Below are 55422 nucleotides of genomic sequence, written 5' to 3' on the forward strand. Positions count from 1 at the left end.
ATAGGTGTTGCGAATGATCGGCAGTTGGGAATACAGCAGCACGGCGATCACCGCCGGCACATAGCCGATGCCGTGCCCGATGATCGACAGGATCGGAATCATGATGCCGAACAGGGCGATGGACGGAATGGTGACGATGATCGAGGCCACGTAGAGCACGGCCTTGGCCAGGCGCTCATTCTTGGTGATGGCAATCCCGATCGGGACGCCTGTCAGGGTGGCCAGTCCCACGGCAACACCTACCAGGGCGATATGCTCGATGGTCCTGTCGAGCAATAGACCCAGGTTGTCCAGGGCATACTGAATCAGTTCCAATCCGCGTCTCCTTTACGTTGTCGTCGCCTTCGACAATTCTACGTCGCGGCCTGTCCCGGGCAAGACAGGCTTCGCCATTGCAGCGTGATTCACGATGAGGCGATGGATGGAGGCTAGAGAATCCAGTTAGCTTAGCAGAGGGGAATATTTATTTGTTATGAAGATGAATTACGATCCAAAATCACAGTTATTGGTAGTGGTGATGTAGTTGCGGGTGCCTGGCTCGGTACCCGCCAACGAGTAGCGCTTGCCTGCCCCTGTACAGATCGAGGGCTCCTTGTTGGGTTATCGTGATGCCAATGGGTGCGAGAGGCATCGTCTACCCTGGTCTGAGTGTAGACGAGAGTCGTGCCAGGGCCTGTTCGGCACTTGCCTGCCATCGTCCGGGCAGGGCCGCGGCGCGCTTCAGCGCCCGGCGAGCCGGTTCGAGGTCGCCCTGGGCTTCCAGGGCCAGTCCCAGGTTGAGCCAGGCCACGGCCAGATCAGGGGCTTGCCGGGTTGCCTCGCGGAAGGCGCCGATGGCAGCCCCGGGATCGCCGCCGGCATATTCGGCGTTGCCTAGCGCAAACCAGCCCATGGCATGCTCGGGCCAGCGGGCCACGACGCTGCGCCAGGCCGGGGCGGCGTCAATCGGGCCATTGACCTGTTCGAAGGCAGCGATGCTCTTGGTGGCAACCTGCTTGTCTACCGTCACCGGCAACTCCCCCGGTGGCAGCGCTACCAACGCCCAGCGATCGCTGCGTGCCCAGGTCGCATCGAACCGGCGCAGCGAAGTTCTGCGCCCGGGCTCCTCGCCGCTGTGCAGGGTGAGTGTCTTCTCTTCCAGGTCGTAGCCGATGACCACGGCGTAATGCCAGAGCGGCCACAGCGGCAAGGAGAGATTCTGCAGCACCACGACGGGATGGTCGGCGGCGAGTTCCGTGAGTAGTGACTCGACGGAGCCGTCGAGGACATAGCTGATCCGGCCGTGGCGGCGCACCGTGGCGAGCATCTCCGGCTGCACGCTGCCTTCTCGGTCGGGAGTGAAGACCTGGGGTATCAATTCATCGACGGTGATCGGCACACCACTGGCACCAAGCACCATGGCCAGGGAGGCCGGCCCGCATTGATAGTCCCGCTGGCCATGGAACGGTACGTTCGAGAGCAATCGGCTCGACGGTATGCTGCCTTCTTCGGGGGAAGGCAGCGGTGGTGTCGAGGCACAGCCGACGACCCACAGCGTCAACGACAGAACGCCCGCGAGGCGGGCGTTCCGGAACGAGAGGCGCATGGCCGCTAGCGGGTGAACGGGAAGACGTCGGTCAGGCCCAGAATGTCGGTGACCAGCAGGATCACGAATACCGCGAACAGAGCACCGACGACCGAGCTGGCGCCGGCAGGCATCTCTTCGAGGTGATCCGCCATCTGGCTGACTTCCTCGTCGGAGAGTGCGGCAACCCGCGCCTCGACATCCACGGGATCGACACCTTGCGCCAGCAGCTGTTCCTGCACGTCTTCCCGGGCCAGGATATCGTTGATGCGCTGGCGATCGGCATGGGCCTGCTCGGCGGCCAATGCCGCATTGGTGGAAACGAGGGGGGAGGGCGCTTGCGGCTGAGCCATGGCCACAGGGACGCTGGCGACGATCAAGGCGAGGATCAGTAGCGGGCTCAGCAGTCGACGAAAGGTGTAGGTCATGCTTGTTCTCCCTTGCCGTGGTAGGTACGCATGGCTTCTCGTTGAGCCGTTGTCGATATTCATGACACGCCAGCTGAGTATAGTAATACAACGGGACTTGGTTCACGCACGATGTTCAACGCTGCGACAAGGCAGCGTTTTGGGGAGTGGCAGCACTAGCTTGGGGAGTGGCAGCACTAGCGAGTCTGGAAGGCAACTCGGGTGCCGTAGGCGAGCACATCCTGGGAGTCGCCGGGGGTGGCGGGCAGGCCGATCATCTCATCGGTGACCTCGGACCACGTCAGCACGCCGTGGGTCATGCCGAGCGGTGCCAGCAGGCGGCTGATCCACTGTGTCCCCGTGAAACGTCGCGCGTGGTGGTGTTCATCCACCAGTTGGCTGCTTCCGTGGGCGTGATGAAGGCGAACCAGGTAGTAGCCCATGTCGATGGACTGTATCTCGACGATGGGATTGTTGCCCCGGGCCATCCAGGCCGCCAATTCCTCGAAGGTGATTCGTTCGGGCAAGGGCCGGGTGCACGGCGTCATGGGTTGGGCTGGTATTCCGGTGGTGGCATTCATGACTGTTTCCCGTCGCTGAGAGTTTCATCTACATAAGTTATGCAGAAATATTGGATCGTACAAGTTTTCCTGGGGTCTTTTTTTCACCCTTTTCACCTAGAGTCTCGTGATCGTGATTTTCGGATTTATCTGCCAGCGCAAAGTATGGATGAAATATCTCATTTTTCATCGTCCCTTCAGGACGGTTTTTTTGATGCTATACGTTTGGCGCTCAAATTATTAATATAAAGTTACATCACGTGTTTTTGTGTTATCCGGCCTTTTCGGGGCCCTTGACACTACCAGCAAGCTGACTACTCGCCTGGGCATACCGGCTGCGCAAGAGGATGAGGTCGATGCAGGAGCGGCGTCTTGAGCGACGGTGGTACTCGACCCGGCAGTAGGCTTGCCTGACGACAGCAAGGCGGCAGACCATGCAGACGAATTCAGCGGCATCCCTTGACGAAATCCCTACCGGTCGTGCGGAGGCAGCCCCGGCCTCTTCCCTGTCCCGTTCCTCCGAGAAAGGCGTCGAGGGCGAGCAGCGCACGAGCATCCACTGGCAGCGTTTCTCGGTGCCCTTCGAGTATCCGGTGGCCTTCACCCGGAATCTGTTTTCACCGGACAACCCGCTGCTTGTGGAGATGCTGGCCTGGCGCCAGGAAGCCAAGCGTCATCGTTGCCTGATCTATATCGACGACGGTGTTGCCAAGGCTCAGCCGGGGTTGATCGAGCGTATCCAGGCCTATTTCGCGACCCATGCGGCACGCATGGAACTCGTGGAGGCTCCCCAGGTGGTCCCGGGAGGCGAGCAGATCAAGATATGCCCCTCGCACCTGATCGCTGCCCAGAAAGCCATCCATCGCCTGGGGGTCGATCGCCACTCCTACGTGATCGCCATCGGGGGTGGCGCCGTACTCGATGCCATCGGTTTCGCGGCGGCGACGGCGCACCGGGGGGTGCGTCACATCCGGGTCCCCAGCACCGTGCTGTCCCAGAACGATAGCGGCGTCGGGGTGAAGAACGGCATCAATTTCAATGGCGTCAAGAACTTCATGGGCACCTTCGCCCCGCCCTGGGCCGTGCTCAACGACCTGACGCTCCTCGAGACCTTGGAGAGACGTGAACGCATCGGTGGCATCGCCGAGGCCATCAAGGTGGCGCTGATCAGGGACGAGGCGTTCTTTACCTGGATGGAGTCGAATGTCGACGGGTTGAGACGCTTCGATCCCGAAGCGGAAGAGACCATGATTCGTCGCAGTGCGGCACTGCACATGCGTCAGATCGCCCATGGTGGTGATCCGTTCGAACTTGGCTCGGCCCGTCCCCTGGATTTCGGTCACTGGTCGGCGCACAAGCTGGAGACCCTGACCGAGCATGAGGTGCATCACGGCGAGGCGGTAGCCATCGGCATCGCCCTGGATGCCCGCTATTCGGTGCTGGCGGGGCTGCTGGCACCCGGGGAGGAACTGCGCATTGTCGGGTTGCTGGAGAGGCTGGGCCTGCGTGTCTTCCACCCGCAGCTGATCGCCCCCGACACCAGTGGCGAGGCTGCCATCCTGACCGGGCTGCGAGAATTCCAGGAGCATCTGGGAGGAGAACTGACCGTCACGCTGCTCTCGGGCATCGGCCAGGGGGTCGAGGTGAACGCCATCGACTCGGAGCTGGTCATGCAGTCCATCGCCTGGCTTCAGGCGCGAGAGGACCGCCATGCAGCTGCCCGGTAACCTCGGTCATCTCACCTACTGTCTCAACATTCACCCTGCCCAGACCTGGGCAGACGTGCGCTCGGCCCTCCAGGGGCCCGTGCAGGAGGTCAGGCAGGCGCTGGCGCCTCGCGCACCTTTCGCGGTGGGGTTGCGCTTCTCGGCCCAGGCGCTGCGCGCCCTCGAAGAGCCATCCGCGCGGTCGGAACTGCAGGCTCTGCTGCACGAAAATGACTATCGGGCGGTGACCGTCAACGGTTTCCCCTATGGCATCTTTCATGGCGCCCGGGTGAAGGAAGAGGTCTATCAGCCCGACTGGCGATTCACCGAGCGTCTCGACTATACCCGAGGGCTTGCGACCCTGATGGCCGAACTGAATGTGCCCGGGGCCAGCGTCAGCCTGAGCACGGTGCCCGGCGCCTTCAAGCCGCTGGGCCAGGGGGCCGAGGCGCTGATGGCCGATAACCTGCTCAAGGCCGCGGCGCACTGTGTCAGGCTGGCCCGACGCAGCGGTGTCACCGTGGCCATTGCCCTGGAGCCCGAACCCTGCTGTTTCCTGGAAACCATCGACGAGGCCATCGCCTTCTTCGAACACTGCCTGTTCACCGATAGAGCGGCACGACGCCTTGCGGAGATGACCGGCTTGACGGTCGCCCAGGCAGCCAGCGCCTTGCCGCGTCACCTGGGCCTTTGCTACGACGTCTGCCACGCGGCGGTGGAATTCGAGACGCCTCGAGCGAGTATCGAAGCCCTGCAGCGCGCCGAGGTGCCCATCCACAAGCTGCAATTGAGCGCGGCATTGCGGGTTCCAGCGATCGATGCCGCCGCCCGGAGGGCCCTCGAGGCTTTCTGCGAGCCCACCTACCTGCATCAGGTGGTGGCTTCCGGTCGGCATGGCCTCATGCGCCATGTCGACCTGCCCGAGGCGCTGGCACGAGGTCACGAGACGGATGGCGAGGAGTGGCGCATTCACTACCACGTGCCCCTCTTCGTCGAGACCCTCGGGCGGTTCCAGACCACTCAGGCGTTTCTGTCCGAGATACTGGCGTTGCACCGGCATGAGCCGATCGCGTCGCACCTGGAAGTCGAAACCTATACCTGGCACGTTCTGCCCGAATCCCTCAAGGAATCGAGGGTGGAGGATGCCATCATTCGCGAGATGCACTGGGTTCTGGAGCAATTGCTTTGAAGTGGCGCATGTGGCTCAAGCTGGGGCGCATATCCAACCTGCCGACGGTCTGGACCAATGCGCTCGCGGGATGGGTGCTGTCGGGCGAAGCCTTCGATGGGGCGGGACTGCTGCTGCTCCTGGTGGCGCTATCGCTGTTCTACGTGGGTGGCATGTATCTCAACGACGCCTTCGATGCAGAGATCGATGCCCGGGAGCGTGCCAATCGTCCGATTCCCCAGGGCGAGGTGTCGCGGACGACGGTCCTTGCGCTGGGGAGCGTCATGCTGGCGCTCGGTATGGTACTGGTGTTCGTGCTGGGCACGTTGGCGGGGCTGGCAGGCTCGGTCCTGGCAGCGGCGATCGTGGCCTACGACTGGCTGCACAAGCGCATCAGCTGGGGGCCGATCATCATGGGAGGCTGTCGACTGCTGACCTATGTCACGGCTGCCCTGGCCGCCGGCGGGTTGGGCTGGGCGGTACTGCTTGGCGGCCTCGGGCTCTTCTGTCATGTGGTGGGCTTGACCTACGCCGCCAAACAGGAAGCCTACGACCGGATCGGTGCCGCCTGGCCGCTGCTGGTAATGGCCATTCCGGTGCTGGTGCTGCTCTTCATGCTCGCCGACAACCTTGCCCTCGGGCTGCTGGCGCTCTACCTGGTCTGGGGGGGCTGGTCGCTGAGCCTGCTGTTTCGACGCCGCCCCGGTGATGTTCCCAGGGCAGTGGTCAGTCTGATCGCGGGTATCGCGCTCTATGACGCGACCCTGATTGCCGCCACGGGCATGTTCGGTCTGGCCCTGCTGGCCCTGATCGGGTTCGGGGCCACCCTGGCGCTACAGCGAGTAGCGCCAGGCACCTGACGCGAGCTACTCAATCGTCGAAGACGTGCGCCAGGGTCAGGGTCTTGAAGTTCGTCGCCTTCACCGCGCCCTCGGGCAGCAGGTTCGCTTCCGAGGAGATCACCAGCGGGCCGTCCTCCGGGTCGTCGGTGATGCGCCCGTGAGAGCCCTTGACCAGTTGGGTGTCCTTGAGCGAGATGACATCGAGCAACTGGCGCATGCCCAGCTTGCGTTTGGCGAGACGCCATCCGGCGGCGAACCTGGGCCATTTGATGGCCGGATCGATGAACAGCTCGACCGGGTCGTAGCCGGGCTTTCGATGGATATCCACGGTGCGTGCATAGTCCGGCGCCCGCGCGTCATCCAGCCAGTAGTAGTAACTGAACCAGCGATCCGGCCTGGCAACCGCCACCAACTCGCCGGCGTTGGGGTGGGCCAGCCCGTTGGCGCGGATCCCCTCGGCATCCCAGACGCTCTCGACACCCTCCAGCCCCTCCAGAAGCGACTTGATCTCGGGAATTTTCGCCGGGTCCTGGATATAGACGTGGGCGATCTGGTGATCCGCCACCGCGAATGCCCGGGAAGCGCCGGGGTCGAGCTGTTCGCGCCCATGCTCTTCCACCCGGACGGCAAGCAGCCCCGCCTCGCGCAGGGCGCGATTGATGTGGATCGCATCCGTGGTGGGGGTGATGCCGTATTCGGAGACGACGATCACCCGGCGGCCTTCGCGCTCGGCGTGCTCGATCAGCTCGCCGCACAGGGCATCGATCTCCTCGAGATCCTGCTGGATGCGCGGATGGGAAAGATCGGGGCCGAGGCGTTGCAGGTTGTAATCCAGGTGAGGCAGATAGGTCAGCGTCAGGGTGGGGTCGCGGGTCTCCATGACATGCTGCGTCGACCTGGCGATCCAGCGGCTCGAGGTGATGTCGGCCACCGGGCCCCAGAAGGTGAAGAGCGGAAACTGGCCCAGCTTGGCATCGAGTTCGTCGTGCAGCTCGGCAGGATAGGTGTAGTGGTCGGGGATCTTGCGGCCATCCGCGGGATACATGGGGCGGGGTGTCGCGCTCCAGTCCGCCGTGGAGTACATGTTGTACCACCAGAACATCTTGGCGCAGGTGAAGCCGGGGTCGCGTGCCTTGCCGGCTTCCCAGATCTTCTCGCCGGCGACCAGGCGATTCGACTGGCGCCACAACCAGACCTCCGAGAGGTCGCGGAAGTACCAGCCGTTGGCGACGATCCCGTGCTCCGTGGGGGTGAGCCCCGTGACCAGGGTGGATTGCACGCTGCAGGTGACGGCGGGGGTGACCGTGTCGAGGGGGCGCAGACCGCCGCGTTTCGCCAGGGCGGCGAGGTTCGGGGTGTGGGGGCCGATCATCTTGGGTGTCAGGCCCACGACAAGCATTACCAGGGTCTTGTTCATCGTTACTGCCACTGTCGAGGAGAAGACGCAGCGAGGCGTCAGGAAAATACTTTCGGATACATTAACATCAATTCGTTAAATAAAGTAACCTTGTGTTATTCTGCGTATGATGATTGTCTGTTCTCGTCGTCATGGGAGCAAGGGATGGGCACGCTTGAGTAATCGCAGAGGTCAACAATGTCTGAAACAGCAGTCGAATCATTGCGCCAGTGGGTCCTGCGCCAGGCTGGCGAACAGGGCAAGTGGCTCGAGACGCGTCTAGAGGCGCTGGCGGCAGGGGCCCCGGAGAGCGAATTGCATACCGTGCTGGGGCTGGCGCCGCGCCGCCTTGGCAAGGCCGACCTGATCTTGATCGCAGAGGATCTGCGCCAGGCGGAAGAGGCCCTTCCCGGCTGGCGCCCCGACGGGTGGAGCATCGATGGTGCCGCGCGGGTCCTGGCGCTGGCGACCTTCCGGGGAGAGCGTTCCTTCGCCGAGACCTTCAAGGATCTACGGCGCACCGCGGACGCCCGGGAACTGGTGGCACTCTACCGCGGCTTGCCGCTGTACCCCGAACCCCGGAGTCTGGCGTTCGAGGTGGGGGAGGGGCTGCGCTCCAACATGATCGCCGTCTTCGAGGCGATTGCCCACCACAACCCTTATCCCAGCATGCACTTCGATGAGCATCGCTGGAACCACATGATTCTCAAGGCGCTGTTCGTCGATAGCGCCCTGGCCGACATCGTCGGGCTCGACGAGCGAGCCAACCCCGAACTCGGGCGTCAGTTGCTCGATCACATCCACGAGCGCTGGGCAGCCGGACGCGAGGTCTCGCCGGAGGTGTGGCGCTGCATCGGCCCCTGCGCGATCGAAGTCGATGCCATGGAGGCGTTCGAGCGCGCCCTGGCGGGCAAGTCGACCGAACGCGCCGCCGCGGCCCTGGCGCTGGTCTCCAACCCGTCTCCCCTGGCCGATGCCCTGCTGGCCACCCACCCGGAGGCTGCCGCGCTGGTCGCGGAAGGTCAGTTGAGCTGGGACACCCTTTCACGACACGAGGTTGCCTGAGATGTTCATCGATCCGCATGCCCACATGATTTCGCGCACTACCGACGACTATGAGGCCATGGCCGCCGCCGGTATCGTGGCCTTGATCGAGCCGGCCTTCTGGGTGGGGCAGCCGCGTACCTTCGTGGGTACCTATGTCGACTATCTCTCTTCGATCATCGGCTTCGAGCGTTTCCGGGCCGGCCAGTTCGGCATTCGTCACTACTGCACGGTGGGGCTCAACTCCAAGGAAGCCAACAACGAGGAACTGGCCGAAGGCGTCATGGAGTGGCTGCCGCGCTTCGCCCTGAAGGAGGGGGTCGTGGCCATCGGCGAGATCGGCTATGACGAACAGACCGCACTGGAAGACAAGTACTTCCGTGCCCAGTTGCTGCTGGCCAAGGAGCTGGAGCTGCCGGTCATGGTGCACACCCCGCATCGCGACAAGAAGCGCGGCACCTCGCGTTCCATGGACGTCTGCGAGGAGATGGGCCTCGACCCGTCCTGGGTCGTCATCGATCACAACAACGAGGAGACCGTGGACGAGACCCTGGATCGCGGCTTCTGGGCGGGATTCTCGATCTACCCCTCGACCAAGATGGGCACCCGGCGCATGGTCGAGCTGCTCAAGCACTACGGCAGCGAGCGCATCATCGTCGACAGCGCCTGCGACTGGGGGATCTCGGAGCCTCTGGCGGTGGCCAAGACCGCGAAGCTGGCCCTGGAAAACGGCATCCCCGAGGAGACGGTGCGCAAGGTCACCTATGCCAACACCCTGGAGGTCTACGGCAAGAGCGGGCAGATTCACGAGTCCGACTGGCTGAATCCTCCGGCGATCGATCAGCGCACGCTGTATGAAGGCAACTCCATCCTGCGAGGCGGTCGGGAGCCGCTTATCGAAGCCCCGGGGTCGCGCAACCGGGACAACCTCATCATCGAGTGAGACCTGGATGGCCCATCAGGAAACGCGGTAGGCGTGGGGCAGCTCGGCGAGCAGCCCGCGCCCGCCGGCCAGGGTCAGGGCCAGATCGTTCAGCGCGTCCCACAGAGGCAGGGTGACCCCGCCCTTGATGGCCAGGTCGATGCGCTGGGCGAACAGCAGGAGCTTGTGCAGCCGGCGGTGGGGCAGTCTGTTCAGCGCCTGCTGGTAGTTGGGGCGTCGCTTGTCGGGAATCATCGGGCGCTGGGCCTTGCAGGCATGTTCCAGGCTCTGGCCTTGGTCGAGGTGCTGTTGCAACGACAGCAGGGTGCGCAGCTCCCGGGTCAAGGCCCAGAGCACGACCGGGGCCTCGACGCCCTCGCCGCGCAATCCTTGCACGATACGCACGGTCCGTTCGCGTTCACCGCGCAGGCAGGCGTCGGTGAGGGTGAAGACGTCGTACCGGGCGTTGTCCTCGACACCTCCGGCGATTGTCTGGGCGTCGAGACGTGCGCCAGGGGGTAGCGTCAGGGCGAGTTTCTGCAGTTCCTGATCCGCGGCGAGCAGATTGCCCTCGGTGCGTTCACCAAGCAGGCGGGCAGCCTCCATGTCGAGCTGCAGCCCGTGGCGAGTGGCGCGATCGCGCATCCAGAAACCCAGCCGCTGGTGATCCACCGGCCAGACCGGCACGAACAGGCCGATCTTGTCCAGGGCCTTGAACCACTTGCTCTGCTGCTGCTTGCGATCGAGGCGCGAGGCCGAGATGAGCAGGACATCATCGCTGTGCTTGGCCTGCTCGGCATAGGCTTCGAGCGTCTTGCCCCCTTCCTGGCCCGGCGAATGTTCTCCCAGACGCAACTCGATCAGCTTGGCAGAGGCGAACAGCGACAGGCTGGCGGCGGATTCAGTCAATCGTCCCCACTGGAAGTTGCCTTCCACATGCAGTATCTCGCGCTCCTCGATGCCCTGCTTGCGCGCCGTGGCTCGCACGCAGTCGCAAGTCTCCATGTGGATCAGCGGCTCGTCGCCGGCGACGATGATCGCCGGCGGCAGGCGCTTGCCGATCGCCTCGGGGAGTTTGTCGGGAAATACCTTCATTGGCCCAGGGCGCGCAGGCGTTCGAGAAGCTGGCGGGTGGCATCGCGGTAGAGAGAGTCCACGGCTTCCAGGCGCAGGTCGTCGCGCACCAGCAGATTGCCGTCGCTGGCCTGGTAGGTGGTGGCGACCTCGATGCGCTGTTGATCGAGGAGGTAGGCGCCATCTTCCTGGCGCTGTACCGAGAAGGGGACGGTCAGGCGCAGCTCCGTCTCCTCGTAGTTGAGGTCTCCGCCGCCCAGGGCCACTTCCTGAAGCCGTTCCGCACCGAGGTTGAGGCGCAGGGGGGCCTCCTCGGTCAGTTCGACGCCAGCACTCTCGAGTTCGCGTCGCAGGTTGTCCGTGAAGGACGATGGCGTGGCATTCAGGGATAGGCGGTCGAGTTCCAGGGCCGGTTCGTTCAGGCCGCGCAATCGAAAACCGCAACCGGCCAAGGTTGCCCCAGCCGTGCCGCCAGCCAGCAGCAGCAGCAATGACCTGTTGAGGAAGGTGCGACGCTTCACGGGCAGCTCCTTGGGTTAATTGGCGACGATGTTGACCAGCTTGCCGGGCACCACGATGACCTTGCGCAGGGACTTGCCTTCGATATGGCGCTGCACATTCTCGCTGGCCAGGGCCCGTGTCTCGACGCTCTCCTTGCTCGCATCCGGCGCGACCTCGATGCGGGCTCGCAGCTTGCCGTTGACCTGCACCACCAGCTCGACGCTCTCCTTGACCAGCGCGGCGTCATCGACCTCGGGCCAGGCGGCGTCGATGACCGGCTCCTGATGGCCCAATTCGGCCCACAGGGCATGACAGGCATGGGGGGTAATGGGGGCCAGCAGCAGCACGCAGGCTTCGATGGCTTCCCGGGCGACCGCGAGGCCCAGTGAGGAGGTGTCCGAGAATCTGTTCAGCTCGTTGGTCAGCTCCATCACCGCGGCGATGGCGGTGTTGAAGGTGGTGCGCCGGCCGATATCGTCACTGGCCTTGCCGATGGTCTCGTGGGTCTTGCGGCGCAGCGTGCGCTGCTCGTCGTTCAGGGCGTCGATGTCGAGACTGCCCGGGGACCCGGCGTTGACGTGTTCGGCGACCAGGCGCCAGAGTCGCTTGAGGAAGCGATTGGCGCCCTCGACGCCGGAGTCGGACCATTCCAGGGACTGCTCTGGCGGGGCGGCGAACATCATGAACAGTCGCACGGTATCGGCGCCGAAACGATCGATCATCGCCTGGGGGTCGACACCGTTGTTCTTCGACTTGGACATCTTCTCGATGCCGCCCATCTGCACCGGCTGGCCGTCGCTGGTGAGAATGGCGCTCACCGGCCGGCCCTTGTCGTCCCGCTTGACCTCGACGTCCGCGGGGTTGAACCATTCCTTGCCACCGTTCTCGGCGTCGCGGTAGAAGGTCTCGGCGATCACCATGCCCTGGGTCAGCAGTCGCTGGAAGGGCTCGTCACTCTTCACCAGCCCGAAATCGCGCATCAGCTTGTGGAAGAAACGCGCATAGAGCAGGTGCAGGATGGCATGCTCGATGCCGCCGATGTAGAGATCCACCGGCAGCCAGTAATCGGCGCGCTCGTCGAGCATCGCGTGCATGTTGTCGGCGCAGGCGAAGCGGGCGTAATACCAGGAGGACTCCATGAAGGTATCGAAGGTGTCGGTCTCCCGGGTCCAGCCGTCACCCAGGTCGTAGAAGGCCGGCATCTTCTTCAGCGGCGAACCACTGGCATCGACCTCGACCTCCATCGGCAACGCCACCGGCAGTTCGTCGTCGGAAAGCGGCACGGTCTGGCCGTCGGGCCCGTACTTGACGGGAATCGGCGCCCCCCAGTAGCGCTGCCGCGCCACGCCCCAGTCGCGCAGGCGGAAGTTGATCTTGATCTCGCCATGGCCCTGGGCCGCAAGCCTGTCGGCGATGGCTTCGAAGGCCGCGTCGAACGCCAGTCCATCGAAATCACCGGAATTGATCAGGCGGCCGTACTCGGTATGGGCGCCCTGGGAAAGGTCCGGTGCCTCGCCGGATTCGTCGGCGATCACCGGCTCGATGGGCAGGCCGTACTTGGTGGCAAATTCCCAGTCGCGCTGGTCGTGGGCGGGCACCGCCATGACCGCTCCGGTGCCGTACTCCATCAGCACGAAGTTAGCGACATAGACCGGCACTTCGCGACCCGTGAGCGGATGAACGGCCTTGAAGCCGGTGTCCATGCCGCGCTTTTCCATGGTGGCCAGATCCGCCTCCGAGGTGCCGCCCTGGATGCACTCCTCGAGGAATCGCGCAAGCTCGGGGTGGTCTGCCGCCGCGGCCTTGGCCAGCGGATGGCCGGCGGCCACGGCGACATAGGTGACCCCCATCAGGGTGTCTGGACGCGTGGTGTAGACGCGCAGTGCATCGGCGTCCTCGACGATGCCGTTACCGGCGACGTCGAAGGCCAGCTCGACGCCCCGGGACTTGCCGATCCAGTTGCGCTGCATGGTCTTGACCTGCTCGGGCCAGTCGACCTTGTCCAGGTCCGCCAGCAGTTCGTCGGCGTAATCGGTAATCTTGAGGAACCACAGCGGGATCTCCTTGCGCTCGACCGGCGCGCCGGAGCGCCAGCCGCGACCGTCGATGACCTGTTCGTTGGCCAGCACGGTGTTGTCCACTGGGTCCCAGTTGACCGTGGCCATCTTCTTGTAGACCAGCCCCTTGTCGACCAGCTTGGCAAAGAACCACTGTTCCCAGCGGTAGTAACTGACGTCGCAGGTGGCGAACTCGCGGCTCCAGTCGTAGGCGAAGCCCAGCGCCTTCAACTGCTGACGCATGTAGTCGATGTTCTGATAGGTCCAGTCGCCGGGGGGAACACGGTTCTTGATCGCCGCGTTCTCGGCGGGCATGCCGAAGGCGTCCCAGCCCATGGGCTGGAGCACGTTCCTGCCCTGCATGCGCTGAAAGCGCGAGATGACGTCACCGATGGTGTAGTTGCGCACATGCCCCATGTGCAGCTTGCCGCTGGGGTAGGGGAACATCGACAGGCAGTAGAACTTGTCGCGGTTCGCGTCCTCGATGGCCTTGAAGCACTGGTTCTCTTCCCAGAAGTGCTGAGCGGCTTGTTCGATGCGGTGGGGCGTGTACTGTGTGTCCATCGTTATCGCGGGGCACCTTGCTTGATACTGTGGCGTTGGCCATGTCTCGCCGAGAAGGCGATAATATGCGCCGGCACAATGTGTTGGAAACACGCTCGAAGCGAGCGTTGAGAGTCACCTGGCTGGCCTCAAGGATACCCTAGACCCGACCGTGCAGGTAGGGCCTGGGGTGTCGAGTCCGGCGATGCGGTGATGATGGCGATTTCGATAGCGCGACTTTTGAGCGCATGACGTTGAGGAGAGGGCGATGAGCGAACGGCAGAAGGAGCATCGGTTGCGCGATGCCTACGAGCGGGTTCTGGAACGCATGCAGCACGGTGCGGACGAGCTCTCCTGGGAGAATCTGCAGAAGGATCTCGACGAGGCGGTGGAGTTCGAGGCCGAGCTCGAGGAGTTCACCCGGGACGAGATGGCATTGCTGCGTGCCTGGGTCGAGCGCGACCTCAAGGATCTGCGCGGTTACCTGGCTGCCGGGGGAAGCGGTGTGGCCAGTTGGCTGGGCATCGACCTCGACGTGCTGTCGCGGAAGGTCACCGATGCCCTGTTCTCGGTCGCCGATCGCAGCATCATCGAACGCGAGCAGCTCGTCGATGATCTCGAGGCGTCCCGGGCGGATTACGTGGCAGGCGAGATTGCCGCGCCGGGGCGGATGGCCTGCGTGCACTGCGGTGCCAAGGTGGTGCTGGAGAGTGTCACCCGTCTGGAGCCGTGCCACCAGTGTGGGCATCGCTATTTCGAGCGTGCTTCCGAGGCGTGAGTGCAACGATCGGCATCGTCGCCTGACGATGCCGTGAGGCCGGCTCTCAAAAGCGGGACTTGCTTTGCCGCCACCGCAGACCAGGCAGCACCAGCAACGCCGCCAACAGCCAACTGGGCCAGCTGCCGGTGGTGGTGAAAGGAGTCTTGCCCTGCATCGCCCGCACCTCGCCACTGATGCTGACCGTCTCGAAGCGGGGCGCCTGGGCGGTCACCCTGCCCTGGGGGTCGATGATCGCCGTGACGCCATTGCTGGTGGCGCGTATCACGTAGCGCCCATTCTCCAGGGCGCGCAACCGCGCCATCTGCAGATGCTGCAGCGGCCCGATGGAGTCGCCGAACCAGGTATCGTTGGAGACGGTCAGCAGGAGTTCGGAATCGGCAGCGCGTTCGGCCACCAGGTCGGGATAGATGATCTCGTAGCAGATCGCGCTGCCGATGCTGAGATCGGCGGCGCGGATCGGCTCGGGATCGGCAACGCCCGCCGAAAAGCTCGACATGGGCAGGTCGAAGAACGCGATGATGCCGCGCAGCAGGCTCTCCAGGGGCATGTACTCGCCGAAGGGCACCAGATGCTCCTTGCGATACTCACCCTCGACATCGCCCACGCCGATGATCGCATTGTAATAATGCTCCGCATCCTCGCGCTGCACGATGCCGGTGAGCAGCGCCGTGTCCGGTGCCAGGGTGGCCTGGATTCGCTCGAGAATCGGTTCGGCCTGCTGCTGGAACATCGGCAGGGCGGTCTCGGGCCAGACGATGAGGTCGATGTCATCGCCCTGGGACCGAGTCAACTCGGCGTAGGTGTTCGCGGCCTTGCGCTGCCCCTCGTCGGTCCATTTCATGAGCTGCGGAAGGTTGCCCTGGAGCAGTGCCACGCGCTTCGTCGTCTCGCTCGGGGTGGTCCACTGTAGTGGCATCAAAAACGGCGACAGCCACAGCACCGCAACTGGCGCGGCGGCCCACCAGCGCCGCCTGAGAAATTCCGCGCCGAGGGTGCCGGTCAGGGTCGTGATCAGGGTAAGCAGATAGACGCCACCCACCGGCGCCAGGGGGGCCAGGGGAGAATCCACGTGGGCGCTGCCCAGCAGCAGCCAGGGAAAGCCGGTGAACAGGTAGGTGCGCAGTACCTCGACGAGTACCCAGAAGCCGGCGAAGCTCAAGAATGCCAGGCGGCGCCCGGTGAACCGGCGGTAGAACCAGAAGGGGATGGCGTAGAACAGCGCCAGGGTCACCGCGAAGAGCACCGTGAGAAAGACCGCCAGAGGGACGCCGGTGTAGCCGTAGTCATGAATCGAGACATAGATCCAGGACGTGCCCGTGGCGAACAGGGCGACGCCGTAGCACCAGCCGCGCAGGGCGGCCTGGCCAGGGGTCAGGTCATGCAGGCCGAGATACATCAGCCCGACCGCGATGGGGCCAAGCCACCAGAGTTCGAAGGGTGAGAAGGTCAGCGTGGTCAGGCCGCCGGCGATCAGCGCGGCCACATAACCCGCCCAGGGGCGGTGATAGGACAGCATAAAAACGACACTCTTTTCTTGGACGTGCCTCTTATACCAGAGCGGCTCGGGGAAGACGAATCACGTTCCGTCTCCGGCCTCGTCCTCCTGGGCGACCGTCGAGAGGCGTTCCGCCTGCAGCAGGCGGATACGCCGATTGTCGGCACCCAGCACCGTGAATCGCCAGCCCTTCAGGTCGGTATATTCGCCGCGCCGGGGCAGGTGGCCGAAGCCCTGCATGACCAGTCCCCCGACGGTATCGAACTCATCGTCGGAGAAGTGGGTATCGAAGCGCTCGTTGAATTCCTCGATGGGGGTCAGGGCGCGAATGGAGAAGGAGCCGTCGCCCATGTCACGGATGTCGTCATCCTCGTCGGTGTCGTGCTCATCCTCGATGTCGCCGACGATCTGCTCGAGGATGTCCTCGATGGTGACGATGCCCGCGGTTCCGCCGTACTCGTCGACGACGATCGCCATGTGGTTGTGGGTGCTGCGAATTTCCTTGAGCAGGCTATTGAGGCGCTTGGATTCGGGAATGAACATGGCCGGACGGATGACGTCTCGCAGATCGACCCAGCGTCGCTCGCCCTCGCCACCCTCCTGCAGCATGGGGAGCAGGTCCTTTACCAGCAGGATGCCGAGCACCTCGTCGAGGTTCTCGCCAACCACCGGGTAGCGGGAATGCCCCGTCTCGAAGATGACCGGAAGGTACTCCTCGGGAGGCTGGTCGATCGCGATGGCGGTGACCTGAGAGCGAGGAATCATGACCTCCCGGGTCTGCTGGTCGCTGATCTGGAAGGCTCCCTGGATGATGGTCAGGGCGTCCTGATCGAGACCCAGTCGCGGGCCGGCCTCGCGCAGAAACGTCAGTAGCTCGTCCCGGGTGTTGGGTTCGTCGGAATCGTTGAAAAAGCCGCTGAACAACTTCTCGAGCCAGGACTTGCTGCCCTGGCTACTCGATCGGTCTTCGCTCATGCGTCGGGTCTCGTGTCCTCGTCATTGAAATAGGAGCCGCGTTCAGTGCCGGAGAGCACGTAGGGATCGCCAATGCCCATGGCGGCGAGGATGTCACGCTCGAGCGCTTCCATCTCGTCGGCATCGGCTTCCTTCATATGATCGTAGCCCAGCAAGTGCAAAGTGCCGTGTACGACCATATGGGCATAATGATCCGTCAAGGGCTTGTGTTGCTCCTGGGCCTCCCGGGCGACGACGGCATGACAGATCGCCAGGTCGCCGAGCAGCGGGAGTTCGAGCCCCGGCGGTGCCTCGAAAGGGAAGGACAGCACATTGGTCGGGCTGTCCTTGTGGCGATAGTCGCGGTTCAGGCTGCGGCTCTCGTCGAGGGACACCAGGCGAATGGTCAGTTCGCTCCGGGCAACGGCAGGGTGGCGCGCGAGGGCTGCCCGCGCCCAGCGCGCCAGGTCGTCCCTGGTCGGCAGATCCAGCGTATCGTCCAGGGCGATCTGCACATCGATCGTGGCGTCGGTCATGCCGGTGGCACCTGTTCGCTGCCGTCGTTGCGCTGCTGTTCCTCACGCCGTGCCTGCTCGCGGGCCTCCTTGCGTGCCCGGTCCTGGGCCTCCTGCTGCGCCTCGAACAGATCGTAGGCCTCGATGATGCGCTGGACCAGCGGGTGGCGCACCACGTCCTTGGCGGCGAAGTGGGTGACGCCGATCCCCGGGGTCTCCTTCAGCACGTCCAGCACCTGGATCAGCCCCGAGGTCTGGCCCCGGGGCAGGTCGACCTGGGTGACATCGCCGGTGACCACGGCGGTGGAGCCGAAACCGATGCGCGTCAGGAACATCTTCATCTGCTCCCGGGTGGTGTTCTGGCTCTCGTCGAGAATGATGAAGGCGTTGTTCAGGGTGCGCCCGCGCATGTAGGCCAGCGGCGCGATCTCGATGATCTGGCGTTCGATCAGCTTGCCGACCTGCTCGAAGCCGATCATCTCGTAGAGGGCGTCGTAGAGCGGGCGCAGGTAGGGGTCGATCTTCTGGGCCAGGTCGCCGGGCAGGAAGCCGAGCTTCTCCCCGGCTTCCACCGCCGGGCGTACCAGCAGGATGCGCCGGACCTCCTGCTGGTTGAGCGCCTCCACTGCCGCGGCCACGGCCAGATAGGTCTTGCCGGTCCCGGCCGGACCGATGCCGAAGTTGATGTCGTGCTTGCGAATGTTGGTGACATAACTCTGCTGGTTGATGCCTCGTGGCTTGACCAAGGCCCGGGGCGTACGAATGATGACTTCTCCCTCGTCGCCACCGCCTTCTTCCTCTTCCAGCGCCTCGACGCCGGACTCCTGCAGGAACAGATGGACGGTCTCGGGCTCGAGTTCGCTCCCCTCGGTCTCTCGATAGAGATGTTCGATGATGTTGGCCGCCACCTTGACCCGGGTGCCGGGGCCGGCCAGTTGGAAGGTGTTGCCGCGATTGCGCAGGGTCACGCCCAGGCGGGACTCCACCAGCTTGAGATGTTCGTCGCGCTGGCCGCAGAGATTGGCCAAGCGCATGGGGTCGTTGGGTTCGAGGGTCAGTGTGAGGATGCGGTGCGCCTGAGAACTGTTATTGCTCAAGACAGGGGGATCCGTGCGTTGTGGAAAGTGATGGGCAGAGCTTACTGCCCCGGCAGGGGGCGGGGCAAATCAGAAAGCGCCAGGCGTTTCGCCTGGCGGTGTACTAGTAAAGCGCCGGAGAGGCCAGTTCACCGCGCAGCGAGTTCGGCAGCGCCTCGGTGATCTCGACATCGGCGAAGGCGCCGATCAGTTCGGTCGGATTGGCCGCGCGGAAGTTCACCACCCGGTTGTTCTCGGTACGTCCCGAAAGCTGTCCCGGGTCCTTGGGCGAGAATCCCGTCACCAGGATGCGCTGGGTGGTGCCGACCATGCGCCGGCTGATCTGCATGGCGTTCTGGTTGATGCGTTCCTGGAGGATCGCCAGACGGTGCTTCTTGACCGACTCCGGCGTCTCGTCCTCGAGGTTGGCCGCCGGGGTGCCGGGACGTGCCGAATAGACGAAGCTGAAGGAGACATCGAAGCCGATGCGATGGATCAGGTCCATGGTCGCTTCGAAGTCGGCATCGGTCTCGCCGGGGAAGCCCACGATGAAGTCCGAGGAGAAGCTGATATCCGGGCGCAGCGCGCGGATGCGCTCCATCTTGTCGATGTATTCCTGCGCCGTATGGCCGCGCTTCATGGCGGTCAGGATGCGATCGGAACCGGACTGCACCGGCAGGTGCAGGTGGCTGACCAGCTCGGGGATCTCGCCGAACGCCTCGATCAGGCTGTCGGAGAACTCCACCGGGTGCGAGGTGGTGAAGCGAATGCGGTCGATGCCCTCCACCGCGGCCACGCAACCGATCAATTCGGCCAGGTCGATCTCGTCGCCAAGCTGGTTCTCGCCACGGTAGGCGTTGACGTTCTGGCCCAGCAGGTTGATTTCCCGGACCCCTTGCTCGGCCAGGTGGATGACCTCGTCCATCACCGCCTCGAAGGGTCGCGAGACCTCCTCGCCCCGGGTATAGGGCACCACGCAGAAGCTGCAATATTTCGAGCAGCCCTCCATGATCGACACGAAGGCGGTGGCCCCATCGGAGCTCGGCTTGGGCAGGTGGTCGAACTTCTCGATCTCGGGAAAGGTGACATCCACCACGGAGATCTGGTCGGCGCGCCGTGAATCGAGCATCGCGGGCACCCGGTGCAGGGTCTGGGGGCCAAATACCATGTCGACGTGCGGGGCGCGCTTACGAAGGTTCTCGCCTTCCTGGCTGGCCACGCAGCCGCCCACGCCGATCACCAGGTCGGGGTTGTGCTCCTTGAGCTTCTTCCAGCGCCCGAGTTGGTGAAAGACCTTCTCCTGGGCCTTCTCGCGAATCGAGCAAGTGTTGAGCAGGATGACGTCGGCATCGCGTTCATCATCGGTCAGCTCCAGCTGGTGAGATTCGCCGAGCAGATCCGCCATGCGGGCAGAGTCGTACTCGTTCATCTGGCAACCGTGAGTCTTGATGAAGAGTTTCTTCGTCATAGAGTGTCTCGGAGCGCCTGGCGCCCGATCTATCCGTAACGGGGGTGAGTGCGTGGCCGGAATGGCCTGAAAAGAATTCTGGAGCCAGTATTGTACGTATCGACCTCGAGGTTGGCCAGTGCCTCCACGACGCCCTTTGAAGCCGCGGTGGCTGTGATATTCTATGCCCTACTTGTCAGTAGGCACTAACACTTCGAGGTGGCGGTGCGCCACCTGCCAGAAAGGAGCGACATGGCATCCAAGCCGATTTATCGCGTGGTTTTTCATAACCAGGGCGAAATCTGGGAACTGTATGCGCGAGACATCTTCCAGAGCGACCTGTGGGGATTCATCGAGGTGGAAACCTTCGTCTTCGAGGACGCCTCGAAACTGGTGGTCGATCCTTCCAGCGAGAAACTGAGGCGGGTCTTCGAGGGAGTCCAGCGTAGCTACATTCCGCTCAATGCCATCGTCCGCATCGACGAAGTGGAGCGGGAGGGGACGCCCAAGGCGACGAAGGCCGAGGGCAAGGTGGCGGAGTTTCCTCGAGCGATGAGCTTTCCGCCGCGAGATGACACCTGAACGATCAAAAAATAACCAATTCGTGAACTTGCCGGTCAAGACGCCGTCTTGAAATATTTACGATGACCTTGTCCCAAGGCTTATCCACAGAAAGTGTGGATGGCTCTGCTGCTCGGGGCCTTCAAACGACATGACAACAGTAAAGATGCTTGATATCAGTAAGTTGATACCGATCATGCTGGCGTGTGCCTGGATCTCGAGCGCTCATGCCCAGGCCCAGGAGGAAGTGCAGGCGCGCTGGGTCGCCGATGACCTGGCCACCTACGTACGCAGTGGCCCCACCAACGAGTATCGCATCGTCGGCAGCCTGACCTCCGGCGAGCGGGTGACGGTCATCCAGACCCAGGGGAGTTATACCCAGGTACGCGATGAAAGCGGTGACGAGGTATGGATCGAAAGCGCCGATCTTCAAGAGGAGCGTAGCCTGGCCGAGCGTGTTCCCGACCTCAAGGAGAGGGTCGAGTCGCTGAATGCGCGACTCGAGCACCTCAATGCCGAATGGAAGCGGCGCCTGGCGATCATGACCGAAACCCTGGAACATCGTGAGACGCGTATCGACGAGCTGGAACGCCGCAATGCACGACTCGATGATCAAGCCAGCCAATCCCGGGAGAGGGTACGGGCGCTCCAGGCACGCCTGGACACCCAGGAAGAGGATCTCCTGATGCGTTACTTCATGTACGGTGGGGGCGTGGCCGGCGCCGGGCTGCTGGTGGGGTTGCTGGTGCCCCACGTGCCCCGGCGCAGAAAGCGCGACCGTTGGTTCTGATCACGAGGAATACGCGATGGCAAACGAATGGATCGAGCGCTGGCGCGAGGGCCGCATAGCGTTTCATCTTCCCGAGACCCACCCTCAGCTCGAGCGGCATTGGTCCGCGCTGGACATTCCTCCCGGTGACAAGGTACTGGTGCCGCTGTGCGGCAAGAGTCTGGACATGCGGTGGCTCGCCGACCGGGGGCATCCGGTGCTGGGCATCGAGTTCGCCAGCGAGGCCATCGAGCAGTTCGTGGCCGAGGGCGACGGTGAAGTGTCACGCTACCGGCAAGGCTATTTCGATGTCTGGCGTCAGGGCAGCGTGGAGATATGGTGTGGCGACTTCTTTCACCTGCACATCGACAACACCCGGGAAATCCAGGCGTTCTACGATCGTGCCGCCCTCATCGCGCTGCAGCACCCGGCACGCCAGCGTTATGCCTTCCACCTGGCCCAGTTGCTGCCGCCGGGGGCCAAGGGGCTGATGATCACCATCACCCGCAGCATCCTCCCGGAGAAAGGGCCGCCCTACAACGTCGAGCCCGAGGAGGTGCGCCAGCTGTTCACGCCCAATTTCGAACTCGAGTTGCTCGATGTGCTGCCCGCGGACGACCGCGGTTTCAGCGAACATGTCTGGTCGCTGGTCAGGCGCGGGCCGAGCGAAGGATAACCAGGGGAGAAACGCGGCGAGCCTCGGAATATCCGGGGCTCGCCTCATTGCGATGCCAGTATCAACGTGCCAGCAGGTTGCCGATCTGCGGGTCGTTGAAGGCGCGCTGGAGTGCCCGGCTCAACAGGTCGTTGACCATGGCCGTGTTGGCTTCGCGGTCGGGCTTCAAGGCATAGTCTTGCTGGCGCTTGGCGGTGTAGGTGCCGGTGTAGGTCATGCGGTCGTTGGTGGCCTCGGCCTGGAAGCGCGCCAGCAGCACGGCCTTGTCGAGCAACGGCTTGCCCTCCGCCTTCTGGTAGTTGAGGTCGGTCAGGGTCAGGGTCAGGCTGGGGCGGTCGGTGGCCGGTTCCGAGGTGGGGTTGAAGCCCATCTGCCTGAGCGCCATCTCGGACTGGTTCTGCAGCTTGGGCATCAGATCGTAGGCTTCGACGCTGATCACGGCGGTGGACATGGCGGCGCCGCTTCTCGTGCCGAGCACGTCGGACTCGCGCCCGTCGACGACGTTCAGGGTCACGCTCTGCCCGTTACCGACCCGAGAAAGGTTCTCGCCGACGCTGGGTTCTACCTGAAGATAATGTGGGCTCTGGGCACAGCCGGCCAATAGCAGCATGGCTGCGAACCATCCCAGAAAAATGGCTGCCTTCGAAATACGCATTCCCCGTTCTCCTTGTGTGATATGAAACTGCCACTCGATTGCGTTTCGAGCGGCAGTATAACGTCTAGAGGCTGGCGACGAGAAAGGGGCGGGCTTGAGACATCACGAGACGATCGCCGTCTGCTCGCCGCGGGTCGCTGCCTCGCCGAAGCGATGCCAACGCCGGGGTTCGACGAATAGGCGCTGGCCGCGCTTGATTCCGAGGCGCTCGAAGTCAGCATGGCGTAGCGTGGCAAGCCAGGGCTCCGGCAGCCAGTCGGCTACCAGCTCCACGCGCACCTCGGCGCCGACGGGCGAGGCAGCGGTGACGGTGACCGGCAGGCGCGCATGTGCGCTCGGTTGTTCGAGCAACTTGAGTTCATGAGGGCGCATCAGCAGCTCCTGAGGGCCATCGGGCAGTTCGACGGAAAGCCGCGCATCGCCGCAGGTCAGCTCGCCATCGCGTACGCTGCCCTCCAGGCGATTGACGTCACCCAGGAATTCGAAGACGAAGCGGTTGGCCGGCTGACGGTAGAGGGTGTCCGGGTCGTCGATCTGCTCAATGCGCCCGTTGCTCATCACCACCACCCGGTCGGAAAGCTCCAGGGCCTCTTCCTGGTCGTGGGTGACGAACACGCTGGTGAAGCCCAGTTCGTCATGCAGATGACGCAGCCAGCGGCGCAGGTCCTGGCGCACCTTGGCATCCAGGGCGCCGAAGGGCTCGTCGAGCAACAATACGTCGGGTTTGAGTGCCAGGGCACGCGCCAGGGAGACGCGCTGCTGCTGGCCGCCAGAGAGCTGCGCCGGATAGCGCTTGGCGAACTCCTCGAGGCGTACCATTTCCAGCAGCCGATTGACCCGGGCGCGAATCTCGCCGGTGGAGGGGCGCGAGCGGCGCGGCAGGGCGGTGAGGCCGAAGGCGACATTGTCGAACACGCTCATGTGCCGGAACAGCGCATAGTGCTGGAACACGAAGCCGATGCGTCGGTCGCGCACATGCACATTCGTCACATCGCGCTCGCCGAAATGGATCGCTCTCCCGGGCGTGCGGTCGGCCTGTTCGAGTCCGGCGATGATCCGCAGCAGCGTGGTCTTGCCGGAACCGGACGGCCCGAGCAGGCCGACCAGCTCGCCGTCGGCGATGTCCAGGTCCAGCGGTTCCAGCGCCATGCTGCGTCCGAAGGTCTTGGCGATATTCGTCAGGCGGATGCTCATCGGAATTGCTCCCGGCGCGTGGCGCGCCATTCAAGGCCAGCCTTGGCGGCCAGGGTGAACAGGGCGATCAGGGCCAGCAACGCGGCGGCGGTGAAGGCGCCGACGGTGTTGTAGTCCTGGTACAGCAGTTCGACATGCAACGGCAGGGTGTTGGTTTCCCCGCGAATCGAGCCCGAGACCACCGAGACGGCACCGAACTCGCCCACCGCCCGGGCATTGGTCAGGATCACGCCGTAGAGCAGCGCCCACTTGATGTTGGGCAGCGTGACCCGACGAAAGATCGTGAAGCCCGAAGCGCCCAGGGTCACCGCCGCTTCTTCCTCGCGAGCCCCTTGCGCCTGCATCAGCGGAATCAGCTCCCGGGCGACGAAGGGGCAGGTGACGAAGATGGTCACCAGCACGATGCCTGGCCAGGCGAACATCAGCTGGATGTCGTACTCGTCCAGCCAGCTGCCGATCCAGCCGTTGCTGCCGTAGAGCAGCAGGTAGATCAGCCCGGCCACCACCGGGGACACCGCGAAGGGGATGTCGATGAAGGTCTGCAGCAGGCGGCGGCCGGGAAAGCTGAAGCGCGTCACCAGCCAGGCCAGGAACACCCCGAACACGAGGTTCACCGGAATGGTCAGTGCCGCGACCAGAAGCGTCAGGCCGATCGCCGCCAGGGTGTAGTCGTCGCTCAGGTTGTTCCAGAAGACCGCCATACCCTCGGCGAGGGCCTGGGCAAAGATGGCGACCAGGGGCAGCAGCAGGAACAGCACCGACAGGACTATCGCAAGCCCGACCAGCAGGCGCCGCGTGCGGGGGGCATCGCCGATACGCTGCATCAGGATTCGCCTCCATGCAGGCGGCGGATGAAACGGCCCTGCCAGAGATTCAGCGCCAGCAGGAGCAGGAGCGATACCGCCAGTACGACCGAGGCGATGGCCGAGGCCCCCACGTAGTCGTACTCCTGCAGCTTGACGAAGATCATCAGCGAGGTGATTTCGGTTTCATAGGGCATGTTGCCGGCGATGAAGATCACTGCGCCGAATTCCCCCAGGGAGCGCACGAAGGCGAGCCCCGTGCCGGTGACCAGCGCTGGCCAGAGGTGCGGCAGGATCACCCGGCGAAAGGCCAGGCCGTCGCTGGCGCCCAGGGTCATCGCCGCCTCGTCGACCTCCCCGGGAAGATCCTCGAGTACCGGCTGCACCGTGCGTACCACGAAGGGAATGCTGGTGAAGGCCATGGCCAGGGCGATGCCGACCCAGGTATAGGCGATCTCGAGGCCCAACGGTTCGAGCAGCCTGCCCATGAAGCCGCTGCTCGAATACATGGTCGCCAGGGTGATGCCGGCGACCGCCGTGGGCAACGCGAAGGGCAGATCCATCAACGCGTCCAGCAGGCGTCGTCCCGGGAACTCGTAACGCACCAGCACCCAGGCCATCAGCAGCCCGAACAGGGCATTGACGATGGCGGCCACGGCTGCCGCACCGATGGTGATCATATAACTCGCGACCACGCGCCCCTCGGTGATGATCGCCCAGTACTCGGCCAGGCTGAGCCCCGCCAGCTGGCCAACCAGGCTGGTCATCGGCAGCAGCAGCACCAGAGACACGAATAATAGGGTGATGCCCAGGGAGAGGCCGAACCCTGGTAACACCCGAGCAGTTCGCCCGCGGGAGCCGCCTGCGCTCGGCCACACGGCGTTGAATGCCAGCTCAAAATGCTCATTTACTCGCATGTAAACTCCGCTTTTTCGCTGTCATTCGCCTGGTTTGACCATCGCTCGGCTGGCTTCGCGGGGAACTGACTGCCCCTGGTTACCAAGGAGGTGGAACATTTCATCGGCGCTGCAGCTGGTCCAGTTCACCGCCGCTGGCGAAGTGGGTATCCATGACCTGACCCCAGCTGCCGAACACGTCCTCGACGCGCAGCAGCTCGGTCTCGGGGAACTGCTCGGCGAACTCCCCCTGGACGGTCTCGTCGTTGACGCGATAGTTGAAACCGGCCAGCAGGCGCTGGGCTTCCTCGGTGTAGAGGTACTCCAGGTAGCCCCGGGCCAGGTCGGTATTGTCGTTGCGCTCGGCGTACTCCTCGACCACCGCCACCGGGAACTCGGCCAGGATGCTCACCGGCGGCACGACCACGTCGTAGTCGTCTTCGCCATACTCCTTGCTGATGTTGTTGACCTCGGATTCGAAGCTGATCAGCACGTCGCCGATGCCACGCTCGACGAAGGTGGTGGTGGCGCCGCGACCGCCGGTATCGAAGACCTTGACGTTGCCGAGGAACTCCTTCATGAACTCGCGGATCTGCTCCTGGTCGCCGTCGAATTCCCGATCGGCGTAGGCCCAGGCGGCCAGGTAGGTATAACGGCCGTTGCCCGAGGTCTTGGGGTTGGGGAAGACGATCTCGATATCGCCCTCGACCAGGTCGTCCCAGCTGTCGATTCCCTTCGGGTTGCCCTCGCGCACCAGGAACGCCGTGGTGGAGTAGTAGGGCGAGGCGTTGTTGGGGAACTGCTGCTGCCAGTCCTCGGCGACCAGCCCTTGCTCGGCGAGCACGTTGACGTCGGTGACCTGGTTGTAGGTCACCACGTCGGCGCGCAACCCCTGCATGATGGCGCGGGCCTGCTTGGAGGAACCGCCGTGGGACTGCTTTACCTCGATGCTTTCATCGTGCCGCTCTTCCCACCACGTGACGAACTCGGGGTTGATGGTGGCGAACAGCTCCCGGGCGATGTCGTAGGAGGAATTGAGCAGTTCGCGATCCGCGGCGAGAGTCGGCACGGCAAACCCGGCCGTCAGGCTCAGGGTGACGGCAGAGGCGATGGCGCGGCGGTGCAAGAATAACGAGAGAGTCATTGCGGCTCCATGGCAATTCAATTTGTTAGAAGGCTAAACCAGCATTTATGGAATGACAATCCTGTTTGTTATTCATTTTTGCAATAACGAGCGATAAGGATGCGCTATCACAGCGATGCTATTGGCTGTCGGCAAGAAAAGCCCCGGACAACCGGGGCGGGAGCGTCGAAGACGAGAATCAGAGAGGGAGCGAGACGGGCGCTTTCATGACCTCATCAAAGGCCCATGGCCGAGGAGGTGGAGCGTCTGGGGTCCGCACCGCCGTAGAAGATGCCATCCTCGATCATCAGTGACTGGGCGGCCCCCATCGCCTCCTGGCGGCTGACGGTATGACCGAGTGATTCGAGCAGGGCGATGGTGTCCGGGCTGATGCCCTGTTCGATGCGGATCTCGTCGGGGAGCCACTGGTGGTGGATGCGCGGTACGCTCACCGCGGTCTGGATGTTCATGTCGTGGTCGACGACGTTCATCAGCACCTGCAGCGTGGTGGTGATGATGCGCGAGCCGCCCGGGCTGCCGGTGACCAGGAAGTTCTTGCCGTCCTTCTTGACGATGGTCGGGGTCATCGACGACAGCATGCGCTTGTTGGGCTCGATCTTGTTGGCCTCGCCGCCGATCAGACCATAGGCGTTGGGCACGCCGGGCTTGGCCGAGAAGTCGTCCATCTCGTTGTTGAGCAGGAAACCCGCCCCCTCGACAACGATGCCCGAGCCGTAGCTGAAGTTGATGGTGTAGGTGTTCGATACCGCCATGCCGTTGCCGTCGGCGATCGAGAAGTGGGTGGTCTCGTTGGACTCGTAGGGCAGCGGGTTGCCCGGCGCGATGCTGTCGCTGGGCGTGGCCTCGTCCATCGAGATCTGGCTGCGCAATTCGTCGGCATAGCCCTCGGAGGTGATGCCCTCCAGGGGCACTTCGACGAAATCCGTGTCACCCAGGTACTCTGAGCGATCGGCATAGGCCCGCTTCATCGCCTCGGCCATCACATGGATGGTGTCGGCCGAATTGAAGCCCATATCGGCGATATCGTAGCCCTCGAGGATATTGAGCATCTGCACGATGTGTACCCCGCCGGAGGAGGGCGGGCTCATGGCGTAGACATCGTGGCCGCGATAGGTGCCGTGGCTCGGTTCGCGAATCGCCGGCTCGTAGTTGGCCAGGTCCTCGGCGGTCATCAGGGCGCCATTCCTTTCCATCTGAGCAGCGATCAGCTCGGCGGTCTTGCCTTCATAGAATTCCCGCGGGCCCTGCTCGGCGATGCGCTTCAAGGTCGCCGCCAGGTCCGGTTGGCGGAAGGTATCACCGACCTGGTACAGGCTGCCGTCCTCCTTGAAGAACTTCTTGCGCGAGCCTTCCCACTGCTCCAGGCGCTCGCGGGTGTCGCGAATGCCATCGACGAAGCGCTGGGGCAGCGTGAAGCCCTCTTCCGCCAGGCGAATCGCCGGAGCCAGCGCCTCGGCCAGGCTCAGGGTGCCGTACTCCTCGAGCGCCATGGCCAGGCCGGCCACGGTACCCGGCACCCCGGAAGCGTTATGGGTGTAACGCGACAACTCGGAAACCGCCTCGCCCTCGTCGTTCTGGAACATGGTTTCATAGGCCGCGGAAGGCGCCTTCTCGCGGTAGTCGATGGCGACGACCTCGCCGCTCTTCTCGTCCGATACCAGCATGAAGCCGCCACCGCCGATGTTGCCCGAGCGCGGCTGGGTCACGGCCAGGGCGAACCCGGCAGTGACCGCGGCGTCCACCGCGTTGCCGCCCTCGGCCAGCACGTCCCGAGCGACCTGGGAGGCCAGGAAGTGACTGGTCGCGACCATCCCCCGGGTACTGACTTCGGGATGAAAGCGTTCGCCTTCGAGGATGGCCTGCTGGGCGAGGGTGGGGGCCGAGACGGCGAAGGTCAGTGCACCGGCACTTAGCAAGGCCGTCAGGCATCGCCGGCGTGGCAGAAGGGCGAGAGTCATGATCGTCTCCAGAGTCGAGATGTTGTTGTGTTAGCCATTTCTCAATATCGACGCAGAATCCGGGATGCGCAAATGGCCGACCCCGACAGGGCGTGTCGATTAGGCTAGAATGGCGCTCACCTGTTTCGTGGAACCGTAGCGTGCTCATGTCCGACTTCAAGATTGCCCCTTCGATTCTCTCCGCCGATTTCGCCCGCCTGGGTCAGGAGGTCGAGGACGTCCTCGCCTCCGGTGCCGACATCGTGCATTTCGACGTGATGGACAACCATTATGTGCCCAACCTGACCATCGGCCCGATGGTCTGCGAAGCATTGCGCAAGTACGGGATAACCGCGCCCATCGACGCGCATCTGATGGTCAAGCCGGTGGATCGTCTGATCGGTGACTTCATCGACGCCGGCGCCAGCTACATCACCTTTCACCCCGAAGCCTCGGAGCATATCGACCGCTCCCTGCAGTTGATCCGCGACGGCGGCGTCAAGGCCGGGCTGGTGTTCAATCCCGCCACGCCCCTGACCTATCTCGACCATGTGATGGACAAGGTCGACATGGTCCTGCTGATGAGCGTCAACCCCGGTTTCGGGGGGCAATCCTTCCTGCCCGGCACCCTGGACAAGCTGCGTGACGTTCGTCGCCGCATCGACGCGAGCGGGCAGGATATCCGCCTGGAGATCGATGGCGGGGTCAAGATCGACAACATCGCCGAGATCGCCCGGGCCGGCGCGGATACCTTCGTCGCCGGTTCGGCGGTCTTCAAGGGCCGCCGCGAGGAGGACCCGCACCGTTACGACAGCGTGATTCGCGCGTTTCGCGACGCACTGGCCACGGTACACGAGCACCATGCGTGAGCCCTCGGCGGAGGTGTTGGCAGTCGAGGAAGAGGGAGGTGTTGCACCCTGCTGGCATCTCTATCTGATCGAGACGGCGGCCGGCGCCCTCTATACCGGTATCACCACGAATGTCGAGCGGCGTTTCGACGAGCATCGAAGCGGCAAGCGCGGCGCCCGGGCGCTGCGCGGCAAGGGACCATTGCGCTTGATCCATCACCAGCCGGTCGGTAGCCGCAGCGAGGCACTGAAGCTGGAAGCATGGCTCAAGAAACAGTCGGCGCCGGCCAAGCGTGACTGGCTCGAGGGGCAGCGCTGAGCCCCACGCAACAATGGCCTTGACGTATCAAGGGGCGCTGTCTGTACTCGTTGTAGGCCGGTGTCGGTAGGGTGCCGGTAACAACGGAGAACAACAATGAAAAGCAGAATCTTGCCAGCGGGTTTCGCCGTCGGTGTAATGCTCTTTCCCCTGGCCCATGCCCAGACCGATGACACCCTCGAGAAACTCGGCAACTTCCAGACCACGGGCGAGACCGAGTTCACCGTCATCGACCAGGACAGCCCCAGCGCCGATGCGATCCGCAAGACCCTGGAGCGCATCAAGCTCCCCCGGGGCTTCACCATCGATCTCTACGCCCTCGTTCCCGATGCACGCCACATGGCAGTCGGCCCCCAGGGAGTCGTCATCTTCGTCGGCACCCGCAAGACCGAGGTCTGGGCCGTCACCGACCGCGACAAGAATCGCGTCGCCGACGAGGTCAAGAACTTCGCGCCGTCGCTCGCCAAGTCGATTCCCAACGGCCCCTGCTTCTCGCCGGCGGGGGTGCTCTACATTGCCGAACAGAATCGGGTGCTGGCCTATCCGGCGGCGGAGTTCTTCTACGAAAGCCCGGATGTGGTTGCCGAGCCGGTCATTCCCGGCGGCGAGTTGATTCCCGAAGAGTTCGTCAGCTACAACCATACTGCCCGGGTCTGCGACGTCGGCCCGGACGGCAAGCTCTATATCTCGCTGGGCCAGCCCTACAACGTCGCCCCGAAGGAGCATCTCGAGGTCTTCTCCGAATATGGCATCGGCGGCATCATCCGGGTCAACCAGGACGGCAGCGAGCGCGAGGTCTATACCCGAGGCGTCCGCAACTCGGTCGGTCACGACTTCCACCCCGGGACGGGCAACCTGTGGTTTACCGACAATCAGGTGGACGGCATGGGCGACGACATCCCGCCCGGTGAAATCAATCGCCAGACCGAAATGGGCCAGCACTTCGGCCATCCCTGGTTCGGTGGCGGCGAGGTGCGCACCAACGAATACAAGGGCGAGGAAGTGCCCGTCGAGGTGGTGCATCCGGTGGCCGAAACGGTGGCCCACGCCGCGGATCTGGGCATGGTGTTCTACACCGGCAAGATGTTCCCCGAAAAGTACCGGGGCGGCATCTTCAACGCGCAGCACGGCTCCTGGAACCGTACCGAGCCCGTCGGCGCGCGGGTGATGTTTACCCCGGTCGATGCGGAAGGCAACGTCACCGGCGAGACGGTGCCCTTCGCCGAGGGCTGGCTCGACGAGAATGGCGAATACCTCGGTCGTCCGGTGGATGTCGCGCAGTTGCGCGACGGCTCGCTTCTGGTCTCCGACGATCTCGCCGGGGCGGTCTATCGCATCGCCTACACTGGTTCGTCTGCTCAGTAGGCACGCAGCGCTTTACTCCTGTCGGCAGGCGTCTACCGCCTGCCTGCTTCTGTAGTGCGGCGAGGAAACGGCATGCCATTTTCCCTTCCGGCCATCGCTCTTGTCGTCGCTAGCGGTCTGGCGCTGGCGACCAGTGCTCAAGGGGCCGATCCCGACGCCGGTCGCAAGCTGGCACGTCAGTGCCAGACCTGTCATGGCCTGGACGGCATCGCGACGATCCCGATCGCACCGCACCTGGCGGGCGAGAGCCAGATCTATCTCGAGACACAACTCAAGGCGTTTCGCAGCGGCAAGCGCGAGCACGAGATCATGTCGGTGGTGGCCAAGGGCTTGAGCGACGAGGATATCGCCAATCTTGCCGCCTGGTATGCGTCGATACGGATCACCGCCACCATGCCGGACTAGGGAACCACTGCATAAATGCCTGCACGGGCTCTGCGTCCCCAACGAATCTTGGCACCATCCACCTCGCGCTGCATTTCGTTCGGCAATTCATTCAGCGACTCCCGAGTGAATCGATAGCCTGTTTTTTCCTGTTCGTGCAGGCATAATTCATGGCTTTGTTATTGCAATGCCGCACTCTTGCTCTGCAGTGGAGAAGTCATGTTGCCGTGTCTCGACGCCATTTGCCTCGTCGCCTTCGATCTGGATGGCACCCTGATCGATTCCGTGCCGGATATTGCCGTGGCGGTGGACGCCATGCTTGAAGACGCTGGCTTGCCAACGGCCGGTGTCGCCCGGGTTCGCGACTGGGTCGGCAACGGCTCGCGCAAGCTGGTCGAGCGGGCACTCGCGTTCGCCACGGGCAGCGTGCCGGGGGATCAGATGCTGAATGACGCCCATGAGGCGTTTCTCAGACATTACGGTCGGGCACCCTGCGCACGGACCCGAGTCTATCCGGGGGTGAGGGAGGCCTTGACGGCCTTGCGCGAGCGTGAGCTGGTGCTGGTGGTGATCACCAACAAGCCCCACGCCTTCGTCGCGCCGATTCTCGAGGCTCTGGGGCTCGCTGGCTATTTCGATCTGACCCTGGGCGGCGACTCGCTGCCGCAGAAGAAGCCCGACCCCGCGCCGCTGCTGCATGTCGCCGAACGTTTCGGCATCGCGCCACGGCACTGCCTGATGGTCGGCGATTCCCGCCATGACATCGAGGCCGCGCGACGGGCCGGATTCCATGCCCTGGCAGTTCCCTACGGCTATAACCATGGCGAGCCGATCAGCGACAGCCAACCGGATGCGGTGGTTGAATCGCTCGGGGAACTCGTTTAGGGTTGTTGAATATCACTATAAACGACGACAAATCAATAAAATTCAGCAATAACGGACGCATCATGACGCTGGATACCCGCCTTTTCTCTCAGGTTTCCCAGGACAGCGCCACGCTTGCTCGCGCCGTCAAGCGCTGGCGATGGTGACACCGCAGTAGTCACGCGCCGAGCGTGACTGTGCGACACTGACACCTTTACTCGATACATCCTGAAGGAATCACCGGGCATGATGACCTCCGAACGCTTCGCCGAGCTGGCGCAGGCAGGCTTCAATCGCATCCCTGTCACCCGGGACGTGCTGGCCGATCTGGATACACCGCTTTCCACCTACCTCAAGCTGGCCGACGCGCCCTGGACCTTCCTGCTCGAGTCCGTGCAGGGGGGCGAGAAGTGGGGCCGTTACTCGATCATCGGCCTGCCGTGCCGCGAGCGCATCGAAGTGCGCGGCGACGAGGTTCGACACATCGTCGATGGCGAGCAATCCGGTGTCACCCAGGTGGATGACCCCCTGGCCTGGATCGAGCAGTTCCAGACTCGCTTCAAGGTACCGCGTCTCGACGACCAGCCGCGCTTCGATGGCGGGTTGGTGGGCTATTTCGGCTACGACACCATCCGCTACATCGAACCGCGGTTGCGAGGTGTGGAGAAGCCCGATCCCATCGGCGTGCCGGATATCCTGCTGATGGTCAGCGACGAGTTCGTGGTATTCGACAATCTCTCGGGGCGACTGACGCTGTGGACCCATGCCGACCCCGCCGAAGTGCGGGCCTTCGAACGGGCCATCGAGCGTCTCGAGTCCCTCGAAGAGACATTGCGCGGCGCTACGCTGAAGTCGGCGAGTCCGGGAAGCGGCGCCGCCGCGGTGGAAGAGGGGCACTTCACCTCGGGGTTCACCGAGCAAGGCTTCAAGAGCGCCGTGGAGACCATCAAGGAGTACGTGCTGGCCGGCGACGTCATGCAGTGCGTGCCGTCGCAGCGCATGTCGATCCCGTTCCGGGCGCCGCCGCTCGATCTCTACCGGGCCCTGCGCAGTCTCAATCCGTCGCCCTACATGTTCTTCCTGAATCTCGACGACCATCAGGTAGTGGGGTCGTCTCCGGAAATCCTTACCCGGCTCGAGGAGGGCGAGGTCACGGTGCGCCCCATCGCCGGAACCCGCAAGCGGGGTCACACCGAGGAAGAAGACAGGGCGCTCGAGGCCGAGCTGCTGGCGGACCCCAAGGAGATCGCCGAGCATGTCATGCTGATCGACCTGGGGCGCAACGACGTGGGTCGTATCAGCGAGGCCGGCACGGTCAAGGTCACCGACCACATGGCCGTCGAGCGTTATTCCCACGTCATGCATATCGTCTCCAACGTCACCGGGCGCCTGTCGCCCGGGTTCTCGGCGATGGACGTGCTGCGGGCGACCTTTCCCGCCGGAACCCTCTCCGGGGCACCGAAGATTCGCGCCATGCAGATCATCGACGAGCTGGAGCCGGTCAAGCGCGGCGTCTACTCCGGCGCGGTGGGGTATCTCTCCTGGCACGGCAACATGGATACCGCCATCGCCATTCGCACCGCGGTGATCAAGGATGGCGAGCTGCATGTCCAGGCCGGTGCCGGGGTCGTCGCCGACTCGGTGCCCGAACTCGAATGGCAGGAGACCCTGAACAAGGGGCGGGCGCTGTTCCGTGCCGTGGCCATGGCCGAACGCGGCCTGGACAACCTCGAATGATCCTGCCAATCCCTGATGTCAGCGCATGGGCCAGCCCGTGCGTGTGCCGGAGTGAGTCCTGATGTCCGTGTTGATGATCGACAACTACGACAGCTTTACCTTCAATATCGTGCAGTACCTGGCGGAACTGGGCGCCGAGGTTGAGACCTATCGCAACGATGCGCTGTCGCTGGCCGATATCGAGGCCCTGGCGCCCAGCCATATCGTGATCTCCCCGGGGCCCTGCACGCCCAACGAGGCGGGCATTTCCCTGGATGTGATCCGTCATTTCGCCGGCAAGGTGCCGATCCTGGGGGTCTGCCTCGGCCACCAGGCGATCGGCCAGGTGTTCGGTGGTCGGGTGGTACGTGCGCCCCGGGTGATGCACGGCAAGACTTCTCGGGTGCATCATCGGGGCGAGGGGGTCTTCGTCGGCCTCGAGAACCCGCTGGAAGTGACCCGCTATCATTCCCTGGTCGTCGACACCGAGAGTCTGCCCCAGGAGCTCGAGGTCACCGCCTGGGTGGGGGACGAGGATGTCACCCCCGGGGTGATCATGGGCTTGCGTCATCGTACCCTGGACATCGAGGGGGTACAGTTTCATCCCGAGTCGATCCTGACGCGCCAGGGGCATGCGCTACTGGGCAACTTCCTCGCGCGGCGGCGTGCTTGACCGCCTATACACTCTTATACTGTATACCTTATACCGTTATCTTGTGTCGTTGCCATCGCGACAATAAGGAGAACATCATGCAAATGCGAGAGGCGATCGATGCGGTCATGCGAGGCCGCAACCTGAGCTACGCCGACACCCATGCCGTGATGCAGCACATCATGACCGGGGAGGCCACCGATGCCCAGATCGGCGGCTTCCTGATCGGGTTGTCGATGAAGGGCGAGACGGTGGATGAGGTCGCCGCCGCCGCTCAGGTCATGCGCGAGCTGATGACACCGGTCGGGGTGCGCCTCGACGACCTGGTCGACATCGTCGGCACCGGCGGCGATGGCGCCAACCTGTTCAATGTCTCCACCGCCTCGAGCTTCGTGGTCGCCGCGGCCGGCGGGCATGTCGCCAAGCATGGCAACCGCAGCGTATCGTCTTCCTCCGGCAGTGCCGACCTGTTCGATGTCGCCGGCATCAAGCTGGATCTCGCGCCGGAGCAGGTGGCGCGCTGCATCGAACAGGTGGGCGTGGGCTTCATGTTCGCGCCCCTGCACCACCCGGCGATGCGTCACGCCATCGGTCCGCGTCGCGAGATGGGTGTGCGCACCGTCTTCAACATCCTGGGCCCGCTGACCAACCCCGCCAGCGCCCAGCATCAACTGCTAGGCGTATATCAACCCAGTCTGGTGCCGCTGATGGCCGAGGTGCTGGGTCGTTTGGGCAGCCGGCATGTGCTGGTGGTCCACGCCGAGGATGGCCTGGACGAGATTTCCCTGGCGGCGCCCACGCGGGTCGCCGAGCTGCGCGAGGGCAGGGTCGAGGAGTATGTCATCGCCCCCGAGGAGCTGGGGATAGAACGGCAGTCCCTGGAGCCCCTCAAGGTGGTCACCGCCGAGGATAGCCTACGCCTGGTCAAGGAGGCATTGGTCGGCGAGGGGGCGGCGGCGGATATCGTGGCCCTGAACGCTGGGGCTGCGCTCTACGCCGCGGATATCGCGGACAATCTCAAGGAGGGGGTGGCGCTGGCCCAGGATGCCATGGCATCGAAGCTGGCGCTGGAAAAGATGAAGGAACTGATCGATTTCAGTCGCGTGTTCAGCGATCAGCAATGAGCCCATTCCTGGGCACCCATTTTCGACTGTCCGATAGAGAGCCCGACATGACCACCACCGATGATATGCCCACCATCCTGGCCAAGATAGTGGCGCGCAAGGATGACGAGGTCGCCGAGCGCCGTGCCCGGGTCTCCGAGGCAGTGCTGCTGGAACGCGCCCGAGAGCAGGAGGCGCCGCGCGGCTTCGTCGCGGCCTTGAGCCGCACCATCGAGGAGGGCGATCCGGCAGTGATCGCCGAGATCAAGAAGGCCTCGCCTTCGCGGGGAGTCATCCGCGAGGAGTTCCGGCCCGCCGAGATCGCCAAGGCCTATGCCGAATCCGGGGCCAGTTGCCTGTCGGTGCTCACCGATGCCGACTTCTTCCAGGGGCACGAAAACGATCTGATCGCCGCTCGCCAGGCCTGTGGGCTGCCGGTGATACGCAAGGACTTCATCGTTCACGATTATCAGGTCACCGAGGCGCGGGCCATCGGCGCCGACTGCATTCTGCTGATCGTGGCCGCTCTCGATGATGCGCGGATGAAGGATCTGCACCAGCAGGCCGGCGAGCTGGGCATGGACGTACTGGTGGAGGTCCACGATGCCCTCGAGCTGGAACGCGCCCTGGCCCTCGATCTGGAGCTCGTGGGCATCAACAACCGTGACCTGCATACCTTCGAGACCACCCTCGACACGACGTTTCAGCTGCTCTCCCGGATTCCCGAAAAGGTGACGATCATTACCGAGTCGGGCATCAACACCCGGGGCGATGTCGAGCACATGCGCGAGTATGGCGTGAACGGCTTCCTGGTAGGCGAGGCCTTCATGAGGGAAGAAGACCCCGGGGCAGCCCTGCGCCGCCTGTTCTTCTGAGCCCCATGCTCGTCCCGCTGGGGCCGCGGGCGAGCACGATCCTCATCCATGTACGTCCTTTTACGGCTTTTCGACGTTTCATGTGGATTCGGTCTGATCTATCGCCCGATGAATCGGGCTTTTGCAAAACCCTTTTATATCAACCACCTGTAGGAGCTCGCTTCAGCGGACGATAGGTGCGTCGAGCTCCATGCCAAGCGTCGGAATAGGCGTGCCATCCATGTTCTGCCCCTGTCGTATGGCAGGCCTTATCGTGGCTCGGCGACAGGGGCAAATTTCACACCCAGGACCGAATGACCCCTTTTACTCGCTACGCACACTTGATGGCTTTCAGCAGCCCTTGCAAGGGGTGGTCGAGCGTGATGTCGGAGAGGCGTCTAGCCTGGCTGCGGCAGGAGTAGCCCGTGGCCAGCAGTCGTCCGTCATTCGTTTCATTCTCGACGTGGCGCTGCCAGGATTGGCCGTAGATGGTCTTCGACGTCTCGAGATTGCGCGCTTCGTGACCGTAGGTGCCGGACATGCCGCAGCAGCCGCTATCGAGCAGTTCGAGCTCCAGGCCGAAGATCGCGAACACCTGCTGCCAAGCCCTGGGTGAGCCGGGAGCCGTGGTCTTCTCGGTACAGTGCGAAAGCAGCCGAAACCCCGGGTCGGTGAGCCCGAGACCGCTGGGCGCCAGGCGCTGGCCCAGGGACACCAGCCACTCCTGCAGCAGCAGCACCTCGGGGACGGCGTCGGCCCCCAGGACCTTGGCATACTCCTGACGATAGGTGAGGGTCATGGCGGGATCGACCCCTACCAGGGGAACACCGGACTCGGCCAGGCTGCGCAGGCGCCTCGCCTGTTTTTCGGCGGTGCGTTCGAAGACGCCCAGGAACCCCTGCACATTGAGCGGCTTGCCGTTGGGCGAGAAGGGCGCGACGAACACCCGGATATCCAGGCGTGAGAGCAATTCGACGACATCCATCACCAGCTTCGACTCGAAATAGCTGGTGAAGGCGTCCTGCACCAGGATCACGCTGCGCGCCTTCTGGCGTTCGGTGAGCAGCCCCAGGCTGATGGGGGTCGCTTCGGCGATGCCCCAGGCCCTGAGCTGACTGGAAAGGCGCGCCGGGGAAAGTTGGGGGCTATCGACCATGCCGATATGCCGGGCCATCAGGCGGTCGACCAGCCGGTTGCGCAGTGCGGCATTATAGAGCGGTGTGATCGCTGACAAGTAAGGCATCATGAATTCGAGCCCGCCGATCAGGTAATCGCGCAGCGGCCGCTGATAGCGCCCGTGGTAGACCTCGAGGAACTGTGAGCGGAACTCCGGCACGTTGACCTTGATCGGACACTGTCCGGCGCAGGACTTGCAGGCCAGGCAGCCGGCCATGGCCTCGTAGACCTCATGGGAGAAATCCTCGTCGCCGCGCCGCTTGCGAACGGTATTCCAGAGGCGTAGCGGCATGTCGCGGACGAACCCCCAGGTACCCTCGGCCTTCTTCTTGCGCGACTCCTCGACCACGTCGATGCCGCTGTTGCCCTGCAGGCGCAGCCATTCGCGCATCAGGCTGGCGCGCCCCTTCGGTGAATGGATGCGTTGCCGGGTGGCCTTCCAGGAGGGGCACATGGCGTCATCGGGATCGTAGTTGTAGCAGGCGCCATTGCCGTTGCAGTAGACCGCGGCCGAGTGAGCCTGCCAGACACGCTCGTCGATCTGGCGGTCGAGCTGGCCGCGGGTGGTCACGCCGTCGATGGTCAGCAGACCCGGGTCGATCAGCCGCACCGGTTCGAAATCGTCTTGCCGAGGCATGTCAGCCGATGGCGTGGCGATCTTGCCCGGGTTCAGCTGGTTGTGTGGATCGAAGGCCGCCTTGAGGCGTTGCAGGGTCGGGTAGAGTTTGCCAAAGAATTTCGGTGCGTATTCCGAGCGTACGCCTTTGCCATGTTCGCCCCACAGCAGGCCATGATACTTGTGGGTCAGCTCGGCGACCCGGTCGGATATCTTGCGCACCAGGGCTTCCTGCTCCGGGTCCTTCATGTCCAGGGCCGGGCGCACGTGGAGCACCCCGGCATCGACATGCCCGAACATGCCGTAGTCGAGGTCGTGTTCGTCAAGAAGGGCGCGGAACTCGGCGATGTAGTCGGCCAGGTGTTCCGGCGGCACCGCGGTATCCTCGACGAAGGGAATCGGTCGCTTCTCCCCCCTGGCATTGCCCAGCAGGCCCACGGCGCGCTTGCGCATGGCATAGACCCGGCTGATCCGTTCGCGACCCTCGGCGAGGGTGTAGCCAAGACGCTCGACCCGGGTATCGGCTGCCAGATGGGCGGTGAAGGCGGCTACCTTGGCCTCGAGCTCGCTCAGAGCGTCGGCGTTGAACTCGACCAGGTTGATGCCGCAGATCGGAGCGGTGACCACCGCTGTCTCGTCGTCAGCCGCAGCGGGAAAGAACTCCGCCACGCTGTTCCAGACGAAGTCCTCCATGGCCAGATTCAGCACCTTGTCGTCCACGGTCTCGATGGAGGTAGGGCGGTTGGCTTCCAGGGCCATCAGCGCCTTGGCGTCGCGCAGGGCATCCATGAAGCTTGCGTAGCGCACATTGACCAGGGTCGAATGCTTCGCCATGGGCAGGACGTTGAGGGTGGCCTCGTTGAGCAGGCCGAGCGATCCCTCGGAGCCGCACAGCACGCTATTGAGATCGAGGCGGCCGTCCGGTGTGCGCAGGTGCGCCAGGTCGTAGCCGGTCAGGCAGCGGTTGAGCCTGGGAAAGCCAGCCTCGATCTGATCGCGCTGGGTGTCGATGATCTCCCGGGCGGTGCGATGCACTTCGCCGACGACGTCGTCCCGGGCGCATAGCGCGTCCAGTTCGTCTTCACTCAGCGGCTCGCTGGACAGGCGTTCGCCTCCCAGGAGTATCGTATCCAGTGCCAGTACATGGTCCCGGGTCTTGCCGTATTCGCAGCTACCCTGGCCACTGGCGTCGGTAGCGATCATTCCGCCGATGGTGGCCCGGTTGGAGGTCGACAGTTCCGGCGCGAAGAACAGCCCGTGGGGCTTCAGGGCCGCGTTCAGCTGGTCCTTGACCACCCCGGCCTGGACCCGCACGCGGCGATTCTCCACGTCGATGTCGAGGATGCGGTTCATGTACCGCGAGACATCCACCATGAGTCCCTCGGTGAGCGACTGGCCGTTGGTGCCGGTCCCGCCGCCCCGGGGGGCCAGCGTCACCTCGCGGAATTCGTCCCGTGCCGCCAGGCGGGCGATGCGCTGGAGGTCCTCGACGTTGCGCGGGTAGAGCACCGCCTGGGGCAGGCGCTGATAGATGGAGTTATCGGTGGCCAGCACCGTGCGATTGGCGTAGTCCGCGGCGATATCGCCGGCGAAGCCTTCCGCTTCGAGCGCCTCGATGAAGGCGGCATGGCGCTCATCGACCCGGGAAAGAGGTTCCAGTCGTGCGATCATGATCTCTTGACGTCGAGCAGGAGAGTATTCGCCTACCTTAACCGAGAAGCGCCCGGGACGCACTGCAACGATGCGACTCGAGGCTCATCGCCATGGCCCGGCGCGTCGCTTTTCCCTACAATGGAAAGCCATTTTTTTCCGGGGCTTGGAATTGACCATGATGACATGGCTGGCCGTGGCCGCCGGCGGAGCCCTGGGTGCCCTGGGGCGGTATCTGCTGGGGGGCTGGCTCACCTCGATCCTGGGGCGTGGGTTCCCCTGGGGAACCTTCGGCGTCAACCTGCTGGGCTGCTGCCTGATCGGCGCGCTCTACGTGTGGCTCATCGATGAGCTCAAGCTCTCGCCCGTCTGGCAGGCGGCGCTGATCGCCGGATTTACCGGTGCCTTTACCACCTTCTCGACCTTTGCCCTCGAGATACTGACATTGCTGGAAAATGATCGTGCCTCCATCGCCATCCTCTACGTGACCGCAAGCCTGTTGCTGGGGGTGGTCGGGGTGGCCGCCGGGATGAGATTGGCGCGATTTTTCCTATAGGTTATTTTTCAACGGACCAGACTTCATGCTCGATCCCAAACTGCTTCGCAGCGACCTCGAACGAGTCGCACACCGCCTCGCCACGCGTGGCTTCAATCTGGATACGGCGCGGTTCGAGACCCTGGAAGCCCAGCGGCGCGAACTGCAGACCGAAACCGAGCGGCTGCAGAACGAACGGAACACGCGCTCCAAGGCGATCGGTCAGGCCAAGGCGGCGGGCGAGGACATCGAACCACTATTGGCGGAAGTCAGCGATCTGGGGGAGCGCCTCGGCGAGGCCAAGGCGCGCCTGGCTGACAACAGCATGGCGCTTGATGCCTTCCTGGCCGGCTTGCCCAATATCCCCCACGAGAGCGTGCCGCCGGGCGATGACGAGAACGACAACGTCGAACTGCATCGCTGGGGCACGCCGAGGGAGTTCGACTTCGAGGTCAGGGATCATGTCGACCTCGGCGCCAAGCTGGGCTATCTCGACTTCGAGATGGCCGCCAAGCTGACTGGCTCGCGCTTCGCGGTGATGCGTGGCCCGGTCGCCCGGCTGCACCGGGCGCTCGGGCAGTTCATGCTCGACAAGCAGACCCTCGAGCATGGTTACGAGGAGTGTTACGTCCCTTACATGGTCAATCGCGACTCCCTGACCGGCACCGGGCAGCTGCCCAAGTTCGGCGAGGACCTGTTCAGGCTGGACGGCGACAACGACTACTACCTGATTCCCACCGCCGAGGTGCCGCTGACCAACTTCGCCCGGGATCACATCTTCGCCGCCAAGGAGCTGCCGGTACGCCTGACCGCCCAGACGCCCTGTTTTCGTAGCGAAGCCGGTGCCTACGGCAAGGACACCCGCGGAATGATCCGCCAGCATCAGTTCGACAAGGTCGAGATGGTGCAGATGGTTACCCCCGAGACCAGCTATGCGGCCCTCGAGGAGATGCGGGGCCATGCCGAGGCCATCCTCCAGGCGCTGGAGCTGCCTTATCGCGTCGTGACCCTGTGCGCCGGCGACATGGGCTTCGGTGCGGCCAAGACCTACGATCTGGAAGTCTGGCTGCCGAGCCAGCGGACCTATCGGGAGATTTCCTCCGTCTCCAACTGCGAGGATTTCCAGGCCCGGCGCATGCAGGCGCGCTTCCGCGATCCCGAGCACAAGAAGCCTCAACTGCTGCATACCCTGAACGGCTCCGGCCTGGCGGTGGGGCGCTGCCTGCTGGCGGTGCTCGAGAACTGTCAGAACGCCGATGGTTCGATCAGCGTGCCCGAGGCGCTACGTGGCTACATGGGCGGTGTCGACACGATCAATGCTTGATCTCCCAGGCGACGCTGACCTCGGCGTCGATGGTGATCTCGCCAGGGCGGTACTCCGGTGACGAGCCGCCCCGTTCCATGTCGGCGCTCATGGCCATCATGCGAGGGGCGAAGACGGGGGCGTTGGTTTCCTGGATGCTGAGCACCCGGCCAAGCTCGACGCCGAGGGTGCTGGCCATCAGCCGGGCCTTGTGGCGTGCCTTTTCCAATGCCTGGGTCAAGGCGTCGTCGGTGGCGGCGCTGCGATCCTTGAGATCGTAGGTCACCCCATCCAGTGCATTGACCCCGGCCTGGGTCAGTGCATCGAGAATGATGGGCAAGCGCTCAAGATCGTCAATGCGCAGGCTGATCGGGCGCTCCAGCTGGGTGCGTACCAGGGGTTCGGAGGGCTTGTTGTCGCGCATGGGCCGCTGCACGTAATCCGGGCGCACCGAGAGGGAGCCGGCATCGATGGCCTTGCTCGAAACCCCCGCCTGCTCCAGCGTGCGGATCAGTTCGCCGGTGCGATCCTCAAGACGCTTGCGGGCCTCGGCCAATGCCTCGGGGTCCGTCTGGGCGTCTTCGCTGCGGGCGATGGCGGGCGTGCGTTCCCACAGACGGGCGCTGAGTGTCGCCATGTCCGGTTCGGCCTTGATCTCCGCCTGGGCCTGAACCTGGATGCGGTGGGGGGCGGGCATAGAGGGGCGGGTCTGGGCTTGGGCGGTCGCGCCCCAGCCGATCAGGCCAGCCAGCAGCAGCCCGCTCAGCAGTCGCGGGCAAGCATCGACAGTACGCATTCTCGAGTCTCCAGGGATGGGGATAGTAAGCCGACGATCTATTGAAGCAGGATCGCTGCAAAGGGTTCCTGCAGGATAGGCTAATGCACATTGTTTTCTTGATCGACAGACAAAAGAGAGGCTAGTGATGCCGAAGCCGGCGCCAGCGCTGACGACATTGCTGGGGGTCGTGGCGGCACTACTCCTTGGCGCGAATGCCTGGGCCGATGTCGTCACGGTGACGGACGATCTGGGCAATGACGTGACTCTGCCGGCACCCGCCGAGCGGGTGGTGGCCCTGGCGCCCCACGCGGTGGAGATGCTCTACGCGGTGGACGCGGGAGAGCGACTGGTCGGTGCGATCGAGGGCAGCGACTATCCTGTCGCGGCGCGAGCCGTTCCTCGCACAGGCAGCTATCGCGGCATTGCCCTGGAGGCGATACTGGTGCGCGACCCGCAGCTGGTGATCGCCTGGGGAAGCGGCACGCCCCAGGTGGTGGTCGAACGGCTGCGCGCGCTCGACATTGCGGTTTACGTCAGCGAGCCGCGCCACTTGAGTGATGTCGCCGACAACCTGCGTGATCTGGGCCGGCTGACCGGTCAGCCGGGGAAGGGCGAACGGATCGCGCGGAATTTCGAGGAACGCCTGGCGTCGATGGAGCGATCCCTCGAACCTGCCCCCCGGGTCTTCTACCAATTGGGCGCCGATCCCCTGACCACCCTGGCCGATGGGCACATCGTCACCCAGGTCATTCGCCATTGCGGAGGCCAACCGCTGTTCGCCGAGAGCCCGGTGCTGGTGCCCCAGATTGGTCGCGAGGCATTGGTCGAAGCGCGGCCCGAGGTGATCCTCGCGGCCAGCGAAAACGATGCCTGGCAGGCCTCTTGGCAGAAGTGGTCGATCTTGTCCGCGGTGCGCGACGAGCGACTCCATACTCTCGAGCCCGACTGGATCAGTCGCCCCGGCCCGCGCCTGATCGAGGCGGTGGAGCAGGTATGCGACGCATTGGCGATGAAAGAGCCAAGGATCGATAGGGGGTCTCAATAGTCGATGCCGCGCCGTGCCTGCAACCCGCTATTGAAGGCATGCCGGGTTTCCTGCATCTCTGTCACGGTATCGGCCATGGCGACAAGCTCGCGATGCGCGTTGCGCCCGGTGACGATAACGCTCTGCTCTGCGGGACGATTAGCGATGGCTCGCTTGACCGTCTCGATATCCAGGTAGCCGAACTTGAGCATGTAGGTGATTTCGTCGAGCACCACCAGGTAGACGGCGGGATCGGCCAGCAGGCGTTCCGACTCGCGCCATACCTCAAGACACGCCTGGGTGTCGCTCTCTCGGTTCTGGGTTTCCCAGGTGAACCCGGTGGCCATCACCTGGACCTCCAGGTTGTCATCCGCGATCAGCCGTTCGCGTTCGCCACACTCCCAAAGCCCCTTGATGAACTGGATCACGCCGACCCGGTAACCGTAGCCCAAGGCGCGGGTCACCGTGCCCCAGGCGGCAGTGGTCTTGCCCTTGCCGTTGCCGGTGAAGACCAGCAGCAGCCCACGCTGCTCCTGGGCGCTGGCCACGCGTTCGTCCACGTGGCTCTTTAGCTTCTGCATGGACTGCCGATGACGCTTGTCACGATCACTCATTGAAGACTCTCTCCGCAAGGCGAGGCTTGAATTCCTGAAGGTATGGTACCTCAGATATTATCTGGGCCGGTGAAAATGGTACTTGAATAACATGGGTTAAAAAAGCAGGAGGGACGTGCGTTTACTATGCATGCTTAATGTTATTTGTTACTATGTTTTCAAAGATTTTTACATTTGTTGACGCTCTATTTTCAGGTCAACTTTTTAGGTCAACGATGAAGTTAGTGGTAGCCTAAAATTTCTATCTGTTTAATAGTGAATTTTTTTCATTAACTTGTTTAATATTTTTTGGTTGTCAAAAGTAAAAATTAAAATTCTGTTTCAGGTGCGCCATGTCTTCTAAGCATGAAAGTCTCGTTTCAACTGCTCAGCAGGCGTAGAGACAAAGGGGAATCGCATGTTGCCGAACGAACTCCGTCAATTGCTCGAGCGCGCTGACGCGCTGCCTTCCTTGCCTGCGGTGGTGGTGCGCGTGGTCGAACTGGCCCGTGATACCAGTGCCAACCTGCAGGAGGTCGTGGAAACCCTGGGCCGGGATCCCGCACTTTCCGCACGCCTGCTGTCGCTTGCCAATACCGTATTCTATGCCCAGCACCGGGCAGCGGAAGACCTCACCCAAGCCGTCAACCGCATCGGGCTGGAGCGCACCCTTTCCCTTGCCCTCGGCTGCAGCCTGGTCTCTTCCAGCAAGAAGCGTGGCGCCTCTGGTTTCGATCTCGAGCGCTACTGGCAACGCTCGCTGCTTTGCGCCGTGAGTGCCAAGTCGTTGGCGGAATCGCTGAATTTGCATGACGAGGCGGGGGCGTTGTTCACGGCCTCCCTGCTACAGGACATCGGCATGCTGGCACTGCATGCCGCCGAGGAGGAACGCTATGTCAAGCTGCTAGGTGAAGCCGACACCCACGCGGAACTCATCGATCTCGAGCAGCAGGCTTATGGTACCGATCACGCCCAGGTGGGGGGCTGGCTTGCCGAGCGCTGGCAGCTTTCGGAACGGACCTTGAACTGGATCCGCAGCAGTCATGATCCCTTGGAACAGGGCGGATCTCGAGAACAACAAATCAGCAACTGCGTCATTGCCGCTGGTATTTTAGCTGACGCCTGGAGGGAGGGAGAGGCCACATTGGGGGCGGCTATGGCGACCCTCGAGGAGTATTTCGACCTCGAGACGCCGGACGTGTTGGCCACCATCATGGAACTCCAGGAGCAATTGCCCTTGCTGGCGTCGCTTTACGACATCACGGTTCCGGAGCGCCTGGATGGCAATCGGTTGATGCTCGAGGCCAAGCAGCTTCTGGCCGAGAAGAATGCACGCCTGCAGCAGGACCTGGTTCGACAGCAAGAAGAGATCGAGAGACTACGTCAGCAGCAACGCGACTTGAGCCTGCAGACCAGGCTCGATCCGCTTACCCGGGTGTATAACCGCGCCTATATCGAGGAAATCCTCAATGGCTTGTTCGATGAGATGCGCGAGGAGTTTCGGCCCTTGGCGGTTGTCTTCATGGACCTGGATCACTTCAAGAGCATCAACGACGACTATGGTCATGCCGTCGGCGACGAAGTGCTGAAGAACTTCACCATGTTCCTGCGCCCCATGGCGGAAGCGGCGGGGGGAGAGATAGGGCGTTATGGCGGCGAGGAGTTCGTGGCCATCCTCCCGAACCATGACGGTGAAGGGGCCATGAGTTTTGCCGAATATGTCAGGAGCCGCTTGAAGCAGGTATCGCTGGGTGGAACCAGAAACCCGGGGCTCCGTGTCACGGCCTCCTTTGGCATCGCGACCATCGTGAAAGGCAATGAATTCCGCAATGTCGGGGCGCTCCTGGATGCCGCGGACAGCAGCATGTACCTTTCAAAGCGCAGTGGGCGGGATCGCATCACGATCTTCCCGACGGGAAGCGGCCTGATGGCTGGGTGAGCGAAAGCCGACACGGCAGGTTTCAGGTGCTGGCCACGTCCAGGCCGGCACTCGATGCCATCAGGGGTACCCCAGTGCTTGCTTGATGCGTTGCAGGTTCGCCTTCACCCAGCGTGAGTCGATCGCGCCCCAGTCGCGTATGACATAGCGGCCGATGTTGTGTCGTGCGCCTTCCTCGGGTTCGAATTCGCAGACGATGTCCAGCTCGCCCAGGGCGTTGATGGTGTCCTGGGCGGTACGCCGGGGCATGCCGGTTGCCTCGATGAGTTCGGGAACGCTGGCGACGCCACCATCGATCAGATGCGCGACGTACAGACGGCGATAGAAGCTGGATCGGGTCTTGCTGATAGGCATGGCGTGTCTCGTTACCAATGACCCAGCTCATGCTACCCCAATCGCGTTACAGAAACAGATCGCCCTGGGCATGGGGCGGTCGAAACGCACTGCAGTCCAGCCCCATCGCCGTGTGTTCGTTCATGCCCAGGCGTCGGCTGGCCTTGGTGAAGCGCTGAGCCAGCAACTGGGCAAACACGCCCTGGCCGCGCATGCGGTGGCCGAAGCGTGAGTCGTAGGTCTCGCCACCGCGACATTGGCGTATCAGGCTCATGACCTTGCCGGCGCGCTCGGGATAGTGGCTGGTCAGCCACTCCTCGAACAGCGGTGCCACTTCCCGGGGAAGGCGCAGCAGCATCCAGGCGGCGCTGCGTGCACCGGCCTCGTGAGCCGCCGCCAGCAGGCTCTCCATCTCGTGATCGTTGAGCCCCGGGATCATCGGCGAAAGCAGCACACCGACCGGGACACCTGCGGCATTCAGTTCACGCAGGATCTTGAGTCGAGCCCCGGGGGAGGCCGTGCGTGGCTCCAGGGTGCGCTTGAGGTCATCGTCGAGGCTGGTCAGGCTGATGAAGACGCGTATCAGCCCCTTGGCCGCCATCTCACCGAGCAGCGTCTTGTCGCGCAGGATCAGCGCGCTCTTGGTGACCAATGTCACCGGGTGGCGGCACTCCAGCAGCAGCTCGAGAACGGCACGGGTCGTGCGTCGTTCGGCTTCCAGGGGCTGGTAGCAATCGGTATTGCCGGAAAGGTTGATGGGCTGGCAGATGTAGCCAGGCCTGCAGAGTTCCTCGCGAAGTCGTTCGACGAGCCCCGTGCGGGCGATCAGGCGGGTCTCGAAATCGATGCCCGGTGACAGATCCCAGTAGGCGTGGCTGGGCCGGGCATAGCAGTAGATGCAGCCGTGTTCGCAGCCCCGGTAGGGGTTCAGCGAGCGGTCGAAACCGAGATCCGGCGACTGGTTCCAGGAGAGCGCGCTTTTCGCGGACTCATCGCGTACCGTGGTGGCCAATCGCTCGGGCAGTTCCTCCTGCCACCAGCCATCGTCGACCGCCACGCTGTGGGTCGGCGCGAAGCGGTTGTGGGGATCGTAGGTGGCGCCGCGCCCCTTGCGGGGCGCGGCGCGATGCTGGATGGCCATGATGACGACGCCTTAAACTGTATTTAAATACAGTATAGAGCCGTTGGCGATCCCTGCAACCCGGCTGGCTACAGGTGGCCGGGATTGTGCAGTTCCCGCTCATCGCCCGGCGGCGGCGTCCACTGGTAGATCCAGGTCTCGGTCAACGGCTTGTCGCCCGCCTTGAGATAGAGCCGCAGGTTGATGGGATCGGTACCGTCGTCCGGGGGCACGACATCGAACATGGCGCGGTAGCCCTGAATCGCGTTCAGCGGTCGGGCCGAGGTGATCTCTACGCGCCCCGCGGAATTCTCGATGACCGGTTCGACGGTGATCTCCTCGTCGGCGTCGAAGGGGAAGGGGCCGCCCTGGAAGTCGACCACGAATCGCCAGCTGAAGTATTCGCGGCGCTGGCCGACGACGCCACCGATACCGGTGCGGGTGGCCACGCAGCGCGCTAGATCGGTCTCGGCGGGCGGTCTTGCACGCCAGTAGAGGCGGTAGCCATAGAGCATCTCGCTGCCGGGCTCGACCGGCGCTTCGGGGTTCCAGAAGGCGACGATGTTGTCGAAGGTCTCGTCGAGGGTGGGGATCTCGACCAGTTGAATCGCCCCGGCGCCCCAGTCGGACTTGGGCTCGACCCAGACGCTCGGGCGCTGGTCGTAGAAGACGCTGTCGTCCTGATAATGGTCGAAGTTGCGATCGCGCTGGATCAGGCCGAAGCCTCGTGGGCTCTTGTCCTGGTAGGAGTTGAAGCGCAGGGTGGGCGGGTTGGCCAAGGGGCGCCACAGCCATTCGCCGCTGCCGGTATGCATGGAGAGGCCGTCGGAGTCGTGAATCTCCATGCGCCAGTCCCAGTTTGCCTGCTGGTCGTTCTCGCCCACCATGTACATGCTGGTCAAGGGTGCCACGCCCAGGCGCTCGATGGCCTTGCGCGGGTAGAGGGCGGCATCCACGTCCATGACCACGCCGTTGCCGGTGGTGATCGCGAAGCGGTAGGCGCCGGTGACGCTGGGGGATTCGAGCAAGGCGTAGACGTTGACGACATCGCTGTTGTCGTCGGGACGCTCGAGCCAGAAGCGGGTGAAGTTGGGAAACTCCTCGGGCCGCGCCATGGCCGTGTCGATGGCCAGGCCGCGAGCCGACATGCCGTACTGATAGGACTTGCCGACGGCACGGAAATAGCTGGCGCCGAGGAAGGAGGCGACATCGCGTTTCCAGTCGTTCTTGTGGTGAATGCGAAAGCCGGCGAACCCCAGGTCCTCGGGCAGGGCGTCACCCTCGATGCCGGACTTGCCGTAATCGAACATGGCCGGGTCGTAGGCGATTTCCCGGGCCTTGCCGTCGACGATCTCGTAGATGTGTACCGGCTTCTTGAAATAGAGCCCGAGATGGAAGAGCTGGGCCCGAATCCGCGACTGCTCGTTGTCGGCCCACAGGGCATGATCCGGCTTGAAGGTGATCGCCTGGTATTCGTCCCAGGTCATGTCCTGCAGCTGAGACGGCAGTTCCCCGTCGGCCGATGGGGCATCCTGCTGGGACAAGTGCCTTGCCAGCCCCTTGAGCCAGGCATAATCGAAGGACGCTTCGGGGCCGATCGATTTGGTCTGGCTCTCGATGGCGGCGAACACGGTGGAAAGAGGCAGAAAGGCACTGCTCAGCACGCTGGCGGCCTTCAGGAAATCGCGTCGATTCATGTCTGTCGTCCTGGACGGTTTGAGTCTTTCGTGAACTCTGGAGTGTATCCCTGCACTTCTTGTCTTGTGGCGCTCTTCTCTTGTGGCACTACGCTACGTCAGCCGCGAGAAAACCTCCATAGCTTGTCGGCTGACATGGCTTGTCGGCTGATGGCCGGGTCGCCACGTGAAGATGACAAGGCCCCGCCATGGCGGGGCCGCCGTCGGTCGATGAACGAGTCGGCTCACCCGGATGCCTGATCCTCTTGCTTGTAGGGGTTCTCCGGCAGCAAGTCGCGGGCCAGCGGTGGCCGGCGCGCATGTTCCTTGGGGCCGTAATGCTCGGCCAGATAGTCGAGAATGGTCGCTTCCATCTCGGGGCGAAACTGCCACAACCCCTGGGTATCCTGCATCCAGCGGATGAGGCTTTCCCAGTGATTGCGCGAGCCGCTGTTCTGGGTCACCAGCTTGGCCGAATGGCAGACGGTGCAGTTGGCCTTGACCGTCTGCCAGCCGTCGGCAATGACGAAGCCACTCTCCGGATCGGTTTCCTGGGCCAGGAGGGGCAAGGGTGCCAGCAGGGGCAAGGCGAGTGCTGTCAGTGCCAGCCGTTTTGCGATGTTCATGGCGTCGACCCCCTAGGCGATCTGCACCGCGATGCGGTGACAGGCGTTGTTGAGATAGCCCTTGGGGTTCCACCCGGGCACGACCATGGGCTGGGAGACGCCTTCGCTATCGGTGGCCTTGGCCCACACTTCGTAGTAGCCCGGTTCGGGAAACTCCAGCGTGGCGGTGAAGCGCTGCCAGGCCAGCCGGTTGGGAGCCTCCTTGAGTTCGGCGTGCTGCCAGGTGGCGCCGAAGTCGATGGAAACCTGTACGTTCTCGACCGACAGATCACCCGCCCAGGCGTGGCCGCGCACGTGGAGCGGCTCGTTCAGGGCGTGGGTGATGCCCGATCTGGGAAAGGTGATCAGGGACTTGACCGGCATGGAATGGATGGTTTGCATATCCTCGTCGGGCACGTCGGTGCCCGGTGCCACGGGCTGCTTGGGTACGCTGTAGGAAGGAGGCGCCATCTTGGTGCCATCGTGTTTCTGGTTGCGAATCACGATGCGTCTGAGCCACTTGCCGGACACCGAGCCGGGCCAGCCGCCGCAGACCAGTCGCAAGGGGTGGCCGTTCTGGTAGGGAATGTCCTCGCCGTTCATCGCCCAGGCGATCAGGGACTCGTCCTCCAGCGCCTTTTCCATGGGCACGCCCCGGGAAATGGCCTCCTTGTTGGCATCGCCGCTGGCGTGGATGTCCGCACCGTAGTAGCCGATATACACCGCGTCGTCCTTGATGCCGCAGGCCTCCAGCACATCTCTCAGGCGCGCGCCGGTGAAACTCGGGCAGGCCACGGCGCCGGTCGTCCACTGATTGCCGCTGGCCGAAGGGGTGTATTCCGCACGGCCGTTGCCGCCACACTCCACCTGCAGCTGGTAGGTGTGGTGATCGAACTTATCCTTGAGTTCGGCGATGCTGAAGGTGGCGGGATTGACGCAGGATTCTCCGGCGACTTCCAGCGTCCAGCCGTCGACATCGATGCTGCTCTGTTCAGGCGGCAGGCCGTTGTTGCGCACGAACATGTGCCTGCCCGGGGTGATATCGTCATCGAGCAGGTGCGGGGGTGTCTCGGCGTTGATCGGTCGATCGTTGAGCACCACCAGCCCTTCCTTGCCCGTGATGCTGAAAGGTTCGTCGCTCTGCGCCAGGGCTGCGGGGATCAGCCCCGCCGGCATCTTGTCGGCGAAGGGAATCGAGGCCCCCAGGGCCGCCCCCATGGCCAGCAGGCTGCTGCGTTTGAGAAAGCCGCGTCGGGTCAGCGGGTCGGCTTCGCGATCCCATAATCGCTTGTCGGCGGCGACGGGGTCCTCGGCGTAGAGTTCGTGAATTCCGCGGGTCTCGAGCGTCTTTTTAGTCATTGTCGTGCTCCTTGAGGAATCGGGAAGTGGCGACTCGGGCGTGAAGAGGGGCATCACGACGGTCGACCATTGTCATGGACACGCCTTGGAACGCGTTGCCAGGTGGAGCAAGGCGTGGTTATAAGATTATAAGACGGATGGCGAAAAATGCTGGAAGTATCCTGCCCGACGACAAGGCCGGGCAGGGGTGCGAGTGCCGGTGAAGAAGTCAATAGCGCAGGGTGACGCCACCTTCCACGTAGCGATCTCGAGTGTTGTAGCCATCGACGAGCTGATACTGCTTGTCGAGCACGTTTTCGATCTTGGCCGATAGCTCCACCTCGGGGGTGACTTGCCAGGCGGCGCGCAGATCGACGATGCCGTAACCGCCGACCTCGGTACCGCCGTAGGAAGTGCGTTCGCTGTAGGCGCGCAGCGTGGAGCCGATCTCGACGCCATCGCTGAGGTCATAGTCGATGTCGAGCCGGGCAAAGCGTTCCGCCCGGTTCAGTAGCCGATCGCCTTCCTCGACGCCGGCGAAGGGGTCGGACCAATGGCGAATCTCCGGGTCCTGGAAAGTCACCGCCAGGCGGGTGGAGAGACGCTGACCCTGCCAGCCGCCGGAGAGCTCGACGCCGCGAATGCGCGCCTCGTCGACATTGCGGTAGCTGCCGTCCAGGAAGCCCCCGGTATAGACGATCAGGTCGTCGATACGATTCTGGAAGGCAGTCACGCGGGTATCGAAACCGGCACGACGGTATTCCCAGAAGGCTTCGATATTCTTCGCGGTTTCCGCCTCGAGGTCCGGGTTGGGATCGAAGGTGCCGTAGAGATCGCTCAGGCTCGGCGCCTTGAAGGCGGTAGCGTAACTGGCGCCCAGGCGTTGATTGGGCGTCAGTCGATAGCCGTAGCCGAGGCTGCCGGTGGTCTCGTCGCCGAACAGGGAATCGTCGTCGTGACGCAGCGACCCCGTCAGCTGGTGAAGGCCGTAGTCGCGCTCAACCAGGCCGTAGAGGCCGACATTCTCGCGGCTGTCTCGAGCATATTCGGCCCCGGCCCGATTCCAGAAGTCGACGCGCTCGTGGCGGTAGTCCACCCCCAGGGCGATCAGGCCGTCGTCCTGGTAGAAGCGGTTTTGCAGGCCGATCTCGTCACGCTGTGTGGCGGTGCGCGATTGACGCTCGCCGCGATACTCCTCCCGGCGCACCTCGTCGAAATGCCCCGCGGTGAGTTCGATATCCCAATGGGGGCGCAGCGTGGCGTTCAGGCTGCCGGCGAAGCTCTGCTGATAGCCATCGCTGATACAATCGTTGGTGCCCGGAGCGAGGAAGTCGCCGCTGCGAAAGCAGTTGTCGTACTCGGCCTCGAAGTCCTGACGCAGCGCACTGACACTGGCGCTGACCTGCTCGTCGAAACGGTGGCTCAGCCCGAGCTGAGCGCCATGGCGCTCGAACCCATCGCGTTCGCCACTTTCATCGTCGGTGCGGGCATTGAAGCCTTCGGTCTCGCGATTGAACACGGTGGCGTTGAGGCGGGTATCCTCGTTGCCGGTTCCGATCCACAGATTCTGGCGATGACTGTCGTTGCCGCCGACACGAGTGTTCAGGCTGGCTTGAGTGCCTGCCCGGCTGCCTTGTCGGGTGAATACCTGGATCACCCCACCGATGGCATCGGCACCATAGATCGCGGCCCGAGGGCCGCGCACGATCTCGATGCGCTCGATGGCGGAAGGGTCGAGAAACTCGAGACTGGCGCGACCATCCACGGCGGAGTTGGCGCGCACGCCGTCCACCAGCACGACGCTGTGGTTCGAGTTGCTGCCCCGCAGGAACAGGCTGCTGACACTGCCTGGCGGGCCATTCTGGGTAATCTCGACCCCCGCCCGGGCTTGCAACAGATCGATGACCGACGCCGCCTGCAGGCGTTCGATTTCCTCTCGTTCGATGATGGTGGTGCTGGCCAGGAGATCGGCCTGGGACTGGGGCAGGCGATTGGCGGTGACCTGAATATCCTCCAGGCGCTGCTGGGCAAGGGCCTGGTTGCTCGCTGAAATGGCCAGTATGGCCAGCCACAGCGTGTTCTTCTTGTACCACATGGGTGTTCCTCACGCGCGTAGGTGTTGCATCGGTACGCGATGAGAAGGACAGGGAGGTGACGACCCGCAGATACGCTTGTCGAGTGACGAGGTAATGCGCCGGGCAGGCCCGGAGAGCCGCCACTGGCGAAGCCCTCCGCATCAGCCAGTGCAAAGACCCAGGCCGGTCTCCGGACTGACGCGTCGCGGAACGCGAGGTTCCGACGACTCGATGACGCCTTCCCATCCTCGGGACAGTGGCTGACAGTGCTGTCATGCCATCGAGTCACGCGATCACCGTTGCGGGGGCAGTGCGGAGTTTTCATCCGCTTCCCGGGCACCTGGGTCTCAACGATCGGGAATTCTGATAGGGTCGATAGGCCAAGTCAATCGCCGGGGCAGAACGTCGCACGACAGCCGATCTCAATGGGCCGTCGATGTGCGCTAACCCGCGATGCGGGACTGTCGGAGCAAACGCCCGGGATCGTCGCTGATGGCGCTGGCCACGCCCCAGGCTCGCAAGCGTTCGAAAACTCGCGGGTCGTTGACGGTGTAGCAGAGCAGCGAATAAGGACTGGCGGCCATGGCCTGCGCCGTCCGAGCGCTCAGGCGACGCCAGTCGACGTGTAGGCTGTAGGCCTCCAACCTCGCGGCGTCATCGGCCCAGTTCCGTGGCGGTCGCTGATAGAGGATGCCCAGGCGCAGCCGCTCGGGATCGGGCTGACGAGTGCGCATGACGCCGAGGGCCACGGCATCGAAAGAGGAAAGGATCAGACGTTTCGCCGGCACCGCCTCCATCACCCGAGGCAGCACGGCCTCGACCAGAGCCCGGGCGTCGCGGCCACGATTGACCTTGAGCTCGAGGTTGAGGCCCAGCCCCAGTTCGTTGACCAGCTCGAGCATTTCATCGAGGGTCGCCATGCGCTCGCCAGTGAATTTCGCCTCGAACCAGCTGCCGACATCGAGTGTCTTCGCGCTGGCGAGACTCAGGTCGCGCAGTCGGCCACGGCCATTCGAGCAGCGTTTCACATCGCCGTCATGCCAGATGACCGGCGTGCCATCGCCCAGCAACTGCACGTCGAGTTCGATCCAGCGTGCGCCCGTTTCATGCGCGGCGCGCACCGCGCTCAGGGTGTTTTCGGGGGCGTGGGCGGAAAGGCCGCGATGGGCCATGGTGCAGGGCAGCTCGTCGGCGACGGGCGGCGAAGGGGAAGGGGTCATGCGTGTTGAACTCCGCGTGGGGCATGTCGGCAACCAATGATGGATTGTTCGAAATCGCCCGCTAGGCTAGCGTAGTTTCATGTCATTAATCACCCACGCGATACCGCCCGCTGGAGAGGCCGTATCGGCCGGGGTATCACGCTACTGCAACGACAAGGAGAGTGGTCATGGAATTGAACGGTAAGGTTGCCGTCATCACCGGCGGCGCCAGTGGCATCGGCTACAAGATTGCCGAGCGTTTCGTCGAGGCAGGAGGCCGCGTTGCAATCGCCGACATCGACGAGGGCAAGGCCGAGCAAGCCGCCAAGGCCCTGGGCGACCAGGCGATGGCCGTGGAGATGGATGTCACCGACGAGCGTTCGGTCGAGGATGGGGTCGACAAGGTGGCGGAAAAGTGGGGCAGCATCGACATCCTGCTCTCAAACGCCGGCGTGCAGATCGTGCATCGGCTCGAGGACTTCCCCTTCGAGGAGTGGAAGAAGCTGACTTCCATTCATCTGGATGGCGCCTTCCTGACCACCAAGGCCTGCATCAAGCACATGTACAAGCAGAACTCCGGTGTGCTGCTGTACATGGGGTCGGTACACTCCAAGGAAGCCTCGCCGCTGAAGTCCGCCTACGTGGCAGCCAAGCACGGGATCCTCGGTCT

52 protein-coding genes and 1 riboswitch (2 of these 53 running past the window's edge) are annotated in these 55422 nt (G+C 63.6%); of the genes, 23 read left to right on the forward strand and 29 right to left on the reverse strand.

Annotated elements, in window-relative coordinates; translation table 11 throughout:
- From BUA41_RS06375 to BUA41_RS06390, 4 genes are all read right to left on the reverse strand, one after another.
- Positions 1–315, reverse strand: the 5' end (the start) of a protein-coding gene (locus BUA41_RS06375) for an ABC transporter permease (protein ID WP_072820936.1). 351 nt of this gene lie to the left of the window's left edge; the window shows 315 of its 666 coding nt (coding positions 1–315); it begins with the start codon at positions 313–315; its stop codon lies off the left edge, out of view.
- A gap of 319 nt (positions 316–634) precedes the next feature.
- A complete protein-coding gene (locus BUA41_RS06380) occupies positions 635–1540 on the reverse strand; it encodes a PA2778 family cysteine peptidase (RefSeq protein WP_245791865.1) in 906 nt (301 codons plus the stop codon).
- 50 nt (positions 1541–1590) lie between these two features.
- Complete coding sequence (locus BUA41_RS06385) at positions 1591–1992, reverse strand: PA2779 family protein (protein WP_072820940.1); 402 nt, start codon at positions 1990–1992, stop codon at positions 1591–1593.
- Positions 1993–2168: 176 nt separating this feature from the next.
- Positions 2169–2552: a DUF6482 family protein gene (locus BUA41_RS06390; protein ID WP_139249069.1), complete on the reverse strand. Its 384-nt coding sequence runs from the start codon at positions 2550–2552 to the stop codon at positions 2169–2171.
- A gap of 413 nt (positions 2553–2965) precedes the next feature.
- Between BUA41_RS06390 and BUA41_RS06395 the strand changes: the two genes are divergently transcribed.
- Genes BUA41_RS06395 through BUA41_RS06405 form a run of 3 tightly spaced genes read left to right on the forward strand, consistent with a single transcriptional unit; the run spans position 2966 to position 6265 of the window.
- Positions 2966–4258 (forward strand): 3-dehydroquinate synthase, encoded by a 1293-nt coding sequence (locus tag BUA41_RS06395; protein ID WP_084671228.1) that lies wholly within the window; start codon positions 2966–2968, stop codon positions 4256–4258.
- A complete protein-coding gene (gene eboE, locus BUA41_RS06400) occupies positions 4242–5426 on the forward strand; it encodes a metabolite traffic protein EboE (protein WP_072820944.1) in 1185 nt (394 codons plus the stop codon). Before BUA41_RS06395 ends, eboE begins: the two co-directional genes overlap by 17 nt.
- Positions 5423–6265, forward strand: coding sequence for a UbiA family prenyltransferase (locus BUA41_RS06405; RefSeq protein ID WP_217652781.1), 843 nt, complete (start codon positions 5423–5425; stop codon positions 6263–6265). The genes eboE and BUA41_RS06405 overlap by 4 nt, the downstream gene beginning before the upstream one ends.
- A gap of 10 nt (positions 6266–6275) precedes the next feature.
- Here the strand turns inward: BUA41_RS06405 and BUA41_RS06410 are convergent, their stop codons facing one another.
- A complete protein-coding gene (locus tag BUA41_RS06410) occupies positions 6276–7664 on the reverse strand; it encodes an alkaline phosphatase family protein (protein ID WP_072820946.1) in 1389 nt (462 codons plus the stop codon).
- 177 nt (positions 7665–7841) lie between these two features.
- Between BUA41_RS06410 and BUA41_RS06415 the strand changes: the two genes are divergently transcribed.
- Both BUA41_RS06415 and BUA41_RS06420 read left to right on the forward strand, forming a co-directional pair.
- Complete coding sequence (locus BUA41_RS06415) at positions 7842–8708, forward strand: EboA domain-containing protein (RefSeq protein WP_072820950.1); 867 nt, start codon at positions 7842–7844, stop codon at positions 8706–8708.
- Between the two features lies 1 nt (position 8709).
- Positions 8710–9630 (forward strand): TatD family hydrolase, encoded by a 921-nt coding sequence (locus BUA41_RS06420; RefSeq protein WP_072820952.1) that lies wholly within the window; start codon positions 8710–8712, stop codon positions 9628–9630.
- Between the two features lie 15 nt (positions 9631–9645).
- Here BUA41_RS06420 and holA read toward each other — a convergent pair whose 3' ends face one another.
- From holA to leuS, 3 genes are read right to left on the reverse strand one after another with little or no spacing between them, the layout of a single operon-like run.
- Positions 9646–10704, reverse strand: coding sequence for a DNA polymerase III subunit delta (holA, locus tag BUA41_RS06425; protein ID WP_072820954.1), 1059 nt, complete (start codon positions 10702–10704; stop codon positions 9646–9648).
- Positions 10701–11204 (reverse strand): LPS-assembly lipoprotein LptE, encoded by a 504-nt coding sequence (locus BUA41_RS06430; RefSeq protein WP_072820956.1) that lies wholly within the window; start codon positions 11202–11204, stop codon positions 10701–10703. The genes holA and BUA41_RS06430 overlap by 4 nt, the downstream gene beginning before the upstream one ends.
- A gap of 15 nt (positions 11205–11219) precedes the next feature.
- Positions 11220–13805, reverse strand: a complete 2586-nt coding sequence (gene leuS / locus BUA41_RS06435) for a leucine--tRNA ligase (protein ID WP_072820958.1) — start codon at positions 13803–13805, stop codon at positions 11220–11222.
- 247 nt (positions 13806–14052) lie between these two features.
- Between leuS and BUA41_RS06440 the strand changes: the two genes are divergently transcribed.
- Positions 14053–14562 carry a zinc ribbon-containing protein gene (locus BUA41_RS06440; RefSeq protein WP_072820960.1) on the forward strand — a complete coding sequence of 170 codons (510 nt, stop codon included), beginning with the start codon at positions 14053–14055 and terminating at the stop codon, positions 14560–14562.
- A 46-nt stretch (positions 14563–14608) separates the two neighbouring features.
- Here the strand turns inward: BUA41_RS06440 and lnt are convergent, their stop codons facing one another.
- From lnt to miaB, 5 genes are all read right to left on the reverse strand, one after another.
- Positions 14609–16081, reverse strand: a complete 1473-nt coding sequence (gene lnt, locus BUA41_RS06445) for an apolipoprotein N-acyltransferase (protein ID WP_072820962.1) — start codon at positions 16079–16081, stop codon at positions 14609–14611.
- 60 nt (positions 16082–16141) lie between these two features.
- A complete protein-coding gene (locus BUA41_RS06450; RefSeq protein WP_072820964.1) occupies positions 16142–17035 on the reverse strand; it encodes a CorC family transporter in 894 nt (297 codons plus the stop codon).
- Positions 17032–17550: an rRNA maturation RNase YbeY gene (gene ybeY / locus BUA41_RS06455; protein ID WP_072820966.1), complete on the reverse strand. Its 519-nt coding sequence runs from the start codon at positions 17548–17550 to the stop codon at positions 17032–17034. Before ybeY ends, BUA41_RS06450 begins: the two co-directional genes overlap by 4 nt.
- Positions 17547–18626 carry a PhoH family protein gene (locus BUA41_RS06460; RefSeq protein ID WP_072820968.1) on the reverse strand — a complete coding sequence of 360 codons (1080 nt, stop codon included), beginning with the start codon at positions 18624–18626 and terminating at the stop codon, positions 17547–17549. The genes ybeY and BUA41_RS06460 overlap by 4 nt, the downstream gene beginning before the upstream one ends.
- Before the next feature lie 103 nt (positions 18627–18729).
- Positions 18730–20073 (reverse strand): tRNA (N6-isopentenyl adenosine(37)-C2)-methylthiotransferase MiaB, encoded by a 1344-nt coding sequence (miaB, locus tag BUA41_RS06465; RefSeq protein ID WP_072820970.1) that lies wholly within the window; start codon positions 20071–20073, stop codon positions 18730–18732.
- Positions 20074–20304: 231 nt separating this feature from the next.
- Between miaB and BUA41_RS06470 the strand changes: the two genes are divergently transcribed.
- From BUA41_RS06470 to BUA41_RS06480, 3 genes are all read left to right on the forward strand, one after another.
- Positions 20305–20634 carry a DUF1820 family protein gene (locus tag BUA41_RS06470; protein ID WP_072820972.1) on the forward strand — a complete coding sequence of 110 codons (330 nt, stop codon included), beginning with the start codon at positions 20305–20307 and terminating at the stop codon, positions 20632–20634.
- Between the two features lie 145 nt (positions 20635–20779).
- Complete coding sequence (locus BUA41_RS06475; RefSeq protein WP_072820974.1) at positions 20780–21403, forward strand: TIGR04211 family SH3 domain-containing protein; 624 nt, start codon at positions 20780–20782, stop codon at positions 21401–21403.
- A gap of 16 nt (positions 21404–21419) precedes the next feature.
- Positions 21420–22058: a class I SAM-dependent methyltransferase gene (locus tag BUA41_RS06480; RefSeq protein ID WP_072820976.1), complete on the forward strand. Its 639-nt coding sequence runs from the start codon at positions 21420–21422 to the stop codon at positions 22056–22058.
- A gap of 61 nt (positions 22059–22119) precedes the next feature.
- Here BUA41_RS06480 and BUA41_RS06485 read toward each other — a convergent pair whose 3' ends face one another.
- The 6 genes from BUA41_RS06485 to ggt form a co-directional block, all read right to left on the reverse strand.
- A complete protein-coding gene (locus BUA41_RS06485) occupies positions 22120–22713 on the reverse strand; it encodes a YajG family lipoprotein (protein ID WP_072820978.1) in 594 nt (197 codons plus the stop codon).
- 102 nt (positions 22714–22815) lie between these two features.
- Positions 22816–23907, reverse strand: coding sequence for a sulfate/molybdate ABC transporter ATP-binding protein (locus tag BUA41_RS06490; RefSeq protein ID WP_072820980.1), 1092 nt, complete (start codon positions 23905–23907; stop codon positions 22816–22818).
- On the reverse strand, positions 23904–24731 hold the full coding sequence (gene cysW / locus BUA41_RS06495) for a sulfate ABC transporter permease subunit CysW (RefSeq protein WP_072820982.1): 828 nt from the start codon (positions 24729–24731) through the stop codon (positions 23904–23906). Before cysW ends, BUA41_RS06490 begins: the two co-directional genes overlap by 4 nt.
- Positions 24731–25546, reverse strand: coding sequence for a sulfate ABC transporter permease subunit CysT (gene cysT, locus BUA41_RS06500; RefSeq protein ID WP_245791866.1), 816 nt, complete (start codon positions 25544–25546; stop codon positions 24731–24733). Before cysT ends, cysW begins: the two co-directional genes overlap by 1 nt.
- A 181-nt stretch (positions 25547–25727) precedes the next feature.
- Entirely contained in the window at positions 25728–26750 is a 1023-nt protein-coding gene (cysP, locus tag BUA41_RS06505; RefSeq protein WP_072820984.1) for a thiosulfate ABC transporter substrate-binding protein CysP, read from the reverse strand.
- A gap of 215 nt (positions 26751–26965) precedes the next feature.
- Positions 26966–28708 (reverse strand): gamma-glutamyltransferase, encoded by a 1743-nt coding sequence (gene ggt / locus BUA41_RS06510; RefSeq protein ID WP_072820986.1) that lies wholly within the window; start codon positions 28706–28708, stop codon positions 26966–26968.
- A 146-nt stretch (positions 28709–28854) separates the two neighbouring features.
- On the opposite strand from ggt, the gene rpe reads away from it, so the two are divergent.
- The 9 genes from rpe to trpC all read left to right on the forward strand — a co-directional run bounded on the left by rpe (position 28855) and on the right by trpC (position 36813).
- The gene (gene rpe / locus BUA41_RS06515; protein WP_072820988.1) at positions 28855–29556 is read left to right on the forward strand and encodes a ribulose-phosphate 3-epimerase; all 702 of its coding nucleotides are present in this window, start codon (positions 28855–28857) and stop codon (positions 29554–29556) included.
- Positions 29549–29854, forward strand: a complete 306-nt coding sequence (locus BUA41_RS06520) for a GIY-YIG nuclease family protein (protein ID WP_072820990.1) — start codon at positions 29549–29551, stop codon at positions 29852–29854. Before rpe ends, BUA41_RS06520 begins: the two co-directional genes overlap by 8 nt.
- 96 nt (positions 29855–29950) lie before the next feature.
- Positions 29951–31219: a PQQ-dependent sugar dehydrogenase gene (locus BUA41_RS06525; RefSeq protein ID WP_084671237.1), complete on the forward strand. Its 1269-nt coding sequence runs from the start codon at positions 29951–29953 to the stop codon at positions 31217–31219.
- 72 nt (positions 31220–31291) lie between these two features.
- Complete coding sequence (locus BUA41_RS06530) at positions 31292–31624, forward strand: c-type cytochrome (protein ID WP_072820994.1); 333 nt, start codon at positions 31292–31294, stop codon at positions 31622–31624.
- Positions 31625–31822: 198 nt separating this feature from the next.
- A complete protein-coding gene (locus tag BUA41_RS06535) occupies positions 31823–32488 on the forward strand; it encodes a phosphoglycolate phosphatase (protein WP_072820996.1) in 666 nt (221 codons plus the stop codon).
- Positions 32489–32716: 228 nt separating this feature from the next.
- A complete protein-coding gene (gene trpE / locus BUA41_RS06540) occupies positions 32717–34204 on the forward strand; it encodes an anthranilate synthase component I (RefSeq protein ID WP_072821339.1) in 1488 nt (495 codons plus the stop codon).
- A 61-nt stretch (positions 34205–34265) separates the two neighbouring features.
- A complete protein-coding gene (locus tag BUA41_RS06545) occupies positions 34266–34856 on the forward strand; it encodes an anthranilate synthase component II (protein WP_072820998.1) in 591 nt (196 codons plus the stop codon).
- A 77-nt stretch (positions 34857–34933) separates the two neighbouring features.
- On the forward strand, positions 34934–35959 hold the full coding sequence (gene trpD, locus BUA41_RS06550) for an anthranilate phosphoribosyltransferase (protein WP_072821000.1): 1026 nt from the start codon (positions 34934–34936) through the stop codon (positions 35957–35959).
- Positions 35960–36006: 47 nt separating this feature from the next.
- On the forward strand, positions 36007–36813 hold the full coding sequence (gene trpC, locus BUA41_RS06555) for an indole-3-glycerol phosphate synthase TrpC (protein ID WP_072821002.1): 807 nt from the start codon (positions 36007–36009) through the stop codon (positions 36811–36813).
- A 310-nt stretch (positions 36814–37123) separates the two neighbouring features.
- Here trpC and ydiJ read toward each other — a convergent pair whose 3' ends face one another.
- Positions 37124–40255 carry a D-2-hydroxyglutarate dehydrogenase YdiJ gene (ydiJ, locus tag BUA41_RS06560; RefSeq protein ID WP_072821004.1) on the reverse strand — a complete coding sequence of 1044 codons (3132 nt, stop codon included), beginning with the start codon at positions 40253–40255 and terminating at the stop codon, positions 37124–37126.
- A 157-nt stretch (positions 40256–40412) separates the two neighbouring features.
- Here ydiJ and crcB point away from each other — a divergent pair, with 157 nt between their 5' ends.
- Positions 40413–40790, forward strand: a complete 378-nt coding sequence (gene crcB, locus BUA41_RS06565) for a fluoride efflux transporter CrcB (RefSeq protein ID WP_084671257.1) — start codon at positions 40413–40415, stop codon at positions 40788–40790.
- A 25-nt stretch (positions 40791–40815) separates the two neighbouring features.
- Positions 40816–42093: a serine--tRNA ligase gene (gene serS, locus BUA41_RS06570; protein WP_072821006.1), complete on the forward strand. Its 1278-nt coding sequence runs from the start codon at positions 40816–40818 to the stop codon at positions 42091–42093.
- Here serS and BUA41_RS06575 read toward each other — a convergent pair.
- Complete coding sequence (locus tag BUA41_RS06575) at positions 42083–42868, reverse strand: SIMPL domain-containing protein (RefSeq protein WP_072821008.1); 786 nt, start codon at positions 42866–42868, stop codon at positions 42083–42085. The two genes, serS and BUA41_RS06575, sit on opposite strands and share 11 nt — an antisense overlap.
- 127 nt (positions 42869–42995) lie before the next feature.
- On the opposite strand from BUA41_RS06575, the gene BUA41_RS06580 reads away from it, so the two are divergent.
- Positions 42996–43895 carry a cobalamin-binding protein gene (locus BUA41_RS06580; protein WP_072821010.1) on the forward strand — a complete coding sequence of 300 codons (900 nt, stop codon included), beginning with the start codon at positions 42996–42998 and terminating at the stop codon, positions 43893–43895.
- On the opposite strand, the gene cobO is transcribed toward BUA41_RS06580, so the two are convergent.
- Positions 43889–44488, reverse strand: coding sequence for a cob(I)yrinic acid a,c-diamide adenosyltransferase (gene cobO / locus BUA41_RS06585; protein WP_072821012.1), 600 nt, complete (start codon positions 44486–44488; stop codon positions 43889–43891). The two genes, BUA41_RS06580 and cobO, sit on opposite strands and share 7 nt — an antisense overlap.
- A gap of 397 nt (positions 44489–44885) precedes the next feature.
- On the opposite strand from cobO, the gene BUA41_RS06590 reads away from it, so the two are divergent.
- Positions 44886–46406 carry a sensor domain-containing diguanylate cyclase gene (locus BUA41_RS06590; RefSeq protein WP_072821014.1) on the forward strand — a complete coding sequence of 507 codons (1521 nt, stop codon included), beginning with the start codon at positions 44886–44888 and terminating at the stop codon, positions 46404–46406.
- A gap of 60 nt (positions 46407–46466) precedes the next feature.
- Here BUA41_RS06590 and BUA41_RS06595 read toward each other — a convergent pair whose 3' ends face one another.
- The 7 genes from BUA41_RS06595 to BUA41_RS06625 form a co-directional block, all read right to left on the reverse strand.
- Positions 46467–46760, reverse strand: coding sequence for a winged helix-turn-helix domain-containing protein (locus BUA41_RS06595; RefSeq protein WP_072821016.1), 294 nt, complete (start codon positions 46758–46760; stop codon positions 46467–46469).
- A gap of 46 nt (positions 46761–46806) precedes the next feature.
- Positions 46807–47880: a PA0069 family radical SAM protein gene (locus BUA41_RS06600; protein WP_072821018.1), complete on the reverse strand. Its 1074-nt coding sequence runs from the start codon at positions 47878–47880 to the stop codon at positions 46807–46809.
- Positions 47881–47948: 68 nt separating this feature from the next.
- Positions 47949–49556 (reverse strand): OpgD/OpgG family glucan biosynthesis protein, encoded by a 1608-nt coding sequence (locus BUA41_RS06605; protein WP_072821020.1) that lies wholly within the window; start codon positions 49554–49556, stop codon positions 47949–47951.
- A gap of 224 nt (positions 49557–49780) precedes the next feature.
- Complete coding sequence (locus tag BUA41_RS06610) at positions 49781–50161, reverse strand: hypothetical protein (protein WP_072821022.1); 381 nt, start codon at positions 50159–50161, stop codon at positions 49781–49783.
- Between the two features lie 12 nt (positions 50162–50173).
- Positions 50174–51499: a sulfite oxidase gene (locus BUA41_RS06615; protein WP_072821024.1), complete on the reverse strand. Its 1326-nt coding sequence runs from the start codon at positions 51497–51499 to the stop codon at positions 50174–50176.
- Positions 51500–51707: 208 nt separating this feature from the next.
- Entirely contained in the window at positions 51708–53573 is a 1866-nt protein-coding gene (locus BUA41_RS06620; protein WP_072821026.1) for a TonB-dependent receptor domain-containing protein, read from the reverse strand.
- A 144-nt stretch (positions 53574–53717) separates the two neighbouring features.
- Positions 53718–53912, reverse strand: a riboswitch (cobalamin riboswitch).
- Positions 53913–53996: 84 nt separating this feature from the next.
- Entirely contained in the window at positions 53997–54773 is a 777-nt protein-coding gene (locus BUA41_RS06625) for a glycerophosphodiester phosphodiesterase family protein (protein ID WP_072821028.1), read from the reverse strand.
- A 167-nt stretch (positions 54774–54940) separates the two neighbouring features.
- Here BUA41_RS06625 and BUA41_RS06630 point away from each other — a divergent pair, with 167 nt between their 5' ends.
- Positions 54941–55422 carry the 5' portion of a 3-hydroxybutyrate dehydrogenase gene (locus tag BUA41_RS06630; RefSeq protein WP_072821030.1) on the forward strand. 289 nt of this gene lie beyond the right edge of the window, so 482 of the gene's 771 nt are visible here — the first part of the coding sequence; its start codon is at positions 54941–54943; its stop codon lies off the right edge, out of view.

Origin of the sequence: Modicisalibacter ilicicola DSM 19980 (genome assembly GCF_900128925.1) — a bacterium.
Lineage (GTDB): Bacteria > Pseudomonadota > Gammaproteobacteria > Pseudomonadales > Halomonadaceae > Modicisalibacter > Modicisalibacter ilicicola.

What these genes read in the sequence shown, in the direction of transcription:
- lnt (WP_072820962.1), bottom strand. Translation starts at nt 16,081, where the DNA reads ATGCTGTCCTATCACCGCCCCTGGGCGGGTTATGTGGCCGCGCTGATC.
- cysW (WP_072820982.1), bottom strand. Translation starts at nt 24,731, where the DNA reads ATGCAGCGTATCGGCGATGCCCCCCGCACGCGGCGCCTGCTGGTCGGG.
- BUA41_RS06475 (WP_072820974.1), top strand. Translation starts at nt 20,780, where the DNA reads ATGCTTGATATCAGTAAGTTGATACCGATCATGCTGGCGTGTGCCTGG.
- ydiJ (WP_072821004.1), bottom strand. Translation starts at nt 40,255, where the DNA reads ATGATCGCACGACTGGAACCTCTTTCCCGGGTCGATGAGCGCCATGCC.
- BUA41_RS06600 (WP_072821018.1), bottom strand. Translation starts at nt 47,880, where the DNA reads ATGGCCATCCAGCATCGCGCCGCGCCCCGCAAGGGGCGCGGCGCCACC.
- BUA41_RS06530 (WP_072820994.1), top strand. Translation starts at nt 31,292, where the DNA reads ATGCCATTTTCCCTTCCGGCCATCGCTCTTGTCGTCGCTAGCGGTCTG.
- BUA41_RS06440 (WP_072820960.1), top strand. Translation starts at nt 14,053, where the DNA reads ATGAGCGAACGGCAGAAGGAGCATCGGTTGCGCGATGCCTACGAGCGG.
- BUA41_RS06385 (WP_072820940.1), bottom strand. Translation starts at nt 1,992, where the DNA reads ATGACCTACACCTTTCGTCGACTGCTGAGCCCGCTACTGATCCTCGCC.
- rpe (WP_072820988.1), top strand. Translation starts at nt 28,855, where the DNA reads ATGTCCGACTTCAAGATTGCCCCTTCGATTCTCTCCGCCGATTTCGCC.
- BUA41_RS06490 (WP_072820980.1), bottom strand. Translation starts at nt 23,907, where the DNA reads ATGAGCATCCGCCTGACGAATATCGCCAAGACCTTCGGACGCAGCATG.
- BUA41_RS06535 (WP_072820996.1), top strand. Translation starts at nt 31,823, where the DNA reads ATGTTGCCGTGTCTCGACGCCATTTGCCTCGTCGCCTTCGATCTGGAT.
- holA (WP_072820954.1), bottom strand. Translation starts at nt 10,704, where the DNA reads ATGAAGGTATTTCCCGACAAACTCCCCGAGGCGATCGGCAAGCGCCTG.
- BUA41_RS06595 (WP_072821016.1), bottom strand. Translation starts at nt 46,760, where the DNA reads ATGCCTATCAGCAAGACCCGATCCAGCTTCTATCGCCGTCTGTACGTC.
- BUA41_RS06620 (WP_072821026.1), bottom strand. Translation starts at nt 53,573, where the DNA reads ATGTGGTACAAGAAGAACACGCTGTGGCTGGCCATACTGGCCATTTCA.
- BUA41_RS06610 (WP_072821022.1), bottom strand. Translation starts at nt 50,161, where the DNA reads ATGAACATCGCAAAACGGCTGGCACTGACAGCACTCGCCTTGCCCCTG.
- BUA41_RS06450 (WP_072820964.1), bottom strand. Translation starts at nt 17,035, where the DNA reads ATGAGCGAAGACCGATCGAGTAGCCAGGGCAGCAAGTCCTGGCTCGAG.
- cobO (WP_072821012.1), bottom strand. Translation starts at nt 44,488, where the DNA reads ATGAGTGATCGTGACAAGCGTCATCGGCAGTCCATGCAGAAGCTAAAG.
- BUA41_RS06485 (WP_072820978.1), bottom strand. Translation starts at nt 22,713, where the DNA reads ATGCGTATTTCGAAGGCAGCCATTTTTCTGGGATGGTTCGCAGCCATG.
- BUA41_RS06520 (WP_072820990.1), top strand. Translation starts at nt 29,549, where the DNA reads ATGCGTGAGCCCTCGGCGGAGGTGTTGGCAGTCGAGGAAGAGGGAGGT.
- BUA41_RS06410 (WP_072820946.1), bottom strand. Translation starts at nt 7,664, where the DNA reads ATGAACAAGACCCTGGTAATGCTTGTCGTGGGCCTGACACCCAAGATG.
- BUA41_RS06415 (WP_072820950.1), top strand. Translation starts at nt 7,842, where the DNA reads ATGTCTGAAACAGCAGTCGAATCATTGCGCCAGTGGGTCCTGCGCCAG.
- ybeY (WP_072820966.1), bottom strand. Translation starts at nt 17,550, where the DNA reads ATGACCGACGCCACGATCGATGTGCAGATCGCCCTGGACGATACGCTG.
- miaB (WP_072820970.1), bottom strand. Translation starts at nt 20,073, where the DNA reads ATGACGAAGAAACTCTTCATCAAGACTCACGGTTGCCAGATGAACGAG.
- eboE (WP_072820944.1), top strand. Translation starts at nt 4,242, where the DNA reads ATGCAGCTGCCCGGTAACCTCGGTCATCTCACCTACTGTCTCAACATT.
- crcB (WP_084671257.1), top strand. Translation starts at nt 40,413, where the DNA reads ATGATGACATGGCTGGCCGTGGCCGCCGGCGGAGCCCTGGGTGCCCTG.
- BUA41_RS06480 (WP_072820976.1), top strand. Translation starts at nt 21,420, where the DNA reads ATGGCAAACGAATGGATCGAGCGCTGGCGCGAGGGCCGCATAGCGTTT.
- BUA41_RS06545 (WP_072820998.1), top strand. Translation starts at nt 34,266, where the DNA reads ATGTCCGTGTTGATGATCGACAACTACGACAGCTTTACCTTCAATATC.
- cysP (WP_072820984.1), bottom strand. Translation starts at nt 26,750, where the DNA reads ATGACTCTCTCGTTATTCTTGCACCGCCGCGCCATCGCCTCTGCCGTC.
- BUA41_RS06580 (WP_072821010.1), top strand. Translation starts at nt 42,996, where the DNA reads ATGCCGAAGCCGGCGCCAGCGCTGACGACATTGCTGGGGGTCGTGGCG.
- BUA41_RS06615 (WP_072821024.1), bottom strand. Translation starts at nt 51,499, where the DNA reads ATGACTAAAAAGACGCTCGAGACCCGCGGAATTCACGAACTCTACGCC.
- trpE (WP_072821339.1), top strand. Translation starts at nt 32,717, where the DNA reads ATGACCTCCGAACGCTTCGCCGAGCTGGCGCAGGCAGGCTTCAATCGC.
- BUA41_RS06590 (WP_072821014.1), top strand. Translation starts at nt 44,886, where the DNA reads ATGTTGCCGAACGAACTCCGTCAATTGCTCGAGCGCGCTGACGCGCTG.
- BUA41_RS06525 (WP_084671237.1), top strand. Translation starts at nt 29,951, where the DNA reads ATGAAAAGCAGAATCTTGCCAGCGGGTTTCGCCGTCGGTGTAATGCTC.
- ggt (WP_072820986.1), bottom strand. Translation starts at nt 28,708, where the DNA reads ATGACTCTCGCCCTTCTGCCACGCCGGCGATGCCTGACGGCCTTGCTA.
- trpD (WP_072821000.1), top strand. Translation starts at nt 34,934, where the DNA reads ATGCAAATGCGAGAGGCGATCGATGCGGTCATGCGAGGCCGCAACCTG.
- BUA41_RS06625 (WP_072821028.1), bottom strand. Translation starts at nt 54,773, where the DNA reads ATGACCCCTTCCCCTTCGCCGCCCGTCGCCGACGAGCTGCCCTGCACC.
- BUA41_RS06605 (WP_072821020.1), bottom strand. Translation starts at nt 49,556, where the DNA reads ATGAATCGACGCGATTTCCTGAAGGCCGCCAGCGTGCTGAGCAGTGCC.
- serS (WP_072821006.1), top strand. Translation starts at nt 40,816, where the DNA reads ATGCTCGATCCCAAACTGCTTCGCAGCGACCTCGAACGAGTCGCACAC.
- BUA41_RS06395 (WP_084671228.1), top strand. Translation starts at nt 2,966, where the DNA reads ATGCAGACGAATTCAGCGGCATCCCTTGACGAAATCCCTACCGGTCGT.
- BUA41_RS06390 (WP_139249069.1), bottom strand. Translation starts at nt 2,552, where the DNA reads ATGAATGCCACCACCGGAATACCAGCCCAACCCATGACGCCGTGCACC.
- BUA41_RS06420 (WP_072820952.1), top strand. Translation starts at nt 8,710, where the DNA reads ATGTTCATCGATCCGCATGCCCACATGATTTCGCGCACTACCGACGAC.
- trpC (WP_072821002.1), top strand. Translation starts at nt 36,007, where the DNA reads ATGACCACCACCGATGATATGCCCACCATCCTGGCCAAGATAGTGGCG.
- leuS (WP_072820958.1), bottom strand. Translation starts at nt 13,805, where the DNA reads ATGGACACACAGTACACGCCCCACCGCATCGAACAAGCCGCTCAGCAC.
- BUA41_RS06575 (WP_072821008.1), bottom strand. Translation starts at nt 42,868, where the DNA reads ATGCGTACTGTCGATGCTTGCCCGCGACTGCTGAGCGGGCTGCTGCTG.
- BUA41_RS06470 (WP_072820972.1), top strand. Translation starts at nt 20,305, where the DNA reads ATGGCATCCAAGCCGATTTATCGCGTGGTTTTTCATAACCAGGGCGAA.